Consider the following 56,030-nt stretch of genomic DNA (forward strand, 5'->3'; position numbering starts at 1 on the left):
CGCTCCGCCATCGACAAGGCGGGCCTGGACTTCGAGGTCGACTGCCGTCCCCTGGACGAGCCGGTCTACATCGACCGCGGCATGTGGGAGAAGGTGGTCCTGAACCTGCTCAGCAACGCGCTGAAGTTCACCTTCGAGGGCTCGGTCGGCGTGTCGGTGCGCGGGGAGGACGGCCACGCGGTGGTGACCGTCACCGACACGGGCATCGGGGTCCCGGCCGACGAGGTGTCACGGCTGTTCGAGCGGTTCCACCGCATCGAGAACGCCCGCTCGCGCTCGAACGAGGGCAGCGGCATCGGCCTGGCGCTCGTGCAGGAGCTCGTCGGCCTGCACGGCGGCACCATCGCGGCCGAGAGCGCCGAGGGCGAGGGCACCCGCTTCACCATCCGCCTGCCGTTCGGCGCCGCGCACCTGCCCGCCGAGGCGATCACGACGACCGCCGGCGGCAGCATGGCGTCCGCCACCGCGGACCCCTACGTCCAGGAGGCCCTGCGCTGGCTGCCCGCGGACGACGCCGCCGCGGCGTCCGGCGGGGACACCATGGAGCTGACCGCCCAGGACCCCTCCGCCGCCCGCCCCGCGGGCGCCCCGGCGCGGGTGCTGGTGGCCGACGACAACGCCGACATGCGCGGATACCTCGTCCGTCTCCTCACGGGCGCCGGATACCACGTCGACACCGTCGGTGACGGGCAGGAGGCGCTGGACGCCGTCCGCGCCGAGGTTCCCGACCTCGTGGTGAGCGACGTGATGATGCCCCGCCTGGACGGCCTGGCCCTGGTCGCGGCGCTGCGGGCCGATCCGCGCACCGCGGCCGTCCCCGTGCTGCTGCTGTCGGCGCGGGCCGGCCAGGAGGCGTCGATCGAGGGCCTGCAGGCCGGTGCCGACGACTACCTCGTCAAGCCGTTCGCCGCCGCGGAGCTGCTCGCGCGGGTGCGGGCCAACATGGAGATGGCGCGGCTGCGCCACCACCAGGCCCGCTGGCGCACCGCGCTGGTCGACTCGCTGCAGGAGGCGTTCTTCGTCTGCGACGAGGACGGCGCGGTCGTCGAGATCAACAACGCGTTCGCGGAGATGCTCGGGTACGGCCCCGAGGGACTGCCGTACCGGCCGATCCACCCCTGGTGGCCGGACCGCGAGGTCGACCCCGCCGCCCACCGGCAGGTCGCCGACGCCTTCGCGGGCCTCGTCGGCCCCGGCCAGGGCAGCTACGCCATCCCCGTCACCCACCGGGACGGGCACCGGCTGTGGATCAGCGTCACCTTCAACCAGGCGCAGGACCCCGACACCGGCCGCCAGGTCGTCGTCGGCACCTTCCGCGACGTCACCGCCGAGCACTACGCCATCCAGCGGGAGAGCGCCCTCGCCTCCCTCAGCACGTCCCTGTCCCAGGCCGGGAACCTGTCCGAGGCGCTGTCCGGGGCCCTCGGGGAGCTGCGGACCCTGTGGCGCGCCCGGCACGTGCTGGCCGCGGTCTTCGAGCACGAGGGCGACCCCACCCTGACCGCCACCGACACCTCGCTGCACTGGCGCGCGCTGCCCGCCGGACGCCGCGAGGCGCTCACCGGCCTGCGCGGCCGGCCCCTGCTGACGCCGGTCGCCGACGGCGGCGGAGTCGGCGTGCTGCTGGAGCACCCGGACGGCCCGATGGCGTTGTGGGTCGAGCTGGGCGGCCAGCGGCCCTTCTCCCGGGAGGACGAGCTGCTCCTGTCGCTGCTCGCCGGGCACCTCGCCCAGGGGCTCGTCCGCGCGCACCAGATCGACCAGCAACGCGAGACCGCGATCGCGCTGCAGCGCGCCATCCTCGGCCCCGCCGACCTTCCCGAAGGGTTCGCCGTCCGCTACGAGCCCGCCACCCGTCCCCTGGAGGTCGGCGGCGACTGGTACGACACCATCGCCCTGCCCGGCGGGAACATCGGCATCGTCGTGGGCGACTGCGTCGGGCGCGGCGTGGAGGCCGCCGCCGTCATGGGACAACTGCGCAGCGCGTGCCGCGCGCTGCTCCTGCAGGACGCCAGTCCGGCGCGCACGCTCATGGCCCTGGACCACTTCGCCGCCGGCGTCCCCGGCGCGAAGTGCACCACCGTGTTCTGCGGCGTGCTCGACCCGGAGACGGGGGTGCTGACCTACTCCAGCGCCGGGCACCCGCCGGGCATCCTCGCCCACCCCGACGGCACCACCCGCCTGCTCGAAGACGGCCGGTCGATCCCCCTGGCCGTGCGCCCCGGCGCGGCACGCCCGGAGGGACAGGCGGTCATCCCCGCGCGCGCCACGCTCATGCTCTACACCGACGGCCTGGTCGAGCGCCGCCGCAGCCCGCTGAACGCGGGCATCGACCAGGCCAGCCGGGCCGTGCAGGACGGCCGGGACGCCGCCGTCGACGACCTCGCCACGCAGGTGATGGTGCGGCTTGCTCCCGCCGACGGCTACGACGACGACGTCGCCCTGCTGCTCTACCGCCACCCCGCGCCGCTGGAGATGGCCTTCCCCGCCGAGTCGTCCCAGCTGGCGCCCGTCCGCAGGGCGTTGCGGAGCTGGCTCGCCCAGTGCGACCTGCCGGCCCAGACCGTCCAGAACGTCCTCGTCGCCGCCGGTGAGGCGTGCGCCAACGCCATCGAGCACGGTCACCGCGACGCCCCCGGCGACGTCGTCCGCCTGCGGGCCGAGGCCTTCGTGGACAACCTGCGCCTCGTCGTCGCCGACACCGGCCGCTGGAAGTCCCCCAAGGCCGAGGAGAACACCCACCGCGGGCGCGGTGTCGCCCTCATGCGCGCCATGATGCAGCAGGTCACCATCACGCCCGGCCCGTCGGGCACCATCGTCGACATGCACACGAGGATCGCCTGATGACCACGCCCCTCACCCTCACCTCCGGCCGCCGCGCCGACGGCGCCGCGCTGCTGACGGCCACCGGCGAGATCGACATGAGCAACACCGACGCCCTCGCCGAGGCTCTCGGCAAGATCCCGGGCCCTCTCGTGCTGGACCTGACCGCCGTCGAATACCTCGACAGCGCCGGCCTGAGCGTCCTGTTCGCCCACGCCGACCACATCACCCTCATCGCCAACCCGCTGCTCACCCCCGTCCTGGACATCTCCGGGCTCGCCGGTCTCGCTCCCGTGCACACCGCCGAGCACGAGGTCCCCATCTCGTCGTAGGGGCGGCCGCGCGCAGGTGACCAGGCGCGTCGCGGGCCGGCAAGGCGCCGTTCAAGACCGGGTAAAGCCCCTCCGGGCCACTCCGCGCGGGCGTTAGCGTCGCGCCGACCAGCCGCGCAGCAGCTTCGCCGCCGTCTCTCAGTCGCCGTGCGGCCGCCGCACGCGGCCGGTCGCCGTGACCGTACGGGGGGCCGGGCGCCGCCCCGCCATGTCGGGGGGCATGCGTGACTGGTGCAGGGGTGACCGGTGCGGGGGTGACGCGTGCGGGCGTCCCGGGAGCAGGGGTGACAGGAGCCCGCAGGACCGTCGCGGTGACCGGGGTGCACGCGATCCTCTGGGGGCTCGTCCTCGCCGGTTGCGCGGCCGTGCCGCCCGCGCCCCGAGCCGTGCCGTCCCCTCCGCCGATGTCCCCGTCGTGGACACAGGGGGCGGCGCCGCCGGAGCGGGAGAGACAGGAGCCGGAGGGCCAGGGGCGGGCCGACGTCTACGCGGCCGACCGGCCCGGGATGCTGAGCCCGGTCGTCAGGGGCTTCCGCTCCCTGGTGTACGTGCCCAACAGCGAGAGCGGCACGGTCGACGTCATCGACCCGGAGACGTACCGGATCGTGCGGCACTTCGCCGTCGGGGCGCTTCCGCAGCACGTGGTGCCGTCCTGGGACCTGAAGACCCTGTGGGTGAACAACAACCGGGGCAACACCCTCACCCCCATCGACCCCCGCACCGGCAGACCGGGCCGCCCGGTGCCGGTGGAGGACCCGTACAACCTGTACTTCTCGCCGGACGGCGCCTACGCGCTGGTCATGGCGGAGCGGAACAACCAGCTCGACCTGCGCGACCCGCACAGCATGAAACGGCTTCGCTCGCTGCCGCTGCCCTGCCGCGGCGTCAACCACGGCGACTTCACCGCCGACGGCTCGGTGTTCCTGGCCAGCTGCGAGTTCAGCGGCGACCTCGTCGTCGTCGACTGGCGCGCGCCCAGGCTGATCCGCCGTGTCCACCTCGGCCACATGAGCATGCCGCAGGACGTGAAGCTGTCGCCCGACGGCCGCGTCTTCTACGTCGCCGACATGGAACGGCACGGCGTGTGGCTGGTGGACGCGGCGACGTACCAGGTCGTCCGGTTCATGCCGACCGGCCGGGGCGCGCACGGCCTCTACGCCAGCCGCGACTCGCGCCACCTGTACGTGTCGAACCGCGGCGAGGGATCGGTGTCCGTCGTGTCGTTCGCGAAGCGGAAGGTGGTCGACGTCTGGCGGATCCCCGGCGGCGGCTCGCCGGACATGGGCGGCGTCTCGGCCGACGGCACCAAGCTGTGGCTGAGCGGCCGCTACCACGGGGTCGTCTACGTCTTCGACACCCGGACCGGCAGGGTCGTCCGCACCATCCCCGTCGGCGCCGGGCCGCACGGGCTGTGCGTGTATCCCCAGCCCGGCCGCTACTCGCTCGGCCACACCGGCGTCTTCCGGTGAGCCCGCGCCTCCGGTGAGCCGCCTTTCCGGTGCCCTGCGGCGTCTCCCGCTTCCGCCGGCGCTCACGCGCCCGCGGTGACGGCCCTCAGCTCGTCGAACGACTCCCGCATGAGCCGCGGCAGGTCCGGGCCGCCGGCGTCGCCGGCCCACCGCTCGAACGCGATCTTGAAGACGGCGATGCCCGCCTCCGCCGCCAGGCTCGCGGCCGGCTCGGCCACGCCACGCCCGCGCAACGCCCCGGCGAGGGACGCGGCGAGCGACGCGAGTTTGATCAGTTCGCGTTCCCGCAGCTCCGCGTGCGCGGCGACGACGGCCTGACGCCGCCGCGCGTACTCGCGGCGTTCCTCGAACATGCCGCCCGCGACGTCGAGGGCCGCGGCGATCGCGTCCATCGGCGCCGTCGCCTCGGGCGCGCCGGTGACGGCGTTCACGAGGAGCTCCTCCAGCGCGCGCGAGCCGTGGAACAGCACCTCGCGCTTGTCGGCGAAGTGCCGGAAGAACGTCCGCTCCGTGAGCCCCGCCCGCCTGGCGATCTCCGCGACCGTGGTCTGGTCGAATCCGCGCTCCGCGTAGAGCTCCAGCGCCGACCGCGCCAGCCGGCCACGCGCGTCCGGCTCCCATCGACCCATGCCCTGATCGTAGCGCGATGACAGTCACTGACATCGTGACGTATGCTGACGACAGTGACTGACATCGATTCTCGTGTGCGTCCGTGCGCCGAGGCGGTCACTCGTCGGGAGGTTCTCTCATGCGCGTTTTCGTCACCGGGGCGTCGGGCTGGATCGGCTCCGCCGTCGTGCCCGAGCTCGTCGGCGCGGGTCACCAGGTCACCGGGCTGGCCCGGTCGGACGCCTCGGCCGGCGCCCTCGCCCGGGCCGGTGCGCAGGTGCGTCGCGGCACGCTCGACGATCTCGACATCCTGCGGGCCGGGGCCGCCGAGTCGGACGGCGTGATCCACCTCGCGTTCAAGCACGACATCGCCTTCTCGGGCGGCTTCGAGGAGGCCGCCGACGCGGACCGGCGGGCCGTGGAGGCGCTCGGAGACGCGCTCAAGGGCTCCGGACGGCCGCTGGTGATCGCGTCGGGGACGCTCGGCGTCGCGCCGGGAGGCGTCGCGACCGAACGGGACGGAGCCGGAGGGCGGGGGAACGAGCCGGGCGCCGCCGCGCTTCCGGGCGGCGGCCTCCGGGGGCGGATGGGGACGGCACTGCTGACGCTCTCCCTGGCCTCCCACGGCGTACGGTCGTCGGTCGTGCGCCTTCCTCCGACGGTGCACGGTGAGGGGGACCCCGGCTTCATGGCGGTCCTGGTCGGCATCGCCCGTCAGAAGGGCGTCTCCGGCCACGTCGGCGACGGGTCCAACCGCTGGCCCGCCACGCACCGGCTCGACGCCGCGCACCTGTTCCGCCTGGCGCTGGAGAAGGCCCCGGCGGGGTCGGTGCTGCACGCCGTCGCCGAGGAGGGCGTGCCGATCCGGGCCGTCGCCGAGGTGATCGGCCACCATCTGGACCTGCCGGTGGTCTCGGTCGCCGCGGAGGAGGCGAGCGCGCACTTCGGCTGGCTGGGCGGTGTCGTCGGGGCCGACAGCCCGGCGTCGAGCGCGCTGACCCGCGACCTGCTCGGCTGGCGGCCGGTGCAGCCCGGACTCCTCGACGACCTCGGCAAGGGCCACTACTTCTCCTGACGGCAGGACCGGGCGGGAGATCTTACGGGTCGCGAACGGTCGTGCCCGGAGCGGTCTCCGCGAGGCGGCGGCGGTCTACCCTCGGCCCGTGAAGGTGCTGCTGACCGGCTCGGCCGGGTTCATCGGAAGTCACGTCGCCGAGGCGCTGACGGCGGCCGGGCACGAGGTGGCCGGCCTCGACGTGCGGGCGGGCGGCGTCGAGCGCGGAGACGTGCGCGACGGGACGACCGCCGATCGCCTGCTGCCGGGTGTGGACGCGGTGGTCCACCAGGCGGCCAAGGTCGGCCTCGGCGTCGACGTGGCGGACCTGCCGGACTACGCCTCGGTGAACGTGCACGGCACGGCCGTGCTGCTGGCGGCGATGGCGCGGCACGGCGTCGGCCGCCTGGTGCTGGCGTCGTCCATGGTGGTCTACGGGGAGGGCGCCTACGAGTGCGGCGAGCACGGGCCGGTCCGGCCCCGCCCCCGGGCCGCCGAGGACCTCGACCGGGGGATCTTCGAGCCGCGCTGCCCCGGCTGCGCCTCGCCGCTCACGCCGGCGGTCATCGGCGAGGACGCGCCCGCCGATCCCCGCAACGCCTACGCCACCACGAAGCTGGCGCAGGAGCATCTCGCCGCCAACTGGGCCAGGGAGACCGGCGGCGTCGCCGTCGCCCTGCGGTACCACAACGTGTACGGCCCCCGGATGCCCAGGGACACGCCGTACTCGGGGGTCGCGGCGATCTTCCGGTCGGCGCTGGAGGCGGGGCGGGCCCCGCGCGTCTTCGAGGACGGCGGGCAACGGCGCGACTTCGTCCACGTCCGGGACGTCGCGCGGGCCAACCTGGCGGCGCTCGCCGCGGGGCGGGAGGGCGCCCTGTCCGCGTACAACGTGGCGAGCGGACAGCCGCGCACGGTGGGGGAGATGGCCGCGGAACTGGCCGCGCGGCGGGGCGGGCCGCGCCCGGTCGTGACGGGGGAGTACCGCCTCGGCGACGTGCGGCACATCGTCGCCTCGCCCGGCCGGGCGAGGGCGGAGCTGGGCTTCCGCGCCCGCGTCGGGTTCGCCGAGGGCATGCGGGAGTTCGCCGTCGCACCGCTGGGCTGAACCGGGCGGGCGGGATGGCATCCTGGTGTCCCGTCGGGCATGATCCGTCAGACACGACCCGTCAGACACGATCTAGGTGAGCGAGCGCGATGAGAATCGTCGAGGACGACCTGTCCGGGCCGGAGATCGCCGAGTTCCTCGAGGAGCACCTTCGGGAGATGCGGTCCATCACGCCCCCGGAGAGCAAGCACGCCCTGGACCTCGACGGCCTGCGCCGTCCGGAGGTCACGTTCTGGTCGGTGATGGACGGCGGCACCGTGGTGGGCTGCGGGGCGATCAAGAGGCTGGACGACTCCCACGCCGAGCTGAAGTCGATGCGGACGGCGGCGGCGCGCAAGCGCGCGGGCATCGCGTCCCTGCTGCTGCGGCACATCCTCGCCGAGGCCGGGCGGATGGGCTTCACCCGGCTGAGCCTGGAGACCGGCGCGGAGGAGCACTTCCTGCCCGCCAGGAAGCTGTACGAGAAGTTCGGGTTCACCTACTGCGAGCCTTTCGGCGACTACCGCCCCGATCCGCTCAGCGTGTTCATGACCAGACAGCTCTGAGGAGCGGCCACCTCCGGGAGAAGCAGATCAACGACACGCTCGGCACCCGGACGGTGCAGCTCGACCGGGCCAACCGCTTCGTCGACTCGGTGGTGCGCTCACTGGGGGACGCCGTGATCGTGCTCGGCCGGGACCTGCGGGTGCTGCTGTGGAGCTCCGGGGCGCAGGAGCTGTGGGGGCTGCGCCCCGAGGAGGCGGCCGGCCGCGCCCTGCACACACTCGACATAGGGCTGCCGGTTGAGACGTTGCTGCCCGGCCTGCGGCGGGTGCTGGACGGCGACCCGCCCGGCGGGCCGCAGCCCGCCACGATGATCGTCGACGCGGTCAACCGCCGGGGCCGCACCGCCAGGCTGTCGATCACGGTGACGCCGCTGCACGAGGACGACGCCTCCGTCCACGGCCTGATCCTCGTCCTCACCGCGGAGTGACCACGAGGCGACCGCGCGGCCGGGGCGGACCGCGGGTCCCCGGTCAGGGGATCACGGCGACGCCGCCCACGATGCCGGCTCCGTGCCTGCGCTCCAGGAGCGTCTCCGGCGGCTCGGGGCGCCACTCCTCCAGCGGCACGACGCCGGGCTCCAGCAGGCGCAGGCCGTCGAACAGGTCCCGCACCTGAGCCGTGGTGCGCGGCACGGCGCCTCCGCTGGTGGTGGTGGCGTAGACGTCCCGGCTTCGCCTGACCGCGTCCTCGTCGAGGTCGCCGGGCGTGCCGTGGGAGATCACCACGTGGCTCCCCGGGGCGAGCGCGTCGCGGAACGTGCCGACGATGCGCGCCGCCTCCGCGTCGTCGACGACGAAGTGGAGGACGGCGAGCATGATCAACGCGACCGGCCGGCTGAAGTCGAGGTGGCGGAGGACCGCCGGATGGGTGAGCACCGCCTTGGGCTCGCGCATGTCACCGGCGACCACGATGGACCGGGGGTTGTCGGCGAGCAGGGCACGGGCGTGGACGAGCACGATCGGATCGTTATCGACGTAGACGACCCGGGAGTCCGGTGCGACGGCCTGCGCCACCTGGTGGACGTTCTCCTGCGTCGGGAGACCGGTGCCGACGTCGAGGAACTGCCGGATGCCCGCCCCCGCGAGGTGCCGTACGGCCCGTACGAGGAAGGCGCGGTTGGCCCGGGCCACGTCGCGGGCGTTCGGCAGGATCTCGATGATCTTCTCGGCCGCCTCGCGGTCGGCGGCGAAGTTGTCCTTGCCGCCGAGGTAGTAGTCGTACATCCGGGCCACGCTCGGCGTGGAGGGGTCGATCACCCAGTCCGGTGCCTGCTCGTCGTGCACGCTCTGCCCCCAAGCGTCTCGATCTTCGACCATCATAGGGACGCTCACGGGGAATTTGACCAGTCCGTCAGATAATCCGGAATACCGGCACCGCCACCGGTCAGCGGATCACGTTGTCCGGCCGGTCCAGCCAGATGTGCTGGCCATCCGGGGCGACGGTCAGCCCGAACCGGTCCCGGCCGGGGCTTCCCCACTCCACCCAGCGGAAGAACGCCTCTTCGACCTCGTCCCACAGATTGCGCTCACCGAACTGCCGGACCTCCGATCCCGTGATCCAGGCCCCGGACCGCCCGGCCCACAACCAGATCTCGAACTCCTCGCCCGTGCCGAGACTCACCGAGACATCGGGCAGAAATCCCGCAATCGCGACATCGGCCCCCAATCCCGCCCGCAGTACTCGGCGGGGATCCACCGTCGCCGCGCGCCTGCCATACCCGCCCTCATGCTCCGGCGGAGCGGGAACGCGCTGAGCCCGCATCATCATGTAGTGCGCGCCACCTGCGAACCGGCCGGTCGCCGTGCCGTCCCGTCCGGCTGTCAGCCACAGCTTGTGGCCCGGCTCGAACCCCGGCATCCAGGGCAGCACGATCGCTCCGCCAGGGCGGGTCTGCTCCACCCACGCATACGGCACCTTCCGCACGCCGCAGGTGACATGAACCCGGTCGTACGGAGCCTGCTCCGCCCAGCCGTCCGCGCCGTCACCGAGTACCAGGCGCGGGCAGAAACCGGCCTGCTTGAGGCTCGCCGCCGCCGCCTCATGCACCGCCGGATCGATCTCGACGCTGACCACGTTCACTTCACCCAGGCGATGAGACAGCAGCCCGGCCGTCCACCCGGTTCCCGTGCCGATCTCCAGGACGCGGTCACCGGCGTAGGGGCTCAGCAGTTCGAGGAAGTCCACGACAACCCCGGGAGCCGACAGTGAGGACGAGTACACGCCCTCCCCGCCGCCCACCTCGGTCGCTCCGTCGTCGAGCTGGGTGATGATCGGGTGGTCGGCGTACACCGCATCCCACCAGGCATCCGGATCGGTGTCCCGATCGATACGGTAGCCCGGCCCCGCATAGGGCTCCGCCCAGGCCACCGCCGGGACGAACAGATGACGCGGCACGGCGTGCAGCGCCGCGCGCCATCCCTCATCGGTGAGCTCGCCATTGGCCGCCAGAGCGTCAGCGAGCGCGTCGATACGTCCGCGGAGATTCACTTGCCCCGTGTCCCTCCGCCTTTCCTCTGACCGTCCCCGCTTTCCTTCGTTGGCTTCTCCGGAATGAACGGCTTGTCCTGCTTCTGCGGCCCCGCATGCTTCGGCGGCTTCTTGTCCTCGTCATTGCCCACGCTTCTTCCCCCTTTTGATCAATCCTGCCTGGGACACCTTCACTGTGCGCCACGTTTTGCCTCCGCGCCACCCGGTCGGCGAAACGCACACGGTGACGGAAGTGGCAAGTGGGGGAGTTCGAGTATCAGATGGGGCCGGTGATGACCGCGACGATCGTGGTTCCGGGAGGGAACGTGCGCTTCCCGGCCAGATCGAAGATGCCGTACATCATCTTGCCGGTGTAGAGCCGGTCCAGGCGCAAGCCGTGCCGCTTCTCGAAGTCCTCCACGAAGGACAGCAGTTCCGGCTTCGTCTTCGCGTATCCGCCGAAGTGATAATCCAGGTTCACGTGCCATCTGCCGCGTGGGGCGGCGTGAGCGTCCTCCTGGAGGCGCCGGATCTCGTCGTTCAGCCAGCCGGCTCCCTTGAGCACCGAGAAGCCGATCGCCTCCTGGTCGCCGTGCAGACCGGCGGCGATGCCCGCGAGCGTGCCGCCCGTTCCGCAGGGGCAGCAGATGAAGTCGAAGTCCTGCGTGATCTCGTCCGGGATCTCGGCGCATCCCCGCACCGCGAGTCCGTTGCTTCCGCCCTCGGGAATAAGGTAGAAGTCGCCGAAGCGGCGGTGGAGAGCCCCGATCACATCGCTTTCCATTTTTCTGCGATATGTCCCGCGGTCCAGGTAGGCCAGGGTCATTCCCTGTTCCACCGCGTAGGAGAGCGTGGGGTTGAGGGGGAGATGTTCTTCGCCGCGGATGACGCCCACGGTCCGCAGACCGAAAAGGGCGCCGGCCGCGGCCGTCGCCCTGATGTGGTTGGAATAGGCGCCCCCGAACGTCAGAATCCTTCCGTGCCCGGACCGCCGGGCGGCCTGGATGTTGTACTTCAGCTTCCGCCATTTGTTGCCGGGGATCTCGGGGTCGATGAGATCGTCGCGCTTCAGCAGCAGGCGAACGCCTCGCGCTCCGAGGCGGGGATCGATCAGTTCCTCCACCGGCGAAGGCAGGCGAGGCGGAGAGCCGGCGTTCTCCGCGGCGCGTTCGACCGGTTCGTCAGGCAACCGGGACGACCGGTTCGTCGTCGGTGCCCTCGTAGTCGAACCAGTCGAAGGCCGCGCTGCCCTCGGTCACGTACATGCCGATGACCCGTCCGGTGAAGCCGGTCGCCACCTCCGTGGACAGGTAGCGGCCGTCCAGTTCGGCGAGGAGGACGCCGTCCGCCGAAAAGGCGATCGTGTCCGGCCCGCGGGCGCCCACGCCGACCGGCCCGGCGCCGGCCTCGGCGGCACTGGTCACGGACGGCGGCAGCGGATCGGCCGTACGGCAGTGGACCGTGAGGGTGAGCGGTCCCGGAGCCACCGGGCGCCGCGCCACGACCTGGCGCAGCGGGCCGATCCTGGCGATCAAGGACACCTCTCCGCCGGACACCTCGATGTCGTAGTGATGGGCCTCGTCCAGCCGTACGGACAGCCCGGCCCGGCCGGGATCGGGGTCGAGACGGGCGCTGACGCGGCAGTCGTGGTGCTGCTGGCGCCGCCCGAAGAACGTGTGGCCGGGACGGTCGAGGGTGGGACCGGTGGCGTGCAGCGTCAGCCGGCCGGGGCGCTCGGTCAGCGACCAGGAGTCGTCGGGGCGGCAACGCACCGAGATCCAGCAGGGCGCCGGAACGGGGGCGTCGAAGTCGTCGCGGACCGGGGGCGGGGGGAGCGGATGCCAGGCGGCGGGAGCGGGGTGACGCTCCTCCACCGGTCCCACGACCGGCCAGCCGTCCACCCACTCCACCGGGACGAGGAAGGTCTCCCGGCCGAGCACCTGGAACTCCGGGGAGTAGCCGCGGGGGCGGGCCCCGAGCAGGATCATCCACCAGGTGCCGTCCGGGGCGCACACCAGGTCCGCGTGGCCGGTGCTCTGGATCGGGCGGGACGTGCCGCGGTGGGTCAGGATCGGGTTGACCGGGCCGGGCTCGAACGGCCCGCGAGGGGAGCGGGCGCGGGCGATGGAGACGGCGTGGCCGCGTTCGGTGCCGCCCTCCGACAGGAGCAGGTACCACCACCCGCCGGTCTGGAACAGGTGGGGCGCCTCGGGGTACTTGCCGCCGGTGCCCGCCCAGATGTCGACCGGGCCCTCCAGGACCTCGCCGGACGCCGGGTCGATCCGCGCCAGCCGGGGGCCGGAGGTCGTGAGCCAGCAGTGGCCCTCCTCGTCCCAGGCCAGGCTGGGATCGACCCGGGGCAGGTCGATCCAGACCGGGTCCGACCACGGGCCCTCGGGGCGCTCCGCGGTCACCAGGAAGTGGCCGCGGTCGTCGCTCACGTTCGTCGTGATCATGTAGAACAGGCCGTCGTGGTGCCGGATGGTCGGGGCGAAGATCCCGCCGGAGGCGAGGGTCCCGGGCGGCAGGTGAAGCTGGGACGGCCGGTCGAGCACGTTGCCGATCTGCCGCCAGTGGACCAGGTCACGGCTGTGGAAGATCGGCACACCCGGGAAGTACTCGAAGCTGGAGCAGACCAGGTAGTAGTCCTCACCCACCCGGCAGACGCTCGGGTCGGGGTGGAACCCGCCGATCACAGGATTCCGGTACGTCCGCATAGGCAGGGTTCGCCCTTCCGTGCTCCGTTGTGCCGGGAGTGTGCAGGGAGTGTGCCGGGGGTGGATCGAAGGCCTGGCTGGACGGGACGATAGGCAGATGATCCGCAACGCGTCAAGATCCACCCGGCGGCGCACAGCTCTGGCGGCGCGCGGGCCGGACGGTCACTGGGTCGTCACCTGGGCGTCGATGCCGCAGCTCACGGAGCCGGAGAACATGCCGCCCGCGCCGTTCGCCGGGACAGGCCTCGTCTTCGCGGGCAGCACGCTGCGCCAGACCCTGCGGGTCTCCGTGGGCGGGCGGCGGATGCGGCTGCGGTTCTCCAACGCCTTCGGCGGCGCCGCGCTGCCTCTCACCAGGGTCGCCGTGGCGCTTCCCCGCGGCGGGCGGGCGGGGGCGGCGGAGATCCGGCCGGAGACCTCGCGGCAGGTGACCTTCCACGGCCGTCCGTCCGTCGTGGTCCCGGCCGGGGCGCAGGCGGTCTCCGACCCGCTGAGCTTCGACCTGGCGCCCCGGTCCGTCCTCTCGGTGACGGTCCATCTGGCCGACGGGCAGCGCTCCGCCGCCGTCACCTCGCACCCGGGCTCCAGGACCACGTCGTACCTGCTGGCCGGGGACCACACCGAGGCCGCCGATCTGCCCGGAGCGGCGGCCGTCGATCACTGGTACCTCCTCGGCGGCGTGGAGGTGTGGGCCGGGCCCTCGGTCGCCGCGGCCGTCGTCGTGGGCGACTCGCTGACCGACGGCAGGGGCTCGACCACCAACATGAACGACCGCTGGCCGGACCGGCTGGCCGACCGCCTGCACGCCCGGCGCGCGACCTCGGGGGTGGCGATCGTCAACCAGGGGGCCGGTGGCAACCGGGTGCTCGACGACGGCCTGGGCCCGAACGTCCTGGCCAGGCTCGACCGCGACGTGCTCGCGCAGAGCGGGGTGCGCTGGCTGGTCCTCTTCGAGGGGGTCAACGACGTCGGCACGGCCGAGGCGACGGAGGCGGCCCAGAAGCAGGTGGCCGAGGACCTCGTCGCCGCCTACGACCAGGTCGTCCGCCGCGCGCACGCCCGGGGCGTCCGGGTGTACGGCGCGACGCTGACGCCGTTCGGCGGCAACGACGCCTACGACGACCCGGGCGGATTGCGGGAGCGGTCCCGGCAGGCGGTCAACGAGTGGATCCGGGCGAGCGGCCGCTTCGACGCCGTGATCGACTTCGACCGCGCCGCCCGCGACCCGGCCGCTCCCCGGCGGCTGCTCCCGGCGTACGACGTGGGCGACGGCCTGCACCTGAACCCGGCCGGTTACCGGGCGCTCGCCGACGCCGTCCCCGCCCGGTTGTTCCGCGACGAGCCGCTGCCCCGTGGTTTCGGCTACGACTGAGGTGTCGGCCACGACCGACCTCGCCACCGCCGGGCCCACCCCGGAGGGGCGCGGTAACACGATCAGGGTAAAGTACGCGAATTGGCTGATTTGCCCAGATCGGTGAGGTAAAGGGTGTCGGGGGTTCAGGCAGTTCTGAAGCGCGTCGCACTCGACACCCGGCCCCTGGCCATCCCGGCGTACCGGCGGCTGCTGGTGGGCCAGGGCGTGTCGTTCGTCGGCTTCCAGCTCACCGCGGTGGCCGTGAGCGGCCAGGTCTACAGCATCACCCGGTCGTCGCTCTGGGTGGGCATGCTCGGCCCGGTGAGCCTCGTCCCGCTGGTCGTCTTCGGCCTGTGGGGCGGCGCGGTGGCCGACGCGATGGACCGCCGGCGGCTGCTGCTCGCCGGGTCGGTCGTGGCCTGGGTGTCGACCCTCGCCCTGCTGCTGCACGCCTGGTCGGGGCTGGGCAGCGTGCACCTCATCCTCGCGGTGATCGCCCTGCAGTCGATCGGCTTCGCCGTCACCTCGGCGACGCGCGGCGCGATCATCCCCCGGATCGTCCCCACCGAGCGGGTCGCCGCGGCCAACACCCTCAACTTCCTGGTCAGCAGCATCGGCACGGTGGTGGGGCCGCTGCTGGCCGGGGTGGTGCTCGCCCGGGGCGGCTACGCGCTGGCGTACCTCATCGACGCCGTCCTGTTCGGCGCGGGCTTCTACGCCGCCGTACGGCTGCCGTCGCTCGCGCCCCTCGGCGAGATCTCCCGGCCGGGCCTGCGGTCGGTCGCCGACGGGCTCGCCTATGTCGTGAGCCGGCCGGTCGTGCTGATGTCGTTCGTGGTGGACATCATCGCGATGGCCTTCGCGATGCCGCGGGCGCTGTTCCCCGAGATGACGGCGGAGCGCTTCGGCGGGTCGGCCGTGGCGTTCGGCTGGCTGTCGGCGAGCATCGCCATCGGGGCGGTCGTCGCCGGGCTGCTGTCGGGCTGGATCGGCCGCGTACGCCGGCAGGGGGTGGCGCTCACGCTCGTGATCGCCCTGTGGGGGGTCACGGTCTCCGCGGCGGCGCTGGCGCAGCCGCTGTGGCTGGTCGTCGCGCTGCTGGCCGTGGGCGGCGCGATCGACCTCGCCTCCGCCGTGTGGCGGCAGACGATCCTGCAGACGTACGCGCCGGACGAGATGCGCGGGCGGCTGCAGGGCGTGTTCATGGTCGTGGTGGCGGGCGGCCCGCGCCTCGGCGACCTGCGGGCGGGCGCCACCGCGGACGCCTTCGGGCTGGTGCCCTCCTGGGCGGGCGGCGGTCTCGTGTGCGCCCTCCTCGTGCTGGTCGCCGGGTTCGCCGTCCCGGCCTTCCGCCGCTACGAGGCCGGGACCGCGCTGCCCGAGACGGCGGCCCGGCAACCACAGCCGAGCGCGGACTGACCACACCTCTGCCGGACCGCGCCGGTCCGCCGGGACGGGCGCGGTTCAACGGGCGCGGTTCAACGGGCGCGGTTCAACGGGCGCTGCTCAGCGGCGGGCCACGCCGCGTACGCAGAAGGAGATCGGGTTGCGCACGCCGCAGGCGAAGACGAACCGGTCCAGGGTCTCGACGGTGAAACCCGCCGCCTCGATCGCCGCCACGCTGTCCCGGCCCGTGTGGCAGCCGCCGGTCAGGCGCGGCCACACCGTCGCGTCCAGCAGGTCCTGGGCGCGGGCCCAGCCGGGGCTCCCGGCACGGACGTGTTCGAGGAAGCGCAGCCGCCCGCCGGGCGCGAGCACCCGGCGTATCTCCCGCAGCCCGGCGCCGGGATCGGGCAGCGAGCACAGCACGAAGGTGACCACCGCCGCGTCGAACCCCCCGTCGGCGGCCGGGAGCCGTTCGGCCAGGCCGCTCGCGACCTCGATCCGCGCGGGGGCCGCCCGGGCGGCGCGGCGGGCGGCCGCCCGCAGCAGCGGCTCCGGCTCGACGGCCAGCACACCGGTCACTGACGGCGGATAGTGGCCGAAGTTCAGCCCGTTGCCGGCGCCGACCTCGATCACCCGGCCCGACAGCCCGGCCAGCAGCGCCTCCCGCTGCCCGGCGAGGCCCCGCCGGTCGAGCACCTGGCTGAACCACGTGTAGAAGCGTGCGAACAGCGGATGGCTGATCTCGGTCACCGGCGTGGTCGTCCGCATGGCGCCCCCTCGCGAGGTTCATTCCCCGGGCGCGGCGGCTGTCGCGACGCTGCCGCGGGCGATTACCGAACCGGGGCGAACGGCGCGTCGTCGTGACCGGTCATCGCGGGTACGGGCGCAGTGAGCGGACGGAGAGGAGCACGTCATGACCGCTGCCGCGGAGCCGGCCACCCGGCTGCCGCTCATCGGCGACAGGGCCCCCGGCTTCGAGGCCGAGAGCACGCACGGGCCGGTCCGGCTCGCCGACTACGCGGGGCGGTGGCTGGTGCTGTTCAGCCATCCCGCCGACTTCACCCCGGTGTGCACCACCGAGTTCGTCGCCTTCACCGAACTCGCCGAGGAGTTCGCGGCCCGCGGCGTCGCCCTGCTCGGCATCTCGGTCGACTCCGTGCACAGCCACCTCGCCTGGACCCGGGCGATCGAGGACAGGCTCGGCGTGCGGGTGCCGTTCCCGGTCATCGCCGACGTCGGCACCCACGTCTCCCGCGCGTACGGCATGCTCCACCCGAACGCGTCGGCCACGGCGGCGGTCCGGGCGGTGTTCGTCATCGACCCCGAGTCGGTCGTCCGCGCGATCCTCTACTACCCGATGAACGCGGGGCGCATGGTCCCCGAGATCCTCCGGCTCGTCGAGGCGCTGCAGACGGCCGACCGCGACGGCGTCTCCTGCCCGGCCAACTGGCGGCCGGGCGACGACGTGCTGCTGGGCGCGCCGCGGACCCAGGCCGAGGTGGAGGCCAGGCAGGCCGACGAGAGGGTCAAGCTCGTCGACTGGTACCTCGCAGGAGTCCCCGGCCGTCCCGTCTGATCCGTCCGTCCGAGCCGTTCGGAGCCCCGCCGGGCCCGGCGCGCGGGTGATGTTCCGGTAAAACTCATCTGGTGACTCAAGACGTGACGAACTGGGCGGGCAACATCACCTTCCGGGCCGGGCGGGCCGACCGGCCGTCCTCGCTGGAGGAACTGCGCGGGCTGGTCGCCCGGAGCGGGAAGGTCCGCGTCCTCGGCAGCGGCCACTCCTTCAACCACATCGCCGACTCACCGGGCGCGCTCGTCTCGCTGGACGGCCTGCCCCCCGAGATCGACATCGACTCCGCGTCGGCGGCCGTCCGGGTCGCCGCGAGCGTGCGGTACGGCGAACTCGGGCGGCGCCTGCACGAGAAGGGCTACGCCCTGCCCAACCTCGCGTCCCTGCCGCACATCTCGGTCGCGGGCTCCTGCGCGACCGGCACCCACGGCTCGGGTGACGGCAACGGCGGGCTCGCGACGTCGGTGCGCGCGGTCGAGATGGTGACCGCCGAGGGCGACCTCGTCACGCTGAGCCGGGACGCGGACGGCGACCGGTTCGGGGGCGCCGTCGTGTCGCTCGGCGCGCTCGGCGCCGTCGTCGCCCTGACGCTCGATCTCCTGCCGGCGTTCGACGTCCGGCAGCGCGTGTACGAGGGGCTTCCGGCGGAGGTGCTCGACGACCGGTTCGACGCCGTCATGTCCGCCGCCTACAGCGTGAGCCTGTTCACCGACTGGCGGACCTCGCGCGTCAACCAGGTCTGGGTCAAGGAACGCCTCGCCCCCACCTCCGGCGGCCTCGACGACGCCGAGCCGGACGGCTTCTTCGGGGCGGCCCCGGCCGACGGCCCGCGCCACCCCGTACCCGGCGTGTCCCCGGTGCACTGCACGACCCAGATGGGGAGGCCCGGCCCCTGGTTCGAGCGCCTGCCGCACTTCCGGCCCGATTTCACCCCGAGCAGCGGCGAGGAACTCCAGGCGGAGTACATGGTGCCCCGGCGGCACGCGGCCGAGGCGTTCCGGGCGCTCGGCGCGATCGGCGATCGCATCGCCCCGGTCCTCCAGATCTCCGAGATCCGCAGCATCGCCGCCGACGACCTCTGGCTGAGCCCGAGCCAGGGGCGCGACACCGTGGCCTTCCACTTCACCTGGGTCAAGGACCCGGCCGCCGTGACGCCGGTGCTGACCGCGATCGAGGAGCGCCTGGCGCCGTTCGGGGCGCGACCCCACTGGGGGAAGCTCTTTACCCTCCCGCCGGACGTCCTGCGCACCCGCTACGAGCGCATGGACGACTTCGCCGCCCTGGCACGGCACTACGACCCCCGGGGCGTCTTCGCCAACGAGTACGTCGAGCGGTACGTCTTCGGGCGGCGATAAGCCGCGATTCGCGGGGATGGGCCGGGGTACGTGTGTGCCGCGGCCGCGCCGCGTCCCCGGCGTACGGCCCCGGCCGTACGGGTGAGGGGAGGCGCCATGCGGATCGAGGACTACGCGCTCGTCGGCGACATGCACACCGCCGCCCTGGTGGGCCGGAACGGCTCGGTCGACTGGCTGTGCCTGCCCCGCTTCGACTCCGGCGCCTGCTTCGCGGCCCTGCTGGGCGGGCACCGGGCCGGGCACTGGCTGCTGGCGCCCGCCGCGGGAGGCACCTGCGCCGGGCGCCGCTACCGCGACGGCATGCTGGTGCTGGAGACGACCTGGGACGTGCCCGGCGGGTGCGCCCGGGTCCTCGACTTCATGCCGCCGCGCCAGGAGGCGCCCGACGTCGTCCGGATCGTGGAGGGCGTGCGTGGCCGGGTGGAGATGCGTACGGAACTGCTGCTGCGCTTTGACTACGGCGAGGTGGTGCCCTGGACGCGCGAGCGCGGCGGCGAACTGGCCGTGATCGCCGGTCCGAACGCCGCGTGGCTGCAGTCTCCCGTGCCGCTGACGCAGGAGTCGCGCCCGCGCGCCGCGACCGCCTCGTTCACCGTCGCGGCGGGGGAGCGGGTGCCGTTCGTGCTCACCTGGCAGGAGTCGTGGCGGAGCCGCCCGCACCGGCTGGAGGCCGCCGAGGAGCTGGCGAACACCGAGCGCATGTGGCGGGAGTGGCTCGGCCGGTGCCGTTACCGGGGTGAGTACGCCGAGGCGGTGTCCGGCAGCCTCGTCACGCTCAAGGCCCTCACCTACGCCCCGACCGGCGGCATCGTCGCGGCGCCCACCACGTCCCTGCCGGAGCTGATCGGAGGCTCCCGCAACTGGGACTACCGCTACAGCTGGCTGCGGGACGCCGCGTTCACTCTCCAGGCGCTCATCGGGGCGGGGTACTCAGAGGAGGCGACCGCCTGGCGTGACTGGCTGCTGCGGGCCGTCGCCGGAGACCCGGCCGACCTGCAGATCATGTACACGATCGACGGCGGCCGCCGGATGCCCGAGCGGACCCTCGACCGGCTGCCGGGATACGAGGGGTCCCGGCCGGTGCGGGCCGGCAACGCCGCCGCCCGGCAGTTCCAGCTCGACGTGTACGGCGAGGTGATCGACTGCCTCTACCAGGCCAGACAGGCGGGGCTGGGGCCGGAGGAGGACGCCTGGGACCTGCAGCGCGCGTTCATGGACTATCTGGAGGGCGCGTGGCGCGAGCCGGGCAACGGGCTCTGGGAGGTGCGCGGGCCGCGCCGCCCGTTCGTGCACGCGAAGGTCCTCGCGTGGGTGGCCGCGGACCGGATGGTCGCCTCGGTGGAGCGGCAGGGCCTCGACGGTCCGGTGGGCCGCTGGCGCGCCCTGCGGGAGGAGATCCACCAGGACGTGTGCGCCCACGGGTACGACCCCGGCCGCAACACCTTCACCCAGTTCTACGGCTCCAGGGGGCTGGACGCCGCGCTGCTGCTGATCCCCCGGCTCGGCTTCCTGCCGCTGGACGACCCCCGCCTGGCGGGAACCGTCGACGCCGTGTGCCGCGAGCTCACGGAGGACGGATTCGTGCTGCGCTACCGGCCGGAGGCCGACGGCGTGGACCGGCTGCCGGGCGGGGAGGGGGTCTTCGTCCCCTGCTCCTTCTGGCTCGCGCACGCGCTCGCCCTGCTGGGCCGGCGCAGTCGGGCGCGGGCGCTGTTCGAGCGGCTGCTGTCCCTGCGCAACGACGTCGGCCTGCTGGCGGAGGAGTACGACCCCGGCCGCCGTCGCCAGGTGGGCAACTTCCCCCAGGCCTACAGCCACGTTTCGATCGTCAACACGGCGGAGGCCCTGACGGCGGCGGTGCAATCTGCCTGACAGATGTACTTCATCTGCAATCCGCGCGTCTCGCGGTCTCCCCTCCGTGCCGTCCCCGGTTGCATGATGCAAGAGAGGGGTCTCGGGCCCCCGGCCACCTGGGAGAAGAGGTGACACATCATGGTGCAACCAGGTCTGGCTCGACGCCCGGACGTCACGGAGCTGCGCCAGACGTACGACCGGGCGGGATCGACCGCCCCGGCGCAGGTCATGGACGCGGTGACGCTCCTCGCCGGCCTCTACCTCGCCATCTCGCCGTGGATCGTGGGATTCACCGGGTTCGGCGGCCTGACGGTCAACAACCTGATCGTCGGGCTGGTCGTCACGGCGCTCGCGCTGAGCTGCGCCTCCGCGTTCGGCCGGACGTACGGCGTGAGCTGGGTGACACCGGTGCTCGGCGTCTGGGCGATCATCGCGCCGTGGGTGATCAGAGGCCAGCCGGCGACCACCGCGACCATCTGGAACAACGTGGTCACCGGAGCGATCATCTTCCTGTTCGGCCTCGGCGCGCTCGCGTTCGCGGCCAACTACCGGCAGCACGAGCACGGCCGGCGGAGAGGAGTCGGCGCACCCGGCGGTGAGTGGTAGCCGGCGCGGCAGCCCGCCGCCTGCGGTCCGACGCCAGCGGTCCGACGCGGCGGGGCCGGCCGGATCGACGGGGCGTGAGAGGGTCCGAGCCCGCTCACGCCCCGCCATCGTGATCACCCCGCGTCATACGGGAGCCCGAGTGCCAGACGGGCCCGTACCGGGCGATGTGGCGCATATCACGGTTAGGTGCCGTCGGGGCGAGGACCTGCGGAAGCGTGGTGCAGAAGGTGCAGAAATGGACCCGTTTGCCGGTTTTTCGGTCGTGTCCTACTCGTGATCTACTATGCTTCCGGTCAGTGCGCCGGTGCGTGGTCCTCAACCCGAGGACGACCGGCGACCGCCGAATCCCGGATGTCATCGAACCCGGGAACCGGGGACCCACGTCTCTCTGGGGTGAATCCGGACCATCCGGTAGGGCTACTCCTGGCCCGAACCCGTCAGCTAACCCGGTAGGCGGCCAAGGAGAGGAGAGCGCGTGGAGTGTCCGCTCCACCTGCCCACCCGGTCCGGCCTCCGTCGCCGTACCACATGCCCGCCCTGGAACGTCTCCAGGCTTCCGGGGTGACGGCGCGCCCGTGACGGGCTGCCACATCTCCCGTTTCTGAATCCCGTCCGACCCCGCCCGCCCGGGGACCGCCGCGGCCGTGTCCGCCGGTGCGTCCGCCGGCGTGACGGTCGGTGTGACGGTCATGCCCGCATGCCGTCGTGCCCGGCGGCGGGTTCGTCATGTTCTGACGCGCGCCATAGGAGCCTTCGATTTCTACCGATCCGATAGCACAGCAGTTGCTCGACGCCGTACGCCCGGAGCTCGGCTACCGGGAACGGCCCGGGAAGCCGACCAAGTTCGGCGAGTGGTACGCCGACAACATCGCCATGGACTCCGACTTCAAGGCGGCTCCCTGGTGCGACATGTTCGTCTCGTGGGCGGCCGACCGGGCCGGCGTGCAGGACCACGTCGGCGAGTTCGCGCTGACCACCCGGCACGCCAAGTGGTTCGAGCAGCAGGGCGCCTGGAGTCGCGAGCCGGAACCCGGGGCCGTGGTCTTCTTCGACTGGTCGGGGTCGAAGCGCATCAAGGACATCGACCACGTCGGCATCGTCGAGAAGGTCGTCGGCGGCAAGGTCCACACGATCGAGGGCAACGTCGACGGCGTCTGGCTCAAGCGCAAGGTGCGCGACTCCAGCAAGATCGTCGGGTACGGCCTGCCACGCAAGGTCAAGGTGATCCCGAAGGTGACCGTCACCGTCCAGCCCGTGGCGGCGGACGCCGCGGTTCAGGGGGCGGTGGTCCAGGGGGCGGTGGTCCAGGGGGCGGCGGCGTCGGCCACGCGGAGCATGGCCGCGGGTCACGGGCAGCCGCCGGGCACGGCCTTCTCGCCGAGCGACGCCGTCCTGCCGGCCGGTCTGCTGTTCGCGCTCGTGTCGACCGCGGTGACCGGTCTGCGCTTCAGGGCCGCCGCGGCGGCGACGTCCGGCGGACGGCACCGAAGGGGTGGCCCGCGGCGGGAGGGGTACGGCGGCGAGCGGCGCGGCCAGGAGGTCGTGGGAGCCGGGGTGTCCGGCCCCGCCGCGGCGCAGGAGCCGTTCCACCTCCTCGGCTGACCGGCCGGAGAGGCGCCTGGGAACACTCTGGGAGTTCGAGATCGTTTGCGGGTGTCTGTGAAATTCGGCGACTCGCGCGGCTAGGGTGGGCAGCCACCCGCGGAAGCCGTGGAGCTTTCCCCCGATACGACCGCTGGGAGTTGTCTCACATGTACGGGCGCGTCCCCTCACAGACGAGCCAGGATGATCAGTTTCGTCAGGAGATCCTCTCCAGCGACGAGCCGTCCGGCACGAAGAGCAGGAAGCCCCTCGTCATCGTCGCCGTGATCCTGGTCGCCGTACTCGCGGCGGCGGGCGCGGGCTTCGCGTTGCGCGGCTCCACGGACCCGGGCCCCTCCGCGGGCGGTGCCGGGCAGCAGACGGCGCCGGCGCAGGAGAACGGCGCCGGTGATCCCGCCGAGGCGGGACCGGACTCCGGAACCGACGCCGAGGACGGCGCGGATGACGGCGCGGATGACGGCGCGGATGACGGCGCGGATGACGGCTTGGCGGGCGACGCCGAGGGCGGCGGCGCGGACGGAGGCGCGGACGGCGGCTCCGCGCAGGCGCCAGCCGGAGACGGCACGGGCACCGGCGCGGGCTCCGGCGCCGGTGGGTCCACCGGTCAGGCGCCCGGAGGCACGGGCCAGGCGAAGACCGGGCCGGCCGGAAAGGCGGGCGGCGGCACGAAGGGCGGCGGCACGAAGGGCGGCGCGGGCACCGGCTCCGGCGGAGGCGACGACACGCCCTCGACGGCCGGTGGCTCCGGCGGCCTCATCCCGGGGGAATGCGCCGCCTCCGGATGCTGAGTCCGCGTGACGACCGCGTGCCCGGCGAGTGCGCCGCCCCCGCGAGCCCGGCCGGCTTCCGGCGGGCGTACCGGATCACCAAGTCCGTGCAGGCGACGGGTCAGGAGGACGGATCGGGCCAGCCGAGCGGGAACGAGACGGTCGTGGGCGGTTCGCCGGCCGCGTCGGTGAACTCGCGCATGGCGGTGATCAGAGCCTGACGCCGGGGAGCGGACATCCGGGCGAGGATCGCCGCGATCTCCGCCTTGCGCCGGGCGGTGACCTCGTCCACGATGCGCGAGCCTACGTCGGTCAGCCGCAGCAGCGTCTCCCGCCGGTTCTGCGGGTTCACCTCGCGCTTCAGCAGCCCGGCGGCGGCGAGGCGGTCCGCCATCCGCATCGCGGTCGAGGGATTCACGCCGAGTCTCTCGGCCAGCGTGACCAGTTTGGTCTCTCCCTGCCCGACCACCAGCAGCATCCGGAACTGCGGCAGTGTGACTCTGTCCTCCGCGGAGGCGAGGGAGCGTGCGGAGATCGCGACGAGCACCCGCGACGCGGTGAGCACGGCGGACGTGACGGCCTCCAGGTCGTCCGCGATCGGCTCCTCGTCCCCATCCTTAGCCATAGGCATCGTTTTTACACGGTCCCAGCCGCCGTCTCGTCATTGCACCGGACAAAGGTTCCCACCCTGTGACCAGGAGTTGTACGGCGAGGACGGCGGCGATGCGTCCCGACATGCACCTCTGTGCGAGCGCGTGTGCTGTTCGCTTCTGTGGGTAGTCGCGGGGGCACGGAAAACACGGAGGGAAACGATGGGCTGGAGCTACCGTAAGTCAATCAAGATGGGGCCTTTCAGACTCAACCTGTCGCGCGGCGGTGTGGGCCACAGCTACGGCGGCCGCGCCTTCCGCGTGACCAAGACGGCGGACGGGCGTCGCACCCTGACGGTGAACCTGCCCGGCGGCTTCCACTGGAAGAAGACGCTCGGTTAGGGCGGGTGCGTGACGCGCCGGGCGCGCCTCCGGCCCGCCCGGCGCAGGACCCCCGGCGGCGTCACTTCTCCAGGCGTCACTTCTCCGGGCTCATTTCTCCGGGCGTCACTTCTTCGGGTGCAGAGCCGAGGGCTTGTGCACCGCCGAGCCGCCGCTCTTCTCACTGCGCACCTTGTACTGCGGGTCCTCCGGAGACGCGGCCACGGTGCGGCCGGCCTCCTCGGTCCGTTCGGTGATCTTCTTCTCGACCTTGCCTTCGGCGGTCCCGCCGTGGCTCTTCCAGGTCACCTCGTCGCCGACCTTCGGTTGTTCCTCGGATTCGCGCTTGTCACTCATGGGCCCGCGCATACCCCCTCGTCCCGCCGGCACTCGGGATGAGAATCCAGGAAAAGGGCGATCCCTTGGGCGCCTGATCTCCGTTCCGTTTCCCCGGCGTTTCCCCGGGGCGCCGAAACCGTACGTTCCACGCCGCCGTGGCGCGCGTCAGGCGGGCCGCTTGCGGGCGTGATGGGACCTTTGCGGGTGAAGCGCCCGATCATCATGCTTGACCGGACATTGGTCGTGGGATGCGTGATCACTCCCTGGTGCGGCGCTTACCGTCGTGCTCGTACCATCCATGACCTCGGGGGAGTCTCATGCCTCTCTGCACTGCCGTACTGGCCGCCGCCCTCCTCTCCGGGCCGGCCGTCGTGCCGCCGGACCCGGCTCCGACCGGGACGACGGCCACCGCGGACACGAACGACGCCGCGCCGTCGTGGGGGCCGGCGGGACCATTCGCTCTCACACCCGGCGGGGCGCCGCAGGACGGGGAGTCTCCGCTCATGCTTCCGCAGGCGCCGCCGTGGATGGCGCCCGGCGGGACGGCGGGCGAGCGGGGCGACGCCGGCGCGGACTCCGCTCCCGGGAGCGCCCCGGACGTGCCGCGTGATCCCGGCGCGGACGCCGGGCCGGTCGCGGACGGCGACGTCGTCAGGCCGGGGGAGAAGGCCGGCGGCGCGGAGAACGCCAGCCCGTCGGGATCGAACACCTCGATCATCCCGCTGATCGATCCCAAGACGCGCGACGTCGTGTTCCAGCCGGCGTCGGCGCCCGGCAAGCCGGGCGAGGCGCCGAAGCCGTTCACCTTCCACTCCGCGCAGGGAGTGCAGAAGACCAGGTCGTTCCCGCCGGCCCACGTGCGGAAGAAGGTTATCCAGCGCCCCCGGCAGCAGCAGCGGCCGCGCGGCTGGTGAACAACGCGCCCGAGACGGCCTGACGGACAGGCCCGCGCCCGGCCCGCCACCCAGCAACGACCTTTCCACGACTAAGGAAGCACCATCATGAAAACCCGTCTGCTCGCCTTTGCCGCGCTGACCGCGGCGCTGTCGATGTCCGCGGCGTGCGGTAGCCAGGGCGGCGACTCCGCGGCCCCGGTCGCGGTCAACGAGACCGCCACCGACATGACCACCGAGACCCCCACCACCAGCGCCGAGCCGAGCGAGGGCGCCTCCGCGACGCCCTCGGCCTCGGTGGCCGCGTCGCCGGTCGGGCCCGCCTGCGCCTCGCTCCCGGCCTCGGGCAAGGGCAGTCCCGCCGAACTGGCCAAGGTGCCGGTGGGCGCCGCGCTCTCCGACATTCCGTCGCTCTCCACGCTGGCCCGTGTGGTGAAGAAGGCCGGGCTCGAGGAGACGCTCAACTCCGCCCAGGACATCACCGTGTTCGCGCCCACCAACGAGGCGTTCGGCAAGATCCCGAAGAACCAGCTCGACCAGCTGCTGGCCAAGCGCAAGTCGCTCCGGGGGCTGCTGGCCTACCACGTGGTCAAGGGACGGAAGGCGCCCGCGGACCTGAAGGGCGAGCTGACCAGCCTGGAAGGCCGCAAGCTCACCGTCTCGGGCGCGGCGCCCAACCTCAAGGTCAACGACGCCGCCGTGACCTGCGGGAACCTCGCCACCTCCAACGCGACCGTCTACCTGGTCGACAAGGTCCTCATGCCGAGGTGACCGGCCGCCGTCCAGGACGGTGTCCTCCGGGGGTGTGCCGCATGCGGCACACCCCCGGATTCGTTTCCACCCCTTTTTCGCTCCCGATTCTCCGCGCGGGGTGCGGCCTATGTCCTGAAGCGGCCGATTCTCTTATTTGACCGGACACTGAGTGTCAGGTCCGTGAACGCCCGGCATCAGCCGCTTACCTTCGTTCTTGTACCGTCCACCAATATTCGGGGGAAATACTCATGCCTATAGCTACTGCCGTACTCGCCGCGGCTCTCCTGTCGGGGCCGGCGCCAGCCGACCAGAGCCCGATGGCCGCCAAGGAGCAGCTGTCGCCCGGCAAGAAGATCGCCGCGATGGCGATGAACCACCCGGAGGAGCCCGACTTCGTCGCGTCCAAGGCGCTGGAGATCCTGGACAAGGGCGCGAAGGTCACCCCGTTCACCAAGCCGGACGACGAGGCCGGCGCCCAGGGCATGGGCGGCCCGGCGGCCGGAGGCCCGCGGAACGCGGGCCAGGCGAACACCGGCCAGGCGGCCGGGGCTCCGCAGGGCGCGGGCCAGGCGGGCGGCAAGCAGGGGGCCGCCGGCCAGGAGCCCGGCGGCACGAACGGCTTCATGCCGTTGGGCAACGGCGGCATGTTCACCATGCCGGCGAGGAACAACAGCGGCGACGCCAACAGTGGCGCCAACGGTGGCGCCAACGGCCAGAACGCGCCGCGGGACATCTTCCTCAACCCCTCCACGCAGAAGCCCACCTACGCGAAGCTGTCGGGCGACGACCTGACCGGCGCGCCCACCGGCCGGCAGAAGAAGGAGGACGACGAGGCGGCGGACGCATGGCTCCGGCCGGCGAAGCCGGCCACCGGGGCCAAGAAGGTGATCAAGGCCAAGGGCCAGGCCAGGCCGAGGAGCGCCGACCCCTTCTCGATGCCGGGCTGGGACTGACCCCCACCGCCGCGTGGGCGGCAGTGGGACGACCGAGGGGTGAGCCGGCCGGGACCGGCTCACCCCTCATCGCCGTGCGTGCGGGCGTCCGGCCCGTCGCAGGTCGACGACCTCCACCAGGTCGGCCAGGTCCACGTGGACGGCCACCTCCTCGACGGTGGCGCAGAAGCCGACGTGATACCCCAGATGGCGCACTCGCAGGAGCCGCCGGCCCTCGATGACGACGGAGTCCACCTCGTGCCCCTCCGCACTCACCCACCTGCGCATGACGGCAGAGTAGGAAACCCCAGGTCATGAAGGGGTAAACCGCGGCAGGACCCCACCCTGCCGGGACCGCGCGGCGCCGGCGGCGGCCGGACAGAACATCCCGACATAACTGGGGATAAGGGGTGAGAAGCGGCGAGGCCGAGGGGTATGACGGCAGCGTCGACGGGTGTGCGGGCCGGGGGGATCGGCATGACGGGCGGGTGGACGTTCGAGGGGCAGCCCAGCCCCATCGGCGCGGGCACCATGACGCTGGTGGCCGGGGGCTCGTTCTGTGTGTCGTCCCGCAACGGCGACATCCTGCCGGGAGCGGCCCAGGGGATCTACTACGCCGACACCCGGCTGCTGTCGCAGTGGGAGCTGCGCGTCGACGACGGCCCGATCGAGGAACTGCAGGTCGTCACCGGCGAGCCGTACCACGCGATGTTCCTCGGCCGGGCCGCGCCCAGGCCGGGCCAGGTGGAGAGCACCCTGCTGGTGACGCGCGACCGGTACGTCGGCGGCGGACTGTCGGAGGACCTCGTCATCCGGAACATGTCCCACGAGCCGGCCGGCCTCGTCGTGACCCTGCTCGTCGGCTCCGACGTGTGCGACCTGTTCGAGGTGAAGACCCACAGGGTGCATTGGGTGGCCGACGTGACGACAGCGGCGGAGGACCGCTCGTTGCGCATGTTCTCCGTCAGCAAGGCCCGGGGAGCGCGGGTGACGGCCGAGGCCGGCGACACGCCGGTGCTGGCGGTGCCGGCTCCGCGCATGCTCCTGTTCCGGGCGGTGGTGCCGCCGCGGGGCGAGTGGAGGGCCGCACTGAAGGTCAACCCGATCATCAACGGGGTCGAGACCGAGGCGTGGTACTGCCACAAGCGGCTGACGCCCGCGCTCGCCGAGCACGCGGGGCGGCTGTTCGAGTGGGACCGGAGCCTGCCGGAGGTCACCACCTCCAACGCCGCGCTCGGCGCGATCCTGCGGCAGTCCCACCAGGACATCGGCGCGCTGCGGCTGTTCGATCCCGGGAACCCGGACCTGCCGCCCAGCGTGGCGGCCGGGGCGCCCTGGTTCATGACGCTGTTCGGCCGCGACTCGCTGCTCACCTCGCTGCTGGTCCTGCCGCTCGACCCCGGCATTGCGTACGGCACGCTGTGCCGGCTGGCCGACCTGCAGGGCACGAAGGCCGACCCGATGACCGAGGAGGAGCCGGGCAAGATCCTGCACGAGCTGCGGTACGGCGCCCGGCCGGACAGCGCTGGCGTGGGCGGGCACGCCTACTACGGCTCGGTGGACTCCAGCCCCCTGTTCGTCGTCCTCCTCGGCGAGCTGCGCCGCTGGGGTCTCGACACCGAGGCGGCATGGCGGCTGCTCCCGAAGGCCGACGCCGCGCTGGAGTGGATCGAGCGGTACGGCATGCGCGACGGGTTCCTGTGGTATCGGCGCAAGACCGACCAGGGCCTGGTCAACCAGGGGTGGAAGGACTCCTTCGACGGGATCAACTTCGCCGACGGCGCCCTCGCCCGGCCGCCCATCGCGCTGGCCGAGGTGCAGGGATACGTCTACGCCGCCTACCTCGCCCGCCACTACTTCGCCCGCGAGGCGGGGGACGCCGAGGCCGAGCGGCACTACCGCGGGCGGGCCGCGGAGCTGCGGGCCCGGTTCAACGAGCGGTTCTGGCTGCCCGACCGCGGCTACTTCGCCGTGGGGCTCGACCACGAGGGCCGGCCGATCGACGCCCTCGCCTCCAACATGGGCCACTGCCTGTGGTCGGGCATCGTCGACCGGGACAAGGCGGCTTCGGTGGCCGGTCACCTGCTCTCGCCCCGGATGTTCACCGGTTTCGGCATCCGCACGCTCGCCTCCGACATGGGCGCCTACAACCCGATGAGCTACCACAACGGCTCGGTGTGGCCGCACGACAGCGCGCTGGCCGCGGCCGGGCTCATGCGGTACGGCTTCGTGGAGGAGGCTCAGCGGGTGGCCTGCGGCCTGCTCGACGCCGCCCGGGCCTTCGGCGACCGGCTGCCCGAGCTGTTCTGCGGCTTCGACCGCGGCGAGTTCAACCTCCCGGTGCCCTACCCGACCTCGTGCTCCCCGCAGGCGTGGTCGTCGGCCGCGCCGATCCAGCTCGTGCGCCTCCTGCTGCGCATCGACCCCTGGGTGCCGCACGGCAAGGTGTGGATCGCGCCCGCACTGCCGGCGGGGTTCGGCGACCTGCGCATCTCCGGCATGCACCTCGCGGGGACCCGGGTCGACCTGGACGCCCGGGAGGGCAGCGGCGTGCCGCACGTGACCGGCCTGCCCGGCGACGTGCTCCTCATCCCGGAGCCCCGCCCGCCGACCCCCTCCCGTACCGGCGCCTGACCGCCGGGCGGCCGTGCGCGTCGTCTCGGGCATAGTGAAAGCGTGGCCGACGACCTGAACTACTACTCGACGCTCATCGCGGTCGCCGACGACTGCCCGGTGACCACCGCGAAGGTGCCCGAGCCCCGAGGCGGCAGGCCGACCGTCGCCGTCCTGCAGTACGAGATGATCTCCGGCGCGCCGTACGGCCTGACCCAGGAGGACGTGCTGTTCGAGAGCTGGCTGCGCCGGCAGGACCTTCCGGACCTGACGGAGGAGCGGCGCGCGGCGCTGCGGAAGGACTTCTTCTCCCGCCCGCAGGCGTGCCTGCGGGGATCGCCGCTGCCCAAGAAGTACGGCTGGGGGCTGCTGTTCGACGCCGACGGCCGGATCGCGCTGTGCCCGATGGAGTCGGAGGAGTACCGGCACATCGTCGGGGGCGCGGGAAACGGCGCGGCGGGCGGTGACGGCGCGGCGGGCGGCGACGGCGGAGTGCGGGTGCTGAAGGCGCTCCGCTCGCGCCGCGCCTGACGTCCGGTTTGTCGTAATTCGCCGGGGGTATGGCCACCGGTCGCGGAGGCGCGGCGTTCCGAAGGAGGCTGCGATGAGCGAGGTCGAGCTCAGCGTGCGGATCCCGGTGGGCGAGGTCGTCCTCGACGCGGACGTGGCCGTGCCCCGGGACGCGCGCGGAGCGGTGCTGTTCGCCCACGGCAGCGGCAGCGGCCGGCACAGCCCGCGCAACCGCTACGTGGCGGGGGAACTGCAGCGGGCCGGCCTGGCCACGGTCCTCGCCGACCTGCTCACCGCCGAGGAGGAGCGGGCCGACGCCCTCACCGGGCACCTGCGGTTCGACATCGGCCTGCTCGCCGCCCGGGTGGGGGCGCTGGCCGACCGGCTGCCCGGCGACGACCTCACCCGGGGCCTGCCCGTCGGGCTGTTCGGGGCCAGCACGGGCGCCGCGGCCGCGCTCGTCGCCGCCGCCACCCGGCCGGGCGTCGTACAGGCGGTGGTCTCCCGCGGCGGCCGGCCGGACCTCGCGGGGAACGCGCTGCGTGCGGTGCGCCAGCCGACGCTGCTGATCGTGGGGGAGCGCGATCCCATCGTGATCGGCCTCAACCGGGAGGCGATGGAGTCGCTCACCGCGCACGTCCGCATGGAGATCGTGCCCCACGCCACGCACCTGTTCGAGGAGCCCGGCGCCCTGGAGACGGTCGCGCGGCTCGCCCGCGACTGGTTCGTACGCCACCTCCAGTCCACGCCGCCTGCTCCCTGAGCTGCCCCGCTACGATCTGACATCATGGAGCAGCGCGTTTTGGGCAGGACAGGCAGGCGGGTGGGCGTGGTCGGGCTGGGCGCCTGGCAGCTCGGAGCCGACTGGGGCGAGGTGAGCGAGGCCGATGCGCTGGCCACGCTCGGGGCCGCGGTCGAGGCCGGGACCACCTTCATCGACACGGCCGACGTGTACGGCGACGGCCGAAGTGAGAAGATCATCGGCAAGCTGATCAAGGAGCGGCCCGGCCTGACGGTCGCCACCAAGATGGGCCGCAGGGTGCAGCAGACGCCCGACGCCTACACTCTGGACAACTTCCGCGCCTGGACCGACCGTTCCCGGGAGAACCTGGGCGTCGACACGCTCGACCTGGTGCAGTTGCACTGCCCGCCGAGCACGGTCTTCGACACCGACGAGGTCTTCGACGGGCTCGACACGCTGGTGGCCGAGGGCCGGATCGCCGCGTACGGCGTCAGCGTGGAGACGGTCGCCGAGGCGCTGACCGCGATCGCGCGGCCGGGGGTGGCCACCGTGCAGATCATCCTCAACGCCTTCCGGCTCAAGCCGCTCGAAGAGGTCCTGCCCGCCGCGGAGAAGGCCGGGGTCGGCATCATCGCCCGGGTCCCGCTGGCCAGCGGCCTCCTGTCGGGCAAGTACGGCCCGCAGACGGTCTTCGCCGAGAACGACCACCGCAACTTCAACCGCCAGGGCGCGGCGTTCGACGTCGGCGAGACCTTCTCCGGCGTGGAGTACGGCGTCGGCCTCCAGGCGGTCGACCGGTTGCGCGGACTCGTGCCCGAGGGCATGACACTGGCGCAGTTCGCCCTGCGCTGGATCATCGACCAGCCGGGGGTGAGCGTCGTGATCCCCGGCGCCCGCAACCCGCAGCAGGCCCAGGCCAACGCGGCGGCGGCGCAGTTCCCGCCCCTCACCGCCGAGGCGCAGGACGAGGTCCGCAACGTCTACGACGACCTCATCCGCCCCCAGGTCCACCACCGCTGGTGACCACGGCTGCAGAGCGCCCTGGGGTCCGCCGCCGTTCGCACGGGCTCACCCGCCCGCACGACGGCGGCGCGTCCCCGAGGGTCAGCGGGCGGCGAGCCGCCCGTGGTGCGCGCGGTTGGCGTCGATGAGCCGATCGAGGGCGTCGCGGGCTGTCACGAGTTCCTCGACGTGCCGGCTGATCCGGTCCCGCTCCCGCACCAGCCGCTCGAACGCCTCGGTGGAGTTCTGCTCGCTCGGCGATTCCACGCACGGCAACAGCTCGGCGATCGTACGGCTGGAGAGCCCGGCGGCGTACAGGCGTTGGATGAACTCCACCCGTTCGACCTCGCCGTCGGTGTAGTGACGCTGGCCGCCGGCGCTGCGTGTGCTGGTGATGAGGCCCTGCTCCTCGTAGTAGCGCAGGGACCGGACGCTCACCCCGGCCCGTGACGCCAGTTCCCCGATCCGCATCGAACCTCTCCTGGGAAATCGCCACTCGAAACACTTGCATCTAACGTCAGTGTCAGGTTCTAGCGTGGTCATTGTCCAGCCGGCGGACGCGACCATCCGCGAAGCACCTGAGAGGCACGCAGTAATGACGTCCCTGTTCGATCACTACCGTCTCGGCGCGCTGACCCTGCCCAACCGTGTGGTGATGGCCCCGATGACCCGCGTACGCGCGGCGGCGGGCGGCCTGGCGACACCGTCCATGGCGACCTACTACGCCCAGCGTGCCACCGCCGGGCTCATCGTGACCGAAGGAGTGCAGCCGAGCCTCGTCGGGCAGTCCAATCCGGGCACCCCCGGGCTGTACACCGACGAGCAGACCGAATCCTGGCGGCCGGTGACCGGCGCGGTCCACGCCAACGGCGGTCGTGTTTTCGCCCAGATCATGCACGGGGGCCGCGTCTCCCACCCCGACACCACGGGCATGCGGCCGGTGGCCCCGTCGGCCGTCCCCGCGCCGGGGGAGGTGTTCACCCCGGCAGGGCCCAAGCCGGCACCCGTGCCGCGGGCGCTGCCCACCGCCGAGGTGCCCGAGCACGCCCGGTCCTACGCCGAAGCCGCCCGCCGGGCCGTCGACGCCGGCTTCGACGGCGTGGAGCTGCACGGCGCGAACGGCTATCTCATCGCGCAGTTTCTCTCCAGCACCGCCAACCTGCGCACCGACGCCTACGGCGGCTCGATCGCCAACCGCATCCGGTTCGCCGTCGAGGCGGTGTCCGCGACCGTCGAGGCGGTGGGCGGCCACCGGACCGGGATCCGCCTCTCACCCGGCGCCGGCTTCTGGGGCGCGGAGGACACGGAGGTTCCCGGCCTGTACGGCGCGCTGCTCGCCGAGCTGGCCCCCTTGGGCCTGGCGTATGTCCACCTCGAGGCCACGGCCGACGAGGAGGTGCTCCTCGGGCTGCGCAAGGCCTGGCCCGGCACGCTCATCGTCAACCCGGTCTTCCCGATGGGCCCCCGGCAGACAGACAGGGCGGCGGCCGACCACTGGCTGGGGTGCGGCGCCGACCTGATCAGCTTCGGCCGCGCCTTCATCGCCAACCCCGACCTCGTGGAGCGGCTGCGCCAGGGGCTGCCGATCGCACCGCACGACGAGTCCACCTGGTACCAGGGCGGGGACACCGGTTACCTCACCTACTCCGCCTACCAGCACGCCGCCTGAAGAACCAGCGCTGTCACGGACCGGCCGGCCGAGGACGCCGGCCGTGTCGTCCGGGCCACCGCTGGTGACCATGGCCCTGGCGACCACCCGGATGGCCCCGCGCGGGGTTGCCGCGCGGGGCCCGTGCTCGTCAGACGCCTGTGCTCGTCAGACGGGGGTGCAGGTCACCTGGGACGGATTCGAGTTGGTGCCGTTCCAGGAGCCGTTGAAGCCGAACGAGGTGGAGGCGCCGGCGCCGAGCGCGCCGTTCCAGGACAGGTTCACGGCCTTCACGTCCGATCCGTTCACCGTGTGCGAGGCGTTCCAGAGCTGGGTGATCGTCTGGCCGTTGGGGAAGGTCCAGGCGACCGTCCATCCGCTGGTGGCGATGGTGCCGGTGTTCTTCACGGTGACGGTCGCCCCGAAGCCGCCGGGCCACTGGCTGGTGACGGCGTACGTCGCGGTGCACGCCTTACCCGTGCTCGCCGAGGGTGAGGGCGACGGGGAGGGACTCGCCGAAGGCGAGGGCGACGGCGAGGGGCTCGGAGAGGGAGACGGGCTCTGTGAGGGGGACGGCGACGGGCTGGGGCTGGGCGATTCCGAGGGCGAAGCCGACGGCGACGGGCTCGCGGAGGCGCCGGCCTTCTCCGCGGTCCAGGCGCTCACCCAGGCCAGCACCGCGTTCCAGTTGATCGCGACCTCGTTGACCGACCAGGCGTTGATGTCGTCCAGGTAGCACCTCTGCGGCCTGCACCCGCCGAGCCTCTCCTGGGCGACCGGGTCCTGCAGCCCGCTGTTGGGGCCGCCGGCCAGCGCGCCGGGTGGCGCGATCGGCAGCGACGAGTCGAGCTGGTGGGCCCAGAACCGGTGGTGGACGTTGCGCGAGGGCTGGTCGCCGTACCCGGTCACGTACGACTGGCCCAGCGGGTTGCGGCCGAACTCGTAGGCCATCGTCTCGAACACCCCGTTGCGGAAGCGTTCCTGCCCGCTGAAGTCGTAGGCGAGCGCGAGCAGCGCGGCGTTGTTGAGGATGAGGTTGTTCGAGCCCCAGATGTAGCCGCCGCCGGTCGGTGCGAACGGCACGGGGTAGCCCTGGTTGCGCATCGCGGTGAGCAGGGTGTCACCGTTGCTCACGAAGCGGTTGCGCAGTTGCGTCCCGATCGTGGAGGTCAGGCCGTTCGGGACGAGCGCGAGCGTGATGTCGCCGAGCGAGCCGACCTCCGACCACTGGGCGCCCTCGTTGGTGAAGCTCCTGCCGTAGTAGAGGGACGAGCCGGTGAGGGCGTCGCGGTAGGTCTGCTTGCCCGTGGTGACGTACAGCTCGGCGGCCGCCCAGTAGAACTCGTCGGTCACCTTGGTGTCGACGTACGAGCCGCCGCCCTGGTCGTCGTTGCTCGGGGCGATGATGGACGGGTTCGCCTTGGCCGCCGCGTACGCCTTCTCGGCGGCGGTGAGGCAGCGGCTGGAGAAGGCCGAGTCGATGGAGGCCCACACGCGGGCGCACTGCGCGGCCGACGCGGCGAGGTTCAGCGTCGCGGCGGTGGTGGGCGCCGACAACAGCCGGGGCTGGGGGTCCTGGTCGGGCCGCAGCGGCAGGCCGGTCCACGCCTGGTCGTGGATCTTGGCGTGGGCCATGCCCGCCAGCGACCTCCCGTCCGGGACCTGCATCTTCAGCATGAAGTCGATCTCCCAGCGGGCCTCGTCCAGGATGTCGGGCACGCCGTTGCCCCGCTCCGGGATGGCCATGGTGCCGTCGCCGAAGGCCGCGGGGTCGGCGCCGGAGACATACTTGGCCCGCTCGTAGACGTTGACGAGCTGCCACGCCGACATGCCGCCGTTCACCACGTACTTGCCGTGGTCACCGGCGTCGTACCAGCCGCCGCGGACGTCCAGCGTGTACCCGCAGCTCGTGCGGCAGGGCACGTTGTTGTCGCCCTGGTTGGGGGAGACGTTCAGGTGCCCGGCGGGCCGGGCGTACTGGCCGCCCACGTACTGACCGTTGATCGCGATGCCGCTGCGCTGGTGGTAGAAGAACGCGAGCGCGTCGTACGGCAGCTTCTTCCAGGCGTCCGCGCCGATGTCGAAGGGCCGGCTGGACTCGTTGCCCACGGTGAGCACGAAGTTCGTGCCCGTCCCGGTGTACGAAGAGAAATCGATCTTGTGAACGGTGTCGCCCGACGGCGCGTCCTGCCCGAAGACGGTCGTGGTCCCGGTCGCCACCACCTGGTCGGAGCCGTTGAGCAGGCTCCACGTCAGCGGCGATGTGGAGGAGTTGACGACGGTCGCCTGCTTCGCCGCGCCCGGCGCGTAGGCGACCTGGTTGACCTTGATGTTCTGCCCGAGCGGCGGCCGCGTGACGGCGTGCACCGGGCTTGTCGCGGTCACCACGGCGAACGACGCCGCGCCGACGGCAAGTGCCAGGGACAGCGCCGCTCGGGGGCGACGCGTCCATCCTGGCTTCTTCATGATTAACACCTCCGGCCTTTATGTTTCGTGACCGCATCATGAGGGGGAGGCGTGGCCGGGGGACATTCCTCAGCCGCATGCGTTTCACACCCGCAGGTCATCGGATCGGGCCGACGAACGATTCTGAATATTTCACGAATGCTTTCGCGGACTCTCTAAACTCTCGCGTGTGACCGGCACAAGCCTTCCCACCGAGCTAGGACCGCGGCGCCGCCAGGAGATCACGGTCGCGCAGATCGCCAGGCTGGCCGGGGTGTCCCCGCCGACCGTGTCCAAAGTGATCAACGGACGCCCCGGCGTGTCGGTCGCCACCCGGCGCCGGATTGAGGAACTGATCCGCGAGCACGGCTGGCAGCGCCGCCCGGAGAGGACCGAGCCCGCGGCCATCATCGAGGTCCTCTTCCAGGCCCTCGACAGCCTGTGGGCGCTGGAGCTCATCCGCGGCGTCAACGAGGTCGCCCAGTCCTACGGCCTGACCGTGGCCGTCACCGACATGCACGGGCACAACTCCCCGCACCGCGAGTGGATCGAGGAGGTCCTGGCCCGGCGCCCCACCGGTGTGATCGCCGTCTCCGCCGAGCTGAGCGACCACGAGTACGCGCAGCTCGCCAGCAGGTCCATCCCGCTCGTCGCGCTCGACCCGCACGGCGAGCCGAGCCATCGCGTCCCCTCGGTCGGCGCGACGAACTGGAACGGCGGCCTGTCGGCCACCCGCCACCTGCTGGAGCTCGGGCACCGCAGGATCGCGATGATCAACGGCCCGGCGGCACTGATGTGCTGCCGCGCCCGGCTCGACGGCTACCGCGCGGCCATGGAGACCGCGGGCGTGCCCGTCGACCCCCGCTACCTGCGCACCGGTCCGCTCTACGTGGAGACCGGCCGTACCGAGGCGCGAGCATTGTTCGCCCTCCCCGACCGGCCCACCGCCGTCTTCGCCGGCAACGATCTGCAGGCACTCGGGGTCTACCAGGCGGCCCTGCGGGCCGGGCTGCGCGTGCCCGACGACCTCAGCGTCGTCGGTTTCGACGACCTGCCGCTCGCCCACTGGACGGACCCGCCGATGACCACCGTCCATCAGCCGCTGGCCAAGATGGGCGCCGCCGCCGCGGAACTCGTCATGGCGGTCAGCGCGGGCGACACGTCCGAACACCACCGCATCGAGCTCGCCACCCACCTCGTCGTACGCGGGAGCACCGCCCCACCGGCCTGACCGGCGGCGGGCCGGAAGCGGCCGCCGAGGCGTCGGAGTCCTTCGGGTAATCGGCGATCGAGGCGGTGAGGTGAGGTTGTGTCCGCCCGGGGCATCCGGTCGCCGGGGTCCGTTCGAATGACCGTACGTGGAGAGATGGGAGACCGCTGAGAAGCGGGAGGCCGAGGCGGACGGCACGCCCCCCGCGCGGCGCGGCGGCCGGCCGCCCTCGCGACGGCCGGGCGGGCCGGACCACGGAGCGGCCGGCGGGCCGTCGCCCGTGCCGGGAGCGCCGGAGCCGCCGGACGCCTCCCGCCCGACCGTGCGACGGCGGGGCGGGCCCCGTCCGCCGCGATGGGGCGGCACCGTGCTGCTCGGCGTCATGGTGGCCGCGCAGATCGCGACCGGCCTGCGGCCCGATGACCTGCGCCTGACCACCGTGGTCGTGGTGCTGGTCGCGGCGAGCGCGCTCGCCTTCGCCTCCGCGGCCACCACGCCGCGCAGAGCGGCGGGCGCGTTCGGGGCGGCGGTGGCGGCGGGCTACGCCGCCGAGTGGATCGGCACGCGGACGGGCCTGCCCTTCGGCGACTACCACTACACCGACGTGCTGTGGCCGCGGCCCGGCGGAGTTCCGCTGATCGTCGCCCTCGCATGGGGCGGCATGGGCCTGGCCGCCCACGCCGTCGCCACCCGTGCCGTCCCTGGCGGCACCGCCCTTGGCGGCACGGTCTTTGGAGTCACCGTCTTTGGAGTCACCGTGCCGTACGGCGCGGTGACCCGGGTCTGCGCCGGGGCCGTCGCGCTCACCGCGTGGGACCTCTTCCTCGATCCCCAGATGCTCCGGCTCGGGCTGTGGGTCTGGGCCGAGCCCGGGCCGTACCGCGGTGTGCCGCTCGGCAACTTCGCCGGATGGCTGCTGGTCTCGCTCCTGGTCATGACGTTGATCGAACGCATCGCGCACCACCCCGCCCCGGCGGCGGCCCCGCGACGGGGCGCCGTGGGCGGGCAGGCGGGGGCGACCGGGCTGGTCACCCTCTACACGGTGATGGCGGTGATGGAGACCATCGGCTTCGCCGTGGTCTTCCGGCCGCCCGACCCGCTGGTGGCCGCCGCCGGAGGGGTTGCGATGGGCACGTGCGCGCTGCTCGCCTGGAGGGGCACATGGCGGAGGTGATCGTGGTCGGGGGCGGCGTCGGCGGCATGGTGGCCGCCCTGCTGCTCGCGCGGGACGGGCACGACGTGCGGATCCACGAGCGGCTGCCCCGGCTCGGCGGCAAGCTGGCCGAGCACAGGCGCGACGGCTTCACGTTCTCGATCGGGCCCTCGCTGCTCACGCTGCCCGGCCTCTTCCTGGACCTCGGCGTCCCGCTCGACCTGCTCGAACTCGACGAGCTGTGCCGGTACCGCTTCGCGGACGGCTCGGTGCTGTCCACGTACCGTGACCCGGGCCGCACGGCGGGCGAGGTGGACCGGCTCGCGCCGGGTGAGGGCCGCAACTGGCGGGCGTACCACCGCTGGGCCGAGCGGTGCCTGGACGCCGCGATGCGCACCTTCTTCGCGGGACCGCTGACCGGCCCCGTCGTCGAGCCGCCGGCCTCCCGGCGGGACGGTTCCGGGCACTGGTGGCCGGGTGGCGTCTCGTCCGGAGCCGGCGAGGCGGCCGGTGGCGTGGGAGGAGACGGCTCGCGGGCCGGTGGCGTGGGAGGCGGGGGGCGGGGCGGGGCGGTCCCGCGGGCCCGGCTGGGCGACCTGTTCGCGGTCGCGCCCGGCCGCACCCTGGACGCGCTGGCCGGCAGATTCTTCCGGGACGCCCGCCTGCGCCAGTACGTGGACCGATACGCGACCTACGCGGGATCGAATCCCTACCGCGCACCCGCCGCCCTCGGCTGCGTCCCCGCGATCGAGCACGGCGACGGCGGGTGGTACGTCCGGGGCGGGCTGCCCCGCCTCGCCGACGCGCTGGCGGCGGCGCTCGACAAGGCGGGCGTGGACGTCCGGACGGAGACCGAGATCACCGAGGTGATCGCGGACGCGGACCGGGTCCGCGGCGTGCGCACGGCAGGAGGCGAGGTGGTACGCGCCGACGTCGTGGTCGTCAACGCCGACGCGGCCTCCCTCTACGGGCGGCTCCTGCCGGACCGCGCCCGGCTGCGCCGGATCGCCGGGCTGGGCCTGTCCTCGTCCGCCTTCCTGATGCTCGCCGCCGTCGAGGGCCGCACGGAGGGCATGCCCCACCACTCGATCGTGTTCTCCGGCGACTACCGGCGGGAGTTCGGCGACATCTTCGACCGGCGGCGGCCACCGGAGGACCCCACGGTCTACATCGGCTGCCCGTCCGCGCACGACGCCACGATGGCCCCCGCCGGTGCGGAAAGCTGGAGCATGCTGGTGAACGTCCCGGCCGGCGACCCGGCCCGGTGGCCCATGCCGCCCGAGGCGTACGCGGAACTCGTCCTGGAGCGCCTGGCGAGCCGGGGGCACGACCTGTCCGGGCGGCTGCGCTTCCTCGACCTGCTGACCCCGGCCGACCTCCGGGACCGGTACGGCGCCTGGGGCGGTGCCATCTACGGCGGCGCGTACGGGGGCCCACTCGCCCCCTTCCGCCGTCCCGGCAACCGGGGGCCCCGGCGCGGCCTCTACCTCGTGGGCGGGTCCGCGCACCCCGGGGGCGGCCTGCCGCTGGTGGCGATGGGCGGGCGCATCGTGGCCGAACTCGTGGCCCGCGACTTCTCCCGCTCCGACCGGCGACGGGGTAGGGCGTGACCGTGACGACAGGCCGGAGGATGCTCGGGGCCGCCCAGGCGGCCGCCGCCCTGGTGGTGCTGGCACGGCTCGCCCGCGGACGCCGGCGCTTGCCCCCGCTCAGCCCGCCCGCCCTGCCCACGGAACCGGCGAGCCCCGCTGACCGGGAAGCCGCACGTCCGGCAGCGGCCGGCCTCGGCGGCGCGGCGGCAGAGGCCGCCCGCGACGTGACGCCGGGTGGCGAGGTACCGGGTGGCGAGGTACTGGGCGGCGAGATACCGGCTGGCGGGATGCCGGGCGGCGGGGCACTGGGCAGCAGGCCCCAGATTGGCGGGCCCCGGAGTGGCGGGATGCCGGGCGGCGGGGGTCCGGCGATATCCGTGGTGATCCCGGCGAGGAACGAGGAGCACCGGCTCGGGCCCTGCCTGCGCGCGGTACTGGCCGACCCAGCCGTCGCCGAGGTGATCGTGGTGGACGACGAGTCCTCCGACGGCACGGCCCGCCTCGCCGCCGCGCTCGGCGCCCGCGTGGTGCCGGGCCGGCCGCTGCCGGACGGCTGGGTGGGCAAGCAGTGGGCGCTGCACCAGGGGCTGCGGGAGGCGCGCGGCGAGATCGTGGTGACCCTCGACGCCGACACGCGGCCCCGGCCCGGTCTGTTCGCGGCCCTGGCCGCCGCACTGGACGACCACGATCTGGTCAGCGCCGGTCCGCGCTTCGTCTGCGACGGACTCGCGGAGCAGGCGCTGCACGCCTCGTTCCTGGCGACGCTGGTGTACCGGTTCGGCCCGATCGGTCCTCCGGTCCCGCCGCCTCCGCACCGGGTGATGGCCAACGGCCAGTGCCTGGCCTTCCGCCGTGAGGCGATGCTCCGGGCCGACGGCTTCGCCCGGGTCCGGCGGCACATGACCGACGACGTCGCCCTGGCCAGGGCCCTCGCCGCGGACGGCTGGAAGGTCGGCTTCCTCGACGCCCGCGATCTGCTGGAGGTCGACATGCACGAGTCGGCCGCCGAGGTGTGGCGGGAATGGGGACGGTCGCTTCCCCTGGGCGACGTCACCCACCCCGCCTGGCAGGCCGCCGACCTCGCCGTCGTCTGGCTCGCCGCCGCGCTGCCGGTGCTCCGCCTGGCCGCCGGACGGCCGACCCGGCTGGATCTCGGGCTGCTCGCCGTGCGGCTGCTGCTCACCACCGCCCTGCGCCCGGCCTACGCCCGGCCGGGGATGGGGGTGGCGCTGTCGTTGCTGCTCGATCCGGCGGCCGCCGTACGGCTGACGCAGGCGACCCTGCGGCCCGTGCGCACCTGGCGTGACCGTGCCTACCCCACAGCGCCGACGTCAGCCTTCCCCACGCGGACCGCCCCCGCCACGCAGATCGCCCCCGCCACGCAGATCGCCCCCGCGATGCGGACCGTCCCCGCGACGCGGGCAGTCCCGGCGTCCGCCGAGGTCACGGAGCCTCCGGTGCCCGGGAAGGCTCCCCAGGACGCGTGCGTCGCGGAGGGCGCGCACGGTTCGACGGCTGGAGAGGTCACTCGGGTCGTGCCGGTCAGGGGCGGCGGGCCGCCAGAGCCGCCTGCCCGAAGCGGAGACCGATGAGGCACATCAGCGCGCCCGTGGCGGCGACGTGTCCGACCGGCGAGAAGGCCAGTTGCAGCACCGGGATCGCGAACACTCCGGCCCTGGCGCCCAGCGCGAACGACCTGGTGGCCAGCCGCGTCACCGCCAGGACGGCGAGCCCGAGCACGAACGCGGGCGGGCAGATCACGGCCATCCCCCCGGCGAAGGTCAGCACCGACCGCCCGCCGCGGAACCCGGCGAACACCGGCCACGCGTGGCCGAGCATCGCCGCTCCCACCGCCAGGTACGCGACGGAGACGCTCGGGCCGGTGACCACTCCCAGCGCCGTCGTGTGGGCGCCCCCCGCCACCAGGCCGAGCAGGCCGGCGGCCACGCCCTTCGCCATGTCGCCGGCGAAGACGGGCGCCGCCGCCCGCGCGCCGAGCCGTTCGCGCACGTTCCAGAAGCCGGGGTTGCGGTCGCCCTCCTCACGGGGATCGACGCCGCGCCGCCCGGCGACCAGCACCGCCACCGGGATCGAGCCGAGAAGGTAGCCGCCGATGACCGCGACGAGCAGCGGAACGAGCGAGGGAGCCGGCGAGGGAGCCGGCGCGGAGACGAACGGGGAGACGAGCGCGGAAACGAACGAGGGGACGAACAGCGGGAGCGTCGTCACATTCCACCTCCACAGGTACGCGGATCGGGGGGCGATGCGCCACATGGCCTTCGACCGTCCGGTGCTGCGCCGGACCCCCGGACTGCTGTTCTGGCGGCTGCTCGGCACCGGCCGGGGGCCGTCCACGACGCTCGGCGCCGACCTGCGCCGCTGGGCGCTGCTGGCCGTGTGGCGGGACGAGCGGGCGCTGGAGGAGTTCCTGGAGCGCTCGCCCATCCCGGCGCGCTGGCGGCGCGAGGCCGTCGAGACCTGGCACGTACGGCTCGCGCCGATCTCCTCGCGCGGCCGCTGGAACGGCGTCGAGCCCTTCACCCCCGCACCCCTCACCCCTGCGCCCATCACTGCTGCGCCCCTCACCCCTCGGACCGGGCAGCACCCGATCCAGGGAACGACGCCTCCAGGCCTGGAGCGTCTCGCCCAGGGCATGACGCCGCCGGGCGTGGAGCGTCTCACACAGGGGCGGGAGCCCTCGGGCCTGGAGCGCCTTGCCGCTCGGGAAAGGGCGTCCTCGCCGGCGGCGTCTCCGGGGGAGCGGGCGGGTGGCGGACCGGTGGCGGTGCTGACCCGGGCGTCGATCCGGCCGTCGCGGCTCCTGGCGTTCTACCGGTCCGTCCCCTCCGTCGACCGGCTCCTGCGGGCGCAGGAGGGCTGCCTCGCCTCGGTCGGGCTGGGGGAGTGGCCGCTGGCGCGGCAGGCGACCTTCTCCCTGTGGCGTGACGCCGCCGCCGTACGCGCGTTCGCCTACGCGGGCCGCGCGCACCGCGAGGTGATCGAGCGCGTCCGCGCGCACGACTGGTACTCCGAGGAGCTGTTCGCCCGGTTCGTGCCGTACGCGAGCGCGGGCACCTGGGACGGGACCGACCCCCTCGCCGATGCCGTCGCCGCCCTCCTCGCCGGCCCCCAGGCCGACCCGGGCACCGGTCGCCCGCCGGGCGCGGCGCACGGGTCGTGACGGCCTCACCCCCCTGTCACCAGCGGGCACGACCGTCTCACCCTGTCTCACCCCGTCTCACCGCTGTCTCAACGGGCGGGGCGGACGGCGAGACGATCGCCGAGGCGGGCCACGACCTCGCCCCGGGCCAGATCGTGGGCCACGACGCAGGCCCGCGCGATGGTCCGGGCGCGTGATGAGCCGTGGGCCACCACGACGGTGCCGGTCAGGCCCAGCAACGCCGCGCCGCCGTGCGTCTCCGGGTCGTAGCGGCCGGCCACCCGCCGCAGCGCCTCGGGACCGGCCACGTCCTGGGTGCCGACCCCCGCGCCGACCCCCGCGCCGGCCCCCGCGCCGTCCACAGCGCCGACCCCCGCGCCGGCCCCCGTGCCGACCTCTGTGGCCAGCAGGGCGAGCGTGGCCCGGACGGTGCCCTCGACGTTCTTCAGCACGACGTTGCCGGTGAAGCCGTCGGTCACGATCACGTCGGCCACACCGGTGAGCACGTCGCCGCCCTCGACCGGGCCGTGGAAGCGCAGCGGCAGGTCGCGCAGCAGGGTCTCGGCCCGGCGGGTCAGCCGGTTCCCCTTGCCGGGTTCGGCGCCGATCGACAGCAGCCCCACGCGGGGGTCCGCCACGCCCAGCACGAGCTGCGCGTACGACGCTCCGAGCAGGGCGAACTGGGCGAGCATCTCGGGAGTGGGGTCCACGGTGGCGCCGGCGTCGATCAGCACGGTGGCTCCGCCCGCCGTCGTCGGCAGCGCCACGGCCAGCGCGGGGCGCAGTACGGCGGGCGCGGGGCCCAGCCGGTCGGTCGCGCAGGCGGCGACGGCTCCCGTGGACCCGGCCGACACGAAGGCCGCGCCGGCTCCGTCCCGGACGAGGCCGAGCCCGACGGCCAGGCTGGAGTGGGCCATGCGGACCGCCCCCGCGCCGCGCTCGGTCATCGGGACGACGTCGTCGGCGTGTGCCACGTCGATCTCGCCCACCGCCCCGAGCCGGGCCAGTTCCGCGCGCACGACGCCCGCCCGGCCGGTGAGGACGACCGGCACGCCGTGCTCCCGCCGGGCCTGGACCGCCCCCCGCACGATCTCGGCGGGTCCGTGGTCTCCGCCCATGGCGTCCACCACGACCGGCGCGGTGGTCGGCACGTCCCGCATGTCAGGCCACCCCGACCCGGCGCTCGGCCTGCGCGGCGGCGCGGGCCGCGAGCAGGTTCCGGGTGAAGATCGCGAGCCTGCGCCCGCGCGGCACCGTGGCCCGCCTCGCCAGCACGTCGTGACCGGCCGCCGTGATCTCGTCCAGGATCCCGCCGTACAGCTCGTACGCCGCGCGGATGCAGGGCCGCGACGACGGCGCGAGCAGCGCGATCCCCTCCCACGCCCGGCGGTAGTGGTCACGGGCGCGTTCGCAGTTCAGGGCCACGAGGTCGCGTACGGCCGGGGTGGTGTGCGGCGCGGCGAGGTCGGCCGGGGTCACGCCGAACTTGTCGAGGTCGGCCAGCGGCAGGTAGATCCGGCCCCGCGCGAGATCCTCGCGCACGTCGCGGATGAAGTTGGTGAGCTGGAACCCCAGTCCGAGCTGCCGCGCGGGCTCGCGGGCCCGCTCGTCCTCCCCGGGCAGGGGCTCCAGCACGGGCAGCATCATCGTCCCGATGGCCGCCGCCGAGCCCTCCATGTAACCCAGCAGGTCGTCGTACGTCGCGTACCTGCCCACGGTCAGGTCGGCCCGCATGGACGCCAGGAACGCCCTCACGTCGGCGTGGTCGATCCCGAAGGCCCTGACCGTGTGCGCGAAGGCGGGCAGCACCGGGTCGCGGACCGGCTCCCCGCCCAGCGCGGCGGTCAGCCGGGAGGCCAGCCGCTCCAGCGCCTGGGACCGGTCGCCGCTCATCTCGAAGGAGTCGACGATCTCGTCGGCGTAGCGGGCGAAGCCGTACAACGCGTGGACGTGCGGCCGTTTCCAGGCGGGCAGCAGCCGGGTGGCCAGGTAGTAGGAGCGGCCGTAGCGGGCGTGCAGCCTGCGGCACCGCTCATAGGCCGCCGTCAGCGTGGCGGACGACGGAGGGGACGACGTTCTCATGGAGTGCTCTCCAGGATGCGTTCGGCGGCCAGGCGGCCGGAGATCAGCACGGGCGGCACCCCGACGCCGGGGGCCGTGTACATGCCCGCGAAGTGGAGGCCGGGGACCCGCCGGGCCGCGCCGGACGGCCGGAACCAGGCCGTCTGGGTGAAACGGGCGTCGAGGGCGAACGGCGTGCCCGCGGAGTGGCCGCGCCGCCGCCAGGCGGGGGGATCGAACACGAGCCGGGGCGCCGCGGACAGGTCGCCGTACCCGAGGCCGGAGAGCCGGTCGAGCATGCGGTCCAGCAGACGGGGGGTGAGGGCGGCCCAGTCCGCGCCGCCCTCCAGGTTCGCGGTGGGCTCCAGCACGCTCAGCACGGCGGGGCCCGCCTCGCCGGGCCCGTGGTTCTGTGGACAGGTCACCAGCAGGCTCGGGTCCGGCTGCGGGCGGCCGGCCTCCAGCGCCGCGAACGTCGCCCGCCACTCCCGCCCGAAGTGCAGGGTGTGGTGGGCCTGGCCGTCCGGCCGCCGGTCGAGGGCGAAGTGCGCCACCAGGCACGAAGGGGAGAACCGGGGACGGCGCAACCGCCAGTCGGCCGCCTCCTCCGGCAGCAGGCCGTCGCCGTGGGCGCCGTGGGCGCGGACGAGGTCGCAGGCCACCACCGCGTGCCGGGCCGCGAGCCGCTCGCCCGTGTCGAGACGTACGGCCGTCACCCCGGCGCCGTCGGTCTCGATCCGGGTGGCCCGCACGCCGTACCGGAGGACCGCCCCGGCCTTCTCCGCGGCGGCGGCCATGGCCCGGGGGACGGCGTGCATGCCGCCCTCGCGGGGGAAGTAGACCCCGCCGACGGTGTCCATGTGGGCGATCACGGCGTACACGCCGAGCGCGCGCTGCGGCGACCTGCCGACGTACAGCGACTGGAACGTGTGCGCCCTGATCAGCCGCTCGTCGGTGAGGTGACTCCGCACGAGGCGGTCCAGCCGGCGGAAGCCGCCGAGCGCGGTCAGCCGGGCCAGCGCGTACGGCCGGGCCAGCGCGCGCAGCCGGGTCATGTCCCGGTCGATGAACGCGTCCCACTCGGCCTCGAACATCTCGCCGAGCAGCCGGCGGAACCGGCGGTAACGGGCGGCCTCCGCGGGCCCGCACAGCCCCCGCACCTGGTCCTCCATGGCGTCCGCGCCCGCGACCACGTCGAGCCGCGACCCGTCGTGGAAGGTCAGCCGGTAGTACGGGTCGAGCCGGCGCAGCGGCAGCCAGCGCTCCATGTCCTGCCCGGCCGCGGCGAAGGCGTCGGCCAGCACCCCCGGCATGGTCAGCACGGAGGGGCCGGTGTCGACGCGGTGCTCGCCCAGGGCGGCCGTGCCGCAGCAGCCGCCCGGTGCGTCGGAGGCCTCGACCACCGTCACCTCACGGCCGGCTCCGGCCAGGCGCATGGCGGCGGCCAGGCCGCCGAGGCCCGCGCCGACGACCACGACCGGCCCGCCCGCGGTCACCAGACGGTCCTGCGGGTCGTCGTCATGCGCGGTGCTCCTTCGGTCGGTGATCGGCGGACGCTTGGTGATCGGCGGCCGGTTCCGTGATCGGCGGCGCCGTCAGTAGAGTTTTCGCGCCCTCCCACTCCGGCGGTTGCATCCGCGCGGTTGCATCCGCGCGGTTGCATCCGTACGGGGCCTCCCGGCCGAAACAAGGCGAGGGGCGGCCGGAACGACGTGATGGCCGGAGGACGGGAGCGGCGGGACGGCAGGGGCCCGAGCCACGACGGGCCGCGGGAAACGGCGGCCGTAAGCGGAAGCAAGGGCCGGAAGCGCGGGCCGGAAGCGCGGGCCGGAAACAGCGGCTGGAAGCACTCGGAAGCAGCGGACGGACACGGGGTGAGCGGGTGAGGCGGGAGGGGCAACCGGAGACGGGCGGCGACGCCGTCTCCGAGGAGGAGCCGGGGTATGGCATCGGAGCTGTGGCCCGGCGGCTCGGCGTGCCCGCGTCCACGCTGCGCACCTGGAACCTCAGATACGGCATCGGCCCGAGCAGGCGCAGCCCCGGCGGACACCGTCGCTACGACGAGGCGGACCTGCGCCGCCTCCAGGAGATGAACCGGCTGGTCAGGTCGGGGATGCCGCCGGCCGACGCCGCCAGGCTGGCGCTACGGCAGCGCCAGCCCGCGGCCGGGGAGCGGAGCACCGGGGACGCGGGAGCCGGTGAGCAGGCGGCGCCCCCGGCGGGAGGGGCGGCCGTGGCATCGGGGCGCCCGGCGCGCCGCGACGCGGGCCGCCTCGCGGGCCCCGCCGCGCCGCCCGAGGACGCGCGTGAGGCCGCGCCCGAATCGCCGGTCGCGGAACCCGGCCTGCTGTCCGCGGCCATGCTGGCCCGCGCCGTGGCGGCGATGGACGCCCCGGCCGTGAGCGTGGCACTGGACGCGGCGCTGGCCGCGCACGGCGTACTGTGGACGTGGGAGCGGCTCGTGCTGCCGGTGTTCGCGGCGATCAGCCGCCGGCAGTGGGAGACCGGAGCCGGGATCGACATCGAGCACCTGTTCTCCAACCGGCTCCAGGCCGCCCTGGTGCGGTTCTCCGCGCACGCGCCCGCGCCCGTCCACCCCCGGCCGGTCCTGCTGGCCGCCGCCGAGGAGGAGCAGCACACCCTGGCGATCCAGGCGCTCGCCGCCGCGCTCGCCGGGCTCGCGGTGGAGACCCGGGTGCTGGGGGCCCGCACGCCGTACTCCGCGCTGGCGGACGCCATGCGCCGGGTCGGCCCCGCGGCGGTGTTCGTCTGGTCGCAGACCCCCGCGACCGGCGAGCCGGCCCCGCTCGGCGGCCTGCCGGGGCTTCGCCCCGCGTGCCGGGTCATCGCCGGTGGCCCGGGGTGGGGCGAGGGAATGCCTACGGAAGTCGTTCGGGTGACTACGTTTCGTGACGCCATCTCGGCGGTAATGACCACTCTGCGGTGATTCGCCCTCTTTGGCGCACTCTTGACCTGGGGTTTGGCTGATTTTGTTGCCATGGCGACACGCGGAGGGCTATGAATAGGTTTTGAATAATTTCTTGGGGCATGGGGGGACCATGGAGACGACGCTGGAGTTCCGCCTCGCCGCGGGTGACACGGGCGCCCTGGGAGAGTGCTATCGAGAGCACTCCTCGGCCGTGCGCTCCTACCTGCGCAAACTTGTGCCGCCGCAGGATGTGGAAGACGTCCTCCAGGTCGTCTTCACGGAGGTCTGGCGGTTCCGGCACCGCTTCGACCCGGGCCGGAGCCTGCCGGCCTGGCTGTTCGGGATCGCCCACAACCGCGCCGTCGACCACCTGCGGGCGCGCACGCCGACGACGGTGCCGCTGGAGGCGGTCCCCGACCCGGCGGGACACGACGGGCGGCGGGACGGCGACGAGCTCGCCGACCGCGACCGGGTGCTCCGGGCGCTGGCCGCGCTGCCGCAGGTGCAGCGCCAGGCGATCGAGCTGGCGTACTACGGCGACCTGACCCAGCGCGAGATCGCCGAGCACCTGCGGGTCCCGCTCGGCACCGTCAAGGCTCGCACTGCCCGGGGTCTGCACCGGCTGTCCGCACTGCTGGAGGCGGCGTGAACACGACGGAGAGCACACCGGAGGGCGCGGTGGAGAGCACACTGGAGAGCACGGCGGCGCAGGTCAGGCCGAGGGTGGCGGTGTCGAGCTGCCTGCTGGGCGCTCCCGTGCGGTTCAACGGCGGCCACAGCCGCGACCGGTTCCTCGCCGGCGAGCTGGACGAGTACGTGGACTGGGTGCCGATCTGCCCCGAGATGGAGGTCGGTCTCGGCACGCCCCGCGAGACGCTCCGGCTGGAGCGCGGCACGGACGGACCCCGGCTGATGACCCGGCGGACGCGCCGGGACCTGACCGCCGAGATGGCCGGCCTCGCCGCCGAGCGGGCGGCGGAGATCGGCGCCGTCGACGGCTACGTCTTCAAGTCGAAGAGCCCGAGCTGCGGGCTCCACGGCGTCCCCGTGTACGGCGGATCCGCCCCGGGCGCCCCCGGGCGCCGCGGCCCAGGCCTCTTCGCCTCCGCGATCACCGGCGCCCACCCGTCTCTGGTCGTCGAGGACGAGGGCCGGCTGCACGACGCCGTGCTGCGGGAGGCGTTCGTCGAACGGATCTTCGCCGCGGCCCGGCTGCGGGCACTGCTGTCCGGCGATTGGCGCCCCCGCGACCTGGTCGGCTTCCACGCCCGGCACAAGATGCAGATCCTCGCCCACTCGCCCGCGGCGTACCGGGTGATCGGGCGGCTCGTGGCCGCCGCGGGCGGCCTGCCCCGGGAGACGCTGGCCCGCGAGTACGGCTGGGCCTTCCGCACCGCCCTCCTGGTCAGGGCCACGATCGGGCGCCACGTCAACGTGCTGCACCACTTCCTCGGCAGGATCAGCGGGGACCTCGACCCGGTCCGCCGGGCCGACCTCACCGAGGTCATCGAGGCGTACCGGGCGCACCGGGTCGCCCTCGCCGTGCCGCTGGCCCTGCTGCGCCATCACGCGAAGGGCGCCGGAGCCGGCCAGGTCCAGGAGCAGACCTACCTGTCGCCGTACCCGGACGCGCTGCGCCTGCGTAACCACGTCCCCGCCTGACGGGGGCATGCGGGGACCGGTGCATACGGCTGGCTGAAAGGGAAGAAAGGCTTCTTATGGGACGCACCTCGAAGAAGACGCTGACCGGCACCGCCCTCGCCGTGACCGCCGCCGCCGTGGCCGGCGGACTCGGCACCGACCCCCGTTCCTCCTGGTACCACCGGCTGCGCAAGCCCTCCTGGCAGCCGCCGCGGCAGGCGTACGGCCTGGTCTGGACGCCGCTGTACGCGACGATCGCCTACGCGTCCGCCCGCGCGCTCTCCGTGGGGGACGAGCGCTCCCGGCCGGCCCTGCGCCGGGCGCTCGCCGCGAACCTGGCGCTGAACGCGGCCTGGCCGCCGCTGTTCTTCAAGGCCCGCAACCCGCGTCTCGCGCTCGCCGAACTGGTCGCGCTCAACGCGTCGAACGTCCTGCTGACCCGCCGCTTCCTCCGCCAGGACCGCGCGGCGGGGCTCCTGCTGCTGCCGTACACGGGGTGGACGCTCTTCGCCACCGCGCTCAACGCCTCCATCGCCCGCCGCAACCCCCGGGCCTGACCGGTCCCGCTCCGCCTGCCGCCGTGACCCGCCGCGAAAGCGGTCAGACCCGCGGCTGCAGGGTGTATCCGCTGTAGCCCGGGCAGCTTCCCGACGGCGCCCACCTGCCGACGTTCAGGGTGATTATGACGGTCACCCCCGTGCAGTAGACCTTCAGGGTGCTCAACTGCTTGATGTCGCAGTAGAAGGTCATCTGCACACCCGGCCCGGCCACCGGAATGCAGTAGCTCGTCTCCGCCGCCACCGCCGAATTCGCCGTCGCGACACCCTCGGGGAGAACTTTCCATTCGCTGGTGCGGAAAGAGCCGGCCGGCCCGGTGCCCGACGCCCACGCCGCGGTCACGCCCAAGGGCGTCAGCAGCAGCGCGGCCAGCGCCAGTACGGTGAGCGCGTATCGACGAGCAGGTCCCATGTCGTTCCTCCTGTTCGCGGCGCGCGGCGGAAGCGCGGTCCCGCCGGGGCCTCGGGTATTCACCTCCCTGATTGACAACGCATATCCGCTTCTTGTCAACATCGTGTCGAATACGAATGTCCGAAACGAAAAATGGTCTTCTCCGGGCGCGGCGGGAGAACTGCCGAGACCTGGCGGAATATGCCTGGGAAAAGCGCCGGCCGGCCGTTCGGGTGCGCATGCCGGCGGACTGGATTTTCAGGAGGCCGTCATGGAGCCGCGGGGTCGAGCTGGCGGGGCCGCTCGTCCTCGCCCGGCGGTTCCTGGGATTCAAAAGCCGTGAGGATCGTGGTGAGGACCTCCCGGAACCTCCGCACCTGGGCCGGGGTGAGGGGGTCGAAGAGCACGCGGCGGACCTCCTCCACGTGGCCCGGTGCGGCCTGCACGAGCGCCGCGAAGCCCTCGTCGGTGAGCTCGGCGACGGTCGTGCGCCGGTCCTCGGGCCGCTTGACCCGCCGCACCCAGCCCTTCTCCTCCAGCCGGGAGACGGCGTGGGAGAGGCGGCTGACGGAGTATCGGAGAATGGAGGACAACTCGCTCATCGTCATGGTCCGGCCCGGCGACTCGGAGAGCACCACGAGGATCATGTAATAGGTGTGCGGGATGCCCGAGTCACGCTGCAACTGCCGTTCTAGGGCGTCCTGGAGGAGCTGGCTCGTCCTGATGTAGGCGCGCCAGGTGCGCTGCTCCTCATCGTCGAGCCATCGCGTGCCGGGCATGCGCCAAGACTACCGGTCGGTCGGCACAATCTTTGTGGGCCAAAGACCCTGGTTCGATCGTTCCCGTCAGGAAAGTCTCAGGGCATGGACGAAATGGAGCGCATCGACGCCTATTGGCGGGCCGCGAACTACCTGTCCGTCGGGCAGATCTACCTGATGGACAACCCGCTGCTGACCGAGCCGCTGATCGCCGAGCACGTCAAGCCGCGGCTGCTGGGCCACTGGGGCACCACCCCAGGGCTCAACTTCTGCTTCGCCCACCTGAACCGGGTCATCCGGGAACGCGACCAGGAGATGATCTACATCGCCGGTCCCGGGCACGGCGGCCCGGCCGCGGTGGCCCACGCCTGGCTGGAGGGCACCTACACCGAGCGCTATCCCCACGTCACCCGCGACGCGACCGGCATGCGCCGGCTGTTCCGCCAGTTCTCCTTCCCCGGCGGCATCCCCAGCCACGTGGCCCCCGAGACTCCCGGCTCCATCCACGAGGGCGGCGAACTCGGCTACGCCCTGTCCCACGCGTACGGTGCGGCCTTCGACAACCCCCGCCTGGTGGTGGCGTGCGTCGTCGGGGACGGCGAGGCCGAGACCGGCCCGCTGGCCACCGCCTGGCACTCCAACAAGTTCCTCAACCGGGCCGGTGACGGGGTGGTGCTGCCGATCCTGCACCTCAACGGCTACAAGATCGCCAACCCCACCGTGCTGGCCCGCATCCCCGAACCCGAGCTGCTCAAGCTGTTCGAGGGGTACGGCTACCGCCCCCACGTCGTCTCCGGCGACCAGCCGGCCGAGATGCACGAGCTGATGGCGCGGACCCTGGACACGGTGTTCGACGAGATGGCCGACGGCGGCCCACTGCCGATGATCGTGCTGCGTACGCCCAAGGGCTGGACCGGCCCCCGGGAGGTGGACGGGCTGCCGGTGGAGGGCACCTGGCGCGCCCACCAGGTGCCGCTGACCGATGTGCGCAACCGCCCCGACCGCCTGGAGGCGCTGCGGGAGTGGATGCTCTCCTACCGGCCCGGGGAGCTGTTCGACGCCGACGGCCGGCCGGTCGAGGCCGTCACGGCCACGGTGCCGGACGGGCCGCTGCGGATGAGCGCGAACCCGCACGCCAACGGCGGTGAGCTGCTGCGTCCCCTCGTGCTGCCCGACTTCCGCGACTACGCCGTGGAGGTCAAGAGCCCGGCCACCGCCTCCAGCGAGCCGACCCGCGTGCTGGGCGGGTTCCTGCGGGACGTGATCGCCGCCAACCCGGAGAACTTCCGGCTCCTCGGCCCGGACGAGACCGCGTCCAACCGGCTGTCGGCGGTGTTCGAGGCCACCGGCAAGGAGTGGGAGGCGGCCCTGCTGCCGACGGACGAGAACCTCGGCCCGGCCGGCCGCGTGATGGAGGTGCTCAGCGAGCACCAGTGCCAGGGCTGGCTGGAGGGCTACCTGCTGACCGGCCGCCACGGGCTGTTCAACTGCTACGAGGCGTTCATCCACATCGTCGACGCGATGTTCAACCAGCACGCCAAGTGGCTGGAGTCGTCCCGCAAGATCCCCTGGCGCAGGCCGGTGGCCTCGCTGAACTACCTGCTGTCCTCGCACGTGTGGCGGCAGGACCACAACGGCTTCAGCCACCAGGACCCCGGGTTCCTCGACGTGGTGGTCAACAAGAAGGCCGAGGTGGTGCGGGTGTACCTGCCGCCGGACGCCAACACGCTGCTGTCGACGGCCGACCACTGCCTGCGCTCCCGCGACTACGTCAACGTCGTCGTCGCCGGCAAGCAGCCCGTGCTCGACCTGATGAGCATGGACGAGGCGGCCGTCCACTGCGCCCGCGGGCTGGGCATCGTGGAGTGGGCCTCCACCGACGAGGGCGCCCATCCCGACGTGGTGCTGGCCTGCGCCGGCGACGTGCCGACCCTGGAGACCCTCGCCGCCGCGGCGATGCTGCGCGAGCACCTGCCCGAACTGAAGGTGCGGGTGGTCAACGTGGTCGACCTCATGCGGCTGCAGCCGGCCTCCGAGCACCCGCACGGGCTGCGCGACGTGGAGTTCGACGCGCTGTTCACCACTGACCGGCCGATCATCTTCAACTTCCACGGCTACCCATGGCTGATCCACCGCCTGACCTACCGGCGTACGGGACACGAGAACCTGCACGTGCGCGGATACAAGGAGGAGGGCACCACCACCACGCCGTTCGACATGGCGATGCTCAACGACATCGACCGCTACCACCTGGTGATGGACGTGATCGACCGGGTGCCCGGCCTGGGCAGCACGGCCGCCCACCTGCGCCAGCGCATGGCCGACGCCCGGCTGCGCGCCCGCGCCCACACCCGCGAGTACGGCGAGGACCCCGCCGAGATCCGCGACTGGACCTGGCCCGCCTCCTGAACCGGGACGCCGGCCTGTATGTCGGGCAATCACATGACGTGATCCTGATGGGTGGTCGATGATGCCAGGTATGCGCGGAGCGGTGCCGGTATGGGGCGGGGCTGGGGTCGCGGTGGCGGCCCTGGCCGGGCTGGGCGTCTACCTGTCCCAGGTGGGGCTGGACAAGGCGGACAAGCTGGCCAGCGTGGTCGGGTTGTTCGTCGGCCTGGCCGGGCTGGGGGTGGCGGCGTACGGGCTGGTCGCCGAGCGGGGAAGCGGCGCCGGCGGTGGTGTGCGGCAGCGGGCCAGGGCCACCGGCCGTGCCCGCGTTTCTCAGGCCGGCCGTGACATCACCGCCGGTCCGGCGCGGCGGCTGGAGGGAGGCGACGACGACGCCGCGGCGGGTGGCGTGGCCGGCGGGGAAGCACGGTCGGTGTGGCAGCGGGCCGAGGCCGCCGAGGACGGCCAGGTGAATCAGGCCGGCCGAGACGTCGACGAGCGGTGAGGCCGTCGCGTGGGTCACGCAAGGTGATCCAGCAGGCGCAGGCCGCGGGACTGGCCCGGATCTGTCAGGCGGCCGGGGACCTGATCGTGTACGGGGGCGAGGAGCCGTACCGATGGGCGCGGTGGCCCGCACCGGCGTCGCCTCCGACGACGGGAGAGGCGCGGGCGCAGCCCAGTGAGCTGCTGCGTGCCTCGCACGCGCTCGTCGCCTTCACCGGCCGCCACGATCTGCTGGACGAGCTGACGAGCTGGCGGGATACGGCCACCGGGCAGAACGTGGCGGTGCATCTGATCCATGGGCCGGGCGGGCAGGGCAAGACCCGGCTGGCCGGACACGTGGCGGGCCTGTGGCGGCAGCGGGGGTGGGTGGTGCTGGCGGCCCATCACCGGCGTGACCGCTCCACCGCGGCGGAGTTCGAGGTGCCCACCTTCGAGGAGGCGGCCGGGGTGCTGGTGGTGGTGGACTACGCCGAGCGGTGGGATACCGCCGACCTGCTCACCCTGTTGCGTGACGCGCATCTGCCCGGGCGGCTGCCGGTGCGGGTGCTGCTGCTGGCCCGCCCGGCCGGCACCTGGTGGGACAGCCTGAGGGGGCGGATGCAGCGTGATCTCGGCCTGACGCCCGGCCGGCGGGAGCTGGAGCCGCTGGAGCAAGAGACCGGGGTTACCCGTGCGGGGCTGTTTCGCGCGGCCCGTGACCGGTTCGCCGAACTTCTGCAGGTGCCCGGAGCCGGCTCGGTGGCGGTGCCGTCCGCGCTGGAGCGGCATGAGGCCTATCGGCTGGTGCTGACCGTGCATATGGCCGCGTTGGCCGCGGTGCTGGCGGCCGAGCGTGGCCAGCAACCGCCCGCCGACCCGGTGCAGGTGTCGCAGTTCCTGCTGGCGCGCGAGCGGGATCACTGGGAGGCGATGGCCTCCCCCCGCCGGGACAGACCCCTGGCGACCTCGCCGGAGGCGATGGGGCAGATCGTCTACACCGCGACACTGACCGGCCCGCTTGGCTACCAGGACGGCAAGGCCGCCCTGGCACGTGCCGAGATCGAGTCCATGCAGGCGGTCGGGCAGCTGCTGAAGGACCACGCGGTGTGCTACCCACCCGCGGCTTCCAGCCCCGGGCCGGTCTCACCGCAGGCGGTGCCGGCTCCTCACCCGGGCATCACGGTGCTGGAGCCGTTGTACCCCGACCGGCTGGGCGAGGACTTCATCGCCTTGTCCAC

General features: G+C 73.2%; 54 protein-coding genes and 1 riboswitch (2 of these 55 running past the window's edge). Of the genes, 36 read left to right on the plus strand and 18 right to left on the minus strand.

Going from position 1 to position 56,030, the window contains the following annotated elements:
* From FED44_RS07595 to FED44_RS07605, 3 genes are all read left to right on the plus strand, one after another.
* Positions 1–2,844: the 3' portion of a SpoIIE family protein phosphatase gene (locus tag FED44_RS07595; RefSeq protein WP_138460181.1), read on the plus strand. 1,326 nt of this gene lie to the left of the window's left edge; only the last 2,844 of its 4,170 coding nucleotides appear in the window; its start codon lies off the left edge, out of view; its stop codon occupies positions 2,842–2,844.
* Positions 2,844–3,155: an STAS domain-containing protein gene (locus FED44_RS07600; protein WP_138460182.1), complete on the plus strand. Its 312-nt coding sequence runs from the start codon at positions 2,844–2,846 to the stop codon at positions 3,153–3,155. Before FED44_RS07595 ends, FED44_RS07600 begins: the two co-directional genes overlap by 1 nt.
* 284 nt (positions 3,156–3,439) lie before the next feature.
* Entirely contained in the window at positions 3,440–4,624 is a 1,185-nt protein-coding gene (locus FED44_RS07605; protein ID WP_208758873.1) for a YncE family protein, read from the plus strand.
* 62 nt (positions 4,625–4,686) lie between these two features.
* On the opposite strand, the gene FED44_RS07610 is transcribed toward FED44_RS07605, so the two are convergent.
* Positions 4,687–5,253, minus strand: coding sequence for a TetR family transcriptional regulator (locus FED44_RS07610; protein ID WP_111699782.1), 567 nt, complete (start codon positions 5,251–5,253; stop codon positions 4,687–4,689).
* Positions 5,254–5,372: 119 nt separating this feature from the next.
* Here FED44_RS07610 and FED44_RS07615 point away from each other — a divergent pair, with 119 nt between their 5' ends.
* The 4 genes from FED44_RS07615 to FED44_RS07630 all read left to right on the plus strand — a co-directional run bounded on the left by FED44_RS07615 (position 5,373) and on the right by FED44_RS07630 (position 8,368).
* Positions 5,373–6,308, plus strand: a complete 936-nt coding sequence (locus FED44_RS07615; protein ID WP_138460183.1) for an SDR family oxidoreductase — start codon at positions 5,373–5,375, stop codon at positions 6,306–6,308.
* An 88-nt stretch (positions 6,309–6,396) separates the two neighbouring features.
* Positions 6,397–7,395 (plus strand): NAD-dependent epimerase/dehydratase family protein, encoded by a 999-nt coding sequence (locus FED44_RS07620; RefSeq protein WP_111699784.1) that lies wholly within the window; start codon positions 6,397–6,399, stop codon positions 7,393–7,395.
* 89 nt (positions 7,396–7,484) lie between these two features.
* Entirely contained in the window at positions 7,485–7,940 is a 456-nt protein-coding gene (locus FED44_RS07625; RefSeq protein ID WP_138460184.1) for a GNAT family N-acetyltransferase, read from the plus strand.
* 53 nt (positions 7,941–7,993) lie between these two features.
* Positions 7,994–8,368, plus strand: coding sequence for a PAS domain-containing protein (locus tag FED44_RS07630; protein ID WP_167521414.1), 375 nt, complete (start codon positions 7,994–7,996; stop codon positions 8,366–8,368).
* A 43-nt stretch (positions 8,369–8,411) separates the two neighbouring features.
* Here FED44_RS07630 and FED44_RS07635 read toward each other — a convergent pair whose 3' ends face one another.
* The 5 genes from FED44_RS07635 to FED44_RS07650 all read right to left on the minus strand — a co-directional run bounded on the left by FED44_RS07635 (position 8,412) and on the right by FED44_RS07650 (position 13,103).
* Entirely contained in the window at positions 8,412–9,224 is an 813-nt protein-coding gene (locus FED44_RS07635) for an SAM-dependent methyltransferase (RefSeq protein WP_244301772.1), read from the minus strand.
* A 100-nt stretch (positions 9,225–9,324) separates the two neighbouring features.
* On the minus strand, positions 9,325–10,428 hold the full coding sequence (locus FED44_RS07640; RefSeq protein ID WP_138460185.1) for a methyltransferase domain-containing protein: 1,104 nt from the start codon (positions 10,426–10,428) through the stop codon (positions 9,325–9,327).
* Positions 10,425–10,559, minus strand: coding sequence for a hypothetical protein (locus FED44_RS38030; RefSeq protein WP_259402861.1), 135 nt, complete (start codon positions 10,557–10,559; stop codon positions 10,425–10,427). Before FED44_RS38030 ends, FED44_RS07640 begins: the two co-directional genes overlap by 4 nt.
* Positions 10,560–10,684: 125 nt before the next feature.
* On the minus strand, positions 10,685–11,530 hold the full coding sequence (locus tag FED44_RS07645; RefSeq protein WP_208758874.1) for a 1-aminocyclopropane-1-carboxylate deaminase/D-cysteine desulfhydrase: 846 nt from the start codon (positions 11,528–11,530) through the stop codon (positions 10,685–10,687).
* 58 nt (positions 11,531–11,588) lie between these two features.
* Complete coding sequence (locus FED44_RS07650; RefSeq protein ID WP_244301773.1) at positions 11,589–13,103, minus strand: glycoside hydrolase family 43 protein; 1,515 nt, start codon at positions 13,101–13,103, stop codon at positions 11,589–11,591.
* A gap of 118 nt (positions 13,104–13,221) precedes the next feature.
* Here FED44_RS07650 and FED44_RS07655 point away from each other — a divergent pair, with 118 nt between their 5' ends.
* Both FED44_RS07655 and FED44_RS07660 read left to right on the plus strand, forming a co-directional pair.
* Positions 13,222–14,496: an SGNH/GDSL hydrolase family protein gene (locus FED44_RS07655; RefSeq protein WP_138460187.1), complete on the plus strand. Its 1,275-nt coding sequence runs from the start codon at positions 13,222–13,224 to the stop codon at positions 14,494–14,496.
* Between the two features lie 114 nt (positions 14,497–14,610).
* The gene (locus FED44_RS07660; protein ID WP_111699790.1) at positions 14,611–15,897 is read left to right on the plus strand and encodes an MFS transporter; all 1,287 of its coding nucleotides are present in this window, start codon (positions 14,611–14,613) and stop codon (positions 15,895–15,897) included.
* 87 nt (positions 15,898–15,984) lie between these two features.
* On the opposite strand, the gene FED44_RS07665 is transcribed toward FED44_RS07660, so the two are convergent.
* The gene (locus FED44_RS07665) at positions 15,985–16,632 is read right to left on the minus strand and encodes a class I SAM-dependent methyltransferase (RefSeq protein WP_138460188.1); all 648 of its coding nucleotides are present in this window, start codon (positions 16,630–16,632) and stop codon (positions 15,985–15,987) included.
* 145 nt (positions 16,633–16,777) lie between these two features.
* Between FED44_RS07665 and FED44_RS07670 the strand changes: the two genes are divergently transcribed.
* From FED44_RS07670 to FED44_RS35685, 6 genes are all read left to right on the plus strand, one after another.
* Positions 16,778–17,440, plus strand: a complete 663-nt coding sequence (locus tag FED44_RS07670; protein ID WP_138460189.1) for a peroxiredoxin — start codon at positions 16,778–16,780, stop codon at positions 17,438–17,440.
* Positions 17,441–17,511: 71 nt separating this feature from the next.
* Positions 17,512–18,792 (plus strand): D-arabinono-1,4-lactone oxidase, encoded by a 1,281-nt coding sequence (locus FED44_RS07675; protein WP_138460190.1) that lies wholly within the window; start codon positions 17,512–17,514, stop codon positions 18,790–18,792.
* A 96-nt stretch (positions 18,793–18,888) separates the two neighbouring features.
* Entirely contained in the window at positions 18,889–20,664 is a 1,776-nt protein-coding gene (locus FED44_RS07680) for a glycoside hydrolase family 15 protein (RefSeq protein ID WP_138460191.1), read from the plus strand.
* A gap of 120 nt (positions 20,665–20,784) precedes the next feature.
* Positions 20,785–21,252: an SPW repeat protein gene (locus tag FED44_RS07685; protein ID WP_111699795.1), complete on the plus strand. Its 468-nt coding sequence runs from the start codon at positions 20,785–20,787 to the stop codon at positions 21,250–21,252.
* Between the two features lie 328 nt (positions 21,253–21,580).
* A riboswitch (cyclic di-AMP (ydaO/yuaA leader) is annotated at positions 21,581–21,724 on the plus strand.
* A gap of 311 nt (positions 21,725–22,035) precedes the next feature.
* Positions 22,036–22,854, plus strand: coding sequence for a CHAP domain-containing protein (locus FED44_RS36305; protein ID WP_244301774.1), 819 nt, complete (start codon positions 22,036–22,038; stop codon positions 22,852–22,854).
* A 149-nt stretch (positions 22,855–23,003) separates the two neighbouring features.
* Positions 23,004–23,642, plus strand: a complete 639-nt coding sequence (locus FED44_RS35685; protein WP_167521415.1) for a hypothetical protein — start codon at positions 23,004–23,006, stop codon at positions 23,640–23,642.
* Between the two features lie 100 nt (positions 23,643–23,742).
* Here the strand turns inward: FED44_RS35685 and FED44_RS07695 are convergent, their stop codons facing one another.
* Entirely contained in the window at positions 23,743–24,246 is a 504-nt protein-coding gene (locus FED44_RS07695; RefSeq protein WP_138460192.1) for a MarR family winged helix-turn-helix transcriptional regulator, read from the minus strand.
* A 187-nt stretch (positions 24,247–24,433) separates the two neighbouring features.
* On the opposite strand from FED44_RS07695, the gene FED44_RS07700 reads away from it, so the two are divergent.
* Entirely contained in the window at positions 24,434–24,613 is a 180-nt protein-coding gene (locus FED44_RS07700; protein WP_138460193.1) for a DUF4236 domain-containing protein, read from the plus strand.
* Positions 24,614–24,718: 105 nt separating this feature from the next.
* Here FED44_RS07700 and FED44_RS07705 read toward each other — a convergent pair whose 3' ends face one another.
* Complete coding sequence (locus FED44_RS07705; protein ID WP_138460194.1) at positions 24,719–24,949, minus strand: hypervirulence associated TUDOR domain-containing protein; 231 nt, start codon at positions 24,947–24,949, stop codon at positions 24,719–24,721.
* Between the two features lie 299 nt (positions 24,950–25,248).
* Between FED44_RS07705 and FED44_RS35690 the strand changes: the two genes are divergently transcribed.
* The 3 genes from FED44_RS35690 to FED44_RS07720 all read left to right on the plus strand — a co-directional run bounded on the left by FED44_RS35690 (position 25,249) and on the right by FED44_RS07720 (position 27,530).
* Complete coding sequence (locus FED44_RS35690; RefSeq protein WP_167521416.1) at positions 25,249–25,845, plus strand: hypothetical protein; 597 nt, start codon at positions 25,249–25,251, stop codon at positions 25,843–25,845.
* A gap of 87 nt (positions 25,846–25,932) precedes the next feature.
* Positions 25,933–26,595 (plus strand): fasciclin domain-containing protein, encoded by a 663-nt coding sequence (locus FED44_RS07715; RefSeq protein ID WP_138460195.1) that lies wholly within the window; start codon positions 25,933–25,935, stop codon positions 26,593–26,595.
* Positions 26,596–26,825: 230 nt separating this feature from the next.
* Positions 26,826–27,530, plus strand: coding sequence for a hypothetical protein (locus FED44_RS07720; RefSeq protein ID WP_133305950.1), 705 nt, complete (start codon positions 26,826–26,828; stop codon positions 27,528–27,530).
* Positions 27,531–27,596: 66 nt separating this feature from the next.
* Here the strand turns inward: FED44_RS07720 and FED44_RS07725 are convergent, their stop codons facing one another.
* Entirely contained in the window at positions 27,597–27,797 is a 201-nt protein-coding gene (locus FED44_RS07725; protein WP_117408101.1) for a transposase, read from the minus strand.
* Positions 27,798–27,944: 147 nt separating this feature from the next.
* Between FED44_RS07725 and FED44_RS07730 the strand changes: the two genes are divergently transcribed.
* The 4 genes from FED44_RS07730 to FED44_RS07745 all read left to right on the plus strand — a co-directional run bounded on the left by FED44_RS07730 (position 27,945) and on the right by FED44_RS07745 (position 32,397).
* Positions 27,945–30,143 carry an amylo-alpha-1,6-glucosidase gene (locus tag FED44_RS07730; RefSeq protein WP_244301775.1) on the plus strand — a complete coding sequence of 733 codons (2,199 nt, stop codon included), beginning with the start codon at positions 27,945–27,947 and terminating at the stop codon, positions 30,141–30,143.
* 42 nt (positions 30,144–30,185) lie between these two features.
* On the plus strand, positions 30,186–30,653 hold the full coding sequence (locus tag FED44_RS07735; RefSeq protein ID WP_187406081.1) for a DUF6157 family protein: 468 nt from the start codon (positions 30,186–30,188) through the stop codon (positions 30,651–30,653).
* A 73-nt stretch (positions 30,654–30,726) separates the two neighbouring features.
* Positions 30,727–31,395 carry a dienelactone hydrolase family protein gene (locus FED44_RS07740; RefSeq protein ID WP_138460196.1) on the plus strand — a complete coding sequence of 223 codons (669 nt, stop codon included), beginning with the start codon at positions 30,727–30,729 and terminating at the stop codon, positions 31,393–31,395.
* 24 nt (positions 31,396–31,419) lie between these two features.
* Positions 31,420–32,397 (plus strand): aldo/keto reductase, encoded by a 978-nt coding sequence (locus FED44_RS07745; RefSeq protein WP_111699802.1) that lies wholly within the window; start codon positions 31,420–31,422, stop codon positions 32,395–32,397.
* Between the two features lie 81 nt (positions 32,398–32,478).
* Here FED44_RS07745 and FED44_RS07750 read toward each other — a convergent pair whose 3' ends face one another.
* A complete protein-coding gene (locus FED44_RS07750) occupies positions 32,479–32,847 on the minus strand; it encodes a MerR family transcriptional regulator (RefSeq protein WP_111699803.1) in 369 nt (122 codons plus the stop codon).
* Positions 32,848–32,971: 124 nt separating this feature from the next.
* Between FED44_RS07750 and FED44_RS07755 the strand changes: the two genes are divergently transcribed.
* Positions 32,972–34,045: an alkene reductase gene (locus FED44_RS07755; protein WP_111699804.1), complete on the plus strand. Its 1,074-nt coding sequence runs from the start codon at positions 32,972–32,974 to the stop codon at positions 34,043–34,045.
* Between the two features lie 147 nt (positions 34,046–34,192).
* On the opposite strand, the gene FED44_RS07760 is transcribed toward FED44_RS07755, so the two are convergent.
* Positions 34,193–36,490 (minus strand): glycoside hydrolase family 9 protein, encoded by a 2,298-nt coding sequence (locus FED44_RS07760; protein WP_138460197.1) that lies wholly within the window; start codon positions 36,488–36,490, stop codon positions 34,193–34,195.
* 169 nt (positions 36,491–36,659) lie between these two features.
* Here FED44_RS07760 and FED44_RS07765 point away from each other — a divergent pair, with 169 nt between their 5' ends.
* From FED44_RS07765 to FED44_RS07780, 4 genes are all read left to right on the plus strand, one after another.
* Complete coding sequence (locus FED44_RS07765; RefSeq protein ID WP_208758875.1) at positions 36,660–37,700, plus strand: LacI family DNA-binding transcriptional regulator; 1,041 nt, start codon at positions 36,660–36,662, stop codon at positions 37,698–37,700.
* Between the two features lie 127 nt (positions 37,701–37,827).
* A complete protein-coding gene (locus FED44_RS07770) occupies positions 37,828–38,853 on the plus strand; it encodes a carotenoid biosynthesis protein (RefSeq protein ID WP_167521417.1) in 1,026 nt (341 codons plus the stop codon).
* Positions 38,814–40,442, plus strand: coding sequence for a phytoene desaturase family protein (locus FED44_RS07775; protein ID WP_167521418.1), 1,629 nt, complete (start codon positions 38,814–38,816; stop codon positions 40,440–40,442). The genes FED44_RS07770 and FED44_RS07775 overlap by 40 nt, the downstream gene beginning before the upstream one ends.
* A complete protein-coding gene (locus tag FED44_RS07780; RefSeq protein ID WP_244301776.1) occupies positions 40,439–42,016 on the plus strand; it encodes a glycosyltransferase family A protein in 1,578 nt (525 codons plus the stop codon). The genes FED44_RS07775 and FED44_RS07780 overlap by 4 nt, the downstream gene beginning before the upstream one ends.
* Here the strand turns inward: FED44_RS07780 and FED44_RS07785 are convergent.
* Positions 41,967–42,653 carry a glycerol-3-phosphate acyltransferase gene (locus FED44_RS07785; RefSeq protein ID WP_244301777.1) on the minus strand — a complete coding sequence of 229 codons (687 nt, stop codon included), beginning with the start codon at positions 42,651–42,653 and terminating at the stop codon, positions 41,967–41,969. The two genes, FED44_RS07780 and FED44_RS07785, sit on opposite strands and share 50 nt — an antisense overlap.
* 43 nt (positions 42,654–42,696) lie before the next feature.
* On the opposite strand from FED44_RS07785, the gene FED44_RS37150 reads away from it, so the two are divergent.
* Positions 42,697–43,605 (plus strand): hypothetical protein, encoded by a 909-nt coding sequence (locus tag FED44_RS37150; protein WP_244301778.1) that lies wholly within the window; start codon positions 42,697–42,699, stop codon positions 43,603–43,605.
* Positions 43,606–43,673: 68 nt separating this feature from the next.
* On the opposite strand, the gene FED44_RS07800 is transcribed toward FED44_RS37150, so the two are convergent.
* Genes FED44_RS07800 through FED44_RS07810 form a run of 3 tightly spaced genes read right to left on the minus strand, consistent with a single transcriptional unit; the run spans position 43,674 to position 47,141 of the window.
* Positions 43,674–44,744, minus strand: a complete 1,071-nt coding sequence (locus FED44_RS07800; protein ID WP_138460199.1) for a phosphate acyltransferase — start codon at positions 44,742–44,744, stop codon at positions 43,674–43,676.
* A 1-nt stretch (position 44,745) separates the two neighbouring features.
* Entirely contained in the window at positions 44,746–45,666 is a 921-nt protein-coding gene (locus tag FED44_RS07805; protein ID WP_138460200.1) for a phytoene/squalene synthase family protein, read from the minus strand.
* Positions 45,663–47,141: a phytoene desaturase family protein gene (locus tag FED44_RS07810; RefSeq protein WP_138460201.1), complete on the minus strand. Its 1,479-nt coding sequence runs from the start codon at positions 47,139–47,141 to the stop codon at positions 45,663–45,665. Before FED44_RS07810 ends, FED44_RS07805 begins: the two co-directional genes overlap by 4 nt.
* Positions 47,142–47,527: 386 nt before the next feature.
* On the opposite strand from FED44_RS07810, the gene FED44_RS07815 reads away from it, so the two are divergent.
* The 4 genes from FED44_RS07815 to FED44_RS07830 all read left to right on the plus strand — a co-directional run bounded on the left by FED44_RS07815 (position 47,528) and on the right by FED44_RS07830 (position 50,772).
* Positions 47,528–48,592, plus strand: coding sequence for a MerR family transcriptional regulator (locus FED44_RS07815; RefSeq protein WP_138460202.1), 1,065 nt, complete (start codon positions 47,528–47,530; stop codon positions 48,590–48,592).
* Positions 48,593–48,704: 112 nt separating this feature from the next.
* Positions 48,705–49,223 (plus strand): RNA polymerase sigma factor, encoded by a 519-nt coding sequence (locus FED44_RS07820; protein ID WP_111700310.1) that lies wholly within the window; start codon positions 48,705–48,707, stop codon positions 49,221–49,223.
* A gap of 41 nt (positions 49,224–49,264) precedes the next feature.
* Entirely contained in the window at positions 49,265–50,236 is a 972-nt protein-coding gene (locus FED44_RS07825) for a DUF523 and DUF1722 domain-containing protein (protein ID WP_244301788.1), read from the plus strand.
* A gap of 56 nt (positions 50,237–50,292) precedes the next feature.
* The gene (locus tag FED44_RS07830) at positions 50,293–50,772 is read left to right on the plus strand and encodes a TspO/MBR family protein (protein ID WP_138460203.1); all 480 of its coding nucleotides are present in this window, start codon (positions 50,293–50,295) and stop codon (positions 50,770–50,772) included.
* 43 nt (positions 50,773–50,815) lie between these two features.
* On the opposite strand, the gene FED44_RS07835 is transcribed toward FED44_RS07830, so the two are convergent.
* Together FED44_RS07835 and FED44_RS07840 are read right to left on the minus strand one after the other, a co-directional pair.
* Entirely contained in the window at positions 50,816–51,184 is a 369-nt protein-coding gene (locus FED44_RS07835; RefSeq protein WP_111700312.1) for a hypothetical protein, read from the minus strand.
* 248 nt (positions 51,185–51,432) lie between these two features.
* Positions 51,433–51,942, minus strand: a complete 510-nt coding sequence (locus tag FED44_RS07840; RefSeq protein ID WP_138460204.1) for a MarR family winged helix-turn-helix transcriptional regulator — start codon at positions 51,940–51,942, stop codon at positions 51,433–51,435.
* An 84-nt stretch (positions 51,943–52,026) separates the two neighbouring features.
* Between FED44_RS07840 and FED44_RS07845 the strand changes: the two genes are divergently transcribed.
* The 3 genes from FED44_RS07845 to FED44_RS38035 all read left to right on the plus strand — a co-directional run.
* On the plus strand, positions 52,027–54,330 hold the full coding sequence (locus tag FED44_RS07845; RefSeq protein WP_138460205.1) for a phosphoketolase family protein: 2,304 nt from the start codon (positions 52,027–52,029) through the stop codon (positions 54,328–54,330).
* Positions 54,331–54,400: 70 nt separating this feature from the next.
* Complete coding sequence (locus FED44_RS07850; RefSeq protein WP_138460206.1) at positions 54,401–54,814, plus strand: hypothetical protein; 414 nt, start codon at positions 54,401–54,403, stop codon at positions 54,812–54,814.
* A protein-coding gene (locus FED44_RS38035) for a tetratricopeptide repeat protein (RefSeq protein ID WP_138460207.1) crosses the window boundary here: on the plus strand, positions 54,811–56,030 show its 5' portion. 1,912 nt of this gene lie beyond the right edge of the window; 1,220 of the gene's 3,132 nt are visible here — the first part of the coding sequence; it begins with the start codon at positions 54,811–54,813; its stop codon lies off the right edge, out of view. Before FED44_RS07850 ends, FED44_RS38035 begins: the two co-directional genes overlap by 4 nt.

Source organism: Microbispora triticiradicis, from assembly GCF_005864065.1.
GTDB classification, from domain to species: Bacteria; Actinomycetota; Actinomycetes; order Streptosporangiales; family Streptosporangiaceae; genus Microbispora; species Microbispora triticiradicis.

What these genes read in the sequence shown, in the direction of transcription:
- FED44_RS07600 (WP_138460182.1), top strand. Translation starts at nt 2,844, where the DNA reads ATGACCACGCCCCTCACCCTCACCTCCGGCCGCCGCGCCGACGGCGCC.
- FED44_RS07610 (WP_111699782.1), bottom strand. Translation starts at nt 5,253, where the DNA reads ATGGGTCGATGGGAGCCGGACGCGCGTGGCCGGCTGGCGCGGTCGGCG.
- FED44_RS07615 (WP_138460183.1), top strand. Translation starts at nt 5,373, where the DNA reads ATGCGCGTTTTCGTCACCGGGGCGTCGGGCTGGATCGGCTCCGCCGTC.
- FED44_RS07625 (WP_138460184.1), top strand. Translation starts at nt 7,485, where the DNA reads ATGAGAATCGTCGAGGACGACCTGTCCGGGCCGGAGATCGCCGAGTTC.
- FED44_RS07655 (WP_138460187.1), top strand. Translation starts at nt 13,222, where the DNA reads ATGATCCGCAACGCGTCAAGATCCACCCGGCGGCGCACAGCTCTGGCG.
- FED44_RS07665 (WP_138460188.1), bottom strand. Translation starts at nt 16,632, where the DNA reads ATGCGGACGACCACGCCGGTGACCGAGATCAGCCATCCGCTGTTCGCA.
- FED44_RS07670 (WP_138460189.1), top strand. Translation starts at nt 16,778, where the DNA reads ATGACCGCTGCCGCGGAGCCGGCCACCCGGCTGCCGCTCATCGGCGAC.
- FED44_RS07680 (WP_138460191.1), top strand. Translation starts at nt 18,889, where the DNA reads ATGCGGATCGAGGACTACGCGCTCGTCGGCGACATGCACACCGCCGCC.
- FED44_RS07685 (WP_111699795.1), top strand. Translation starts at nt 20,785, where the DNA reads ATGGTGCAACCAGGTCTGGCTCGACGCCCGGACGTCACGGAGCTGCGC.
- FED44_RS35685 (WP_167521415.1), top strand. Translation starts at nt 23,004, where the DNA reads ATGTACGGGCGCGTCCCCTCACAGACGAGCCAGGATGATCAGTTTCGT.
- FED44_RS07695 (WP_138460192.1), bottom strand. Translation starts at nt 24,246, where the DNA reads ATGGCTAAGGATGGGGACGAGGAGCCGATCGCGGACGACCTGGAGGCC.
- FED44_RS07700 (WP_138460193.1), top strand. Translation starts at nt 24,434, where the DNA reads ATGGGCTGGAGCTACCGTAAGTCAATCAAGATGGGGCCTTTCAGACTC.
- FED44_RS07705 (WP_138460194.1), bottom strand. Translation starts at nt 24,949, where the DNA reads ATGAGTGACAAGCGCGAATCCGAGGAACAACCGAAGGTCGGCGACGAG.
- FED44_RS35690 (WP_167521416.1), top strand. Translation starts at nt 25,249, where the DNA reads ATGCCTCTCTGCACTGCCGTACTGGCCGCCGCCCTCCTCTCCGGGCCG.
- FED44_RS07715 (WP_138460195.1), top strand. Translation starts at nt 25,933, where the DNA reads ATGAAAACCCGTCTGCTCGCCTTTGCCGCGCTGACCGCGGCGCTGTCG.
- FED44_RS07720 (WP_133305950.1), top strand. Translation starts at nt 26,826, where the DNA reads ATGCCTATAGCTACTGCCGTACTCGCCGCGGCTCTCCTGTCGGGGCCG.
- FED44_RS07725 (WP_117408101.1), bottom strand. Translation starts at nt 27,797, where the DNA reads ATGCGCAGGTGGGTGAGTGCGGAGGGGCACGAGGTGGACTCCGTCGTC.
- FED44_RS07730 (WP_244301775.1), top strand. Translation starts at nt 27,945, where the DNA reads ATGACGGCAGCGTCGACGGGTGTGCGGGCCGGGGGGATCGGCATGACG.
- FED44_RS07740 (WP_138460196.1), top strand. Translation starts at nt 30,727, where the DNA reads ATGAGCGAGGTCGAGCTCAGCGTGCGGATCCCGGTGGGCGAGGTCGTC.
- FED44_RS07745 (WP_111699802.1), top strand. Translation starts at nt 31,420, where the DNA reads ATGGAGCAGCGCGTTTTGGGCAGGACAGGCAGGCGGGTGGGCGTGGTC.
- FED44_RS07750 (WP_111699803.1), bottom strand. Translation starts at nt 32,847, where the DNA reads ATGCGGATCGGGGAACTGGCGTCACGGGCCGGGGTGAGCGTCCGGTCC.
- FED44_RS07755 (WP_111699804.1), top strand. Translation starts at nt 32,972, where the DNA reads ATGACGTCCCTGTTCGATCACTACCGTCTCGGCGCGCTGACCCTGCCC.
- FED44_RS07760 (WP_138460197.1), bottom strand. Translation starts at nt 36,490, where the DNA reads ATGAAGAAGCCAGGATGGACGCGTCGCCCCCGAGCGGCGCTGTCCCTG.
- FED44_RS37150 (WP_244301778.1), top strand. Translation starts at nt 42,697, where the DNA reads ATGGCCTTCGACCGTCCGGTGCTGCGCCGGACCCCCGGACTGCTGTTC.
- FED44_RS07800 (WP_138460199.1), bottom strand. Translation starts at nt 44,744, where the DNA reads ATGCGGGACGTGCCGACCACCGCGCCGGTCGTGGTGGACGCCATGGGC.
- FED44_RS07805 (WP_138460200.1), bottom strand. Translation starts at nt 45,666, where the DNA reads ATGAGAACGTCGTCCCCTCCGTCGTCCGCCACGCTGACGGCGGCCTAT.
- FED44_RS07820 (WP_111700310.1), top strand. Translation starts at nt 48,705, where the DNA reads ATGGAGACGACGCTGGAGTTCCGCCTCGCCGCGGGTGACACGGGCGCC.
- FED44_RS07830 (WP_138460203.1), top strand. Translation starts at nt 50,293, where the DNA reads ATGGGACGCACCTCGAAGAAGACGCTGACCGGCACCGCCCTCGCCGTG.
- FED44_RS07835 (WP_111700312.1), bottom strand. Translation starts at nt 51,184, where the DNA reads ATGGGACCTGCTCGTCGATACGCGCTCACCGTACTGGCGCTGGCCGCG.
- FED44_RS07840 (WP_138460204.1), bottom strand. Translation starts at nt 51,942, where the DNA reads ATGCCCGGCACGCGATGGCTCGACGATGAGGAGCAGCGCACCTGGCGC.
- FED44_RS07845 (WP_138460205.1), top strand. Translation starts at nt 52,027, where the DNA reads ATGGACGAAATGGAGCGCATCGACGCCTATTGGCGGGCCGCGAACTAC.
- FED44_RS07850 (WP_138460206.1), top strand. Translation starts at nt 54,401, where the DNA reads ATGCGCGGAGCGGTGCCGGTATGGGGCGGGGCTGGGGTCGCGGTGGCG.